Here is a 57,386-nt window from a genome sequence, read left to right on the forward strand (position 1 = left end):
ATCTGCTCCGGGGACTTCGAACCGGCGACCAGCTCGGCGACACTGTCGTTGACCTGCTGGCCGACGGCCGGCGGATACGCCTGGTCCAGATACAACTGGAACCCCGTCGCGCTGGCCAGGCTCGCCGCGACGACCTTGCTGTTCGGATCCTTGATCGCGTCCGCGGCATCCTTCACCGTCGGCAGCACCGCACCCGTCGCCGCGGACTTGCGCTGGTTCGCGACGTCCAGCAGCACCTTCAGGAAGTCCACCGTCGAGGCCGGGGCGTTCTTGCCGACCACGAAACCGTTGCCGCCACCGAACGCCTCCGCCACGGTCCCCTTGCCGCCCTCGACCGCCGGGAACGCGAAGTAACCCAGCTTGTCACCCAGGCCCTTCTTACTCGTCGAGCTCGACGCCTGCACCGACGGAGCCCACTGCCCCATCAGCTCCAGCGCCGCCCCGCCGTTGCCCATCGTCGCCGCCTGACCATCCGGCGAGCCGTACTCCGCCCCCAGGAAACCCTTCTGGAACGGCTGCAGATCCACCAGCTCCTTCAACCGCGCACCCGCGGCGATGAAGTCCGGAGTGTCGAAGTTGTTGTCCTTCGCCGCCTGCTGAAGCGCTCCCAGACCACCGATGCGCATAGCCAGGTACGCCCAGTAGAAATGCCCCGGCCACTTCTCCTTGCCCGCCAGCGCGATCGGCACGATGCCCTTGCTCTTGATCGTCGACACCGTCGTCAGCAGCTCAGCCCACGTCGTCGGCGTCGCCGTGACCCCCGCCTTGGCGAAAAGGTCCTTGTTGTACCAGAACCCGACCATGCCCACGTCGAACGGAACCCCGTAGACCTTCCCGTCGATCGTGAACGGCTGCAGCGACGCCGGCAGCAGGCTGCCGATCCACGGCTGCACCTGCTCGGTGATGTCCTTGACCAGCCCGGCGTCGACCTGCTGCTGAAGCACGCCGCCACCCCAGGACTGGAACAGGTCCGGCGGGGATCCGGCCTGGGTCGCGGTGGTGAGCTTGGCCTTGAAGGCCTCGTTCTCCAGCGGCTGGATCTGGACCTTGACGTTGGTGTGCGCGGTCTCGTACTCCTTGGCCATCGCCGCCCACACGGGCAGCATCGGCTCGGTGTTCTGAATGTGCCACCAGTTGATGGTCTGCGGACCGTCGGGATTGGTGGGCTCGTCGCCGCCGCAGGCGCCGAGCAGGTAAGCGCCGGCGCCAACACCGGCGATGCCCAGCAGCGATCTGCGGGAGAGGTGCGCTGTCATGAGCCGTCCCTTCGCGATACATATCAGGTGCTCGGGTGTGCCGAACGAGTCGGCGGGAGGTGCCCGGAGCCGGCCCGAAAGTTTCTGCCCGGGGGCCGGTATTTTCGCTTGATGGCGCGCACGTTACGACGTGTGCACGCGGTAGGTCAAGGGCTGTCGCATCTCTACTGGAACAGATACCGTGAGCGAGAATATCGCCACCCGTGGACCTGTTCTATCGGCCTGTTTCCGGAAGGTCGGCGGTTCGCCGGAGGGACCAGGCGCAGCAGAGGAGAACACATGTCGACCGAGATCGCAGACGTGGCCACCGCCGCCCGGTCGATCCGCAACCCGATCCTGCCCGGGTTCCACCCCGACCCCTCGATCCTGCGCGTCGCCGACGACTACTACCTGGCCACCTCGACCTTCGAGTGGTACCCGGGCGTACGCGTGCACCACTCTCGCGACCTCGTCCACTGGCGCGCCCTCGGCGGCATCGTCACCGAACGCCGCCTGCTCGACCTGCGCGGCTGCGGCGACTCCAACGGCGTCTGGGCACCCGACCTCACCTGGCACGACGGCCAGTTCCACCTCGTCTACAGCGACGTCGCCAGCTTCGCCAGCGGCTACTGGGACCCCCAGAACTACCTCATCACCGCCCCCGACATCACCGGCCCCTGGTCCGACCCGGTGCGCCTGCACGCCCACGGCTTCGACGCCTCGCTGTTCCACGACGAGGACGGCACGACGTGGCTGCTCAACATGAGCGCCGACTGGCGGCCGGGACGGAACCGGTTCGGCGGCATCGAGATCCAGCAGTACGACCGCGTTTTGCGAAGCCTGGTCGGCGAGCGGCGCATCATCTTCACCGGCACGGCCGCGGGGCTGACCGAGGGCCCGCACCTGTACCGCCACGACGGCTGGTACTGGCTGGTCACCGCCGAGGGCGGCACGAGCTGGGACCACCAGGTGACGGTGGCCCGCTCCCGTGACCTGTTCGGGCCGTACGAGGTCGACCCGGCCGGGGCGTTGCTGACCTCGGTCGGGCGTCCGGACCTGGCACTGCAGAAGGCCGGACACGGCAGCCTGGTGCAGACCCAGCACGGCGACTGGTACCTCGCCCACCTGGTCGGCCGCCCCTACACCCCGCTGGGCAACTGCGTGCTCGGCCGCGAGACCGCCATCCAGAAAGTCGACTGGACACCCGGCGGCTGGCCCGGCATCCCCGGCGGCGTCCCCGCCGACGAGATCGCCGCACCCGGCCTGCCCGAACACCCGTGGCCCGCCGAACCCGCCACCGACCACTTCGACGCGCCCGAACTCGGCGCGTGCTGGTCGACGCTGCGGCGTCCGGCCACACCGGACTGGGTCGACCTGCGCTCGCGCCCGTCCCACCTGCGTGTCTACGGCGGGCAGTCACCGGTCGGCAAGCAGACCCCCAGCCTGGTCGCCCGCCGCGTCGGCGCGACCCACTGCTCCCTGGAGACCGTCGTCGAGTTCGATCCGGCCGACCACCGGCAGCTCGCCGGGATCACCGGCTACTACAACACCCAGAACTGGTACTACGCCTACCTGACCCGGGCCGACGACGGACGGCGCACGCTGGAGGTGCTCAGCTCGAACAGCGGTAAGCGCACCGCCCATCAGGAGCTGACCGTCGACGTGACCGGGGTGGACCGGGTCGGGCTGCGCGTGGAGTTCGACGGGCCCGCGCTGCGCTTCGCGTACCACACGGGGGTCGGCTGGTCCGAGCTGCCGGCGACGTTCGACGCGACGATCCTGTCCGACGAGCACGCCGCCCGGGAGGTCGACGGCGAGCCCGCAGCCTGGGGCTTCACCGGGGCGTTCCTCGGCCTGTGGGTGCAGGACCTGGGCGCCGACGGCGCGTACGCCGACTTCGACCACGCCACCTACCTGGAGCGCTGAAGATCCGGTCAGCCGATGCGCAGGCCGAGGGCCTGGGCGATGACGACGGCCTGGGTGGCGTCGATGACGGCGTCGCGCAGCTCGACCTCGTTCGGATGCACCGCGGTCAGGTCGCTGCCGCGCAGGTCGCAGCGGTTGAACTTGGCCCGGGTCAGGTGCGCCCCGGACAGGTCCACGGCGCTGATCGTCGCGCCGTCGCAGAGCGCGGAGGTCAGGTCGGCCTCGCGCATGCGTACGCCGGAGAAGGTGACGCCGCGCAGGTCGGCGTCGGACAGGTTGACGAACGACCAGTCGCCGCCGGTGACCCGCAGCGGCCGCAGCGTGCACTGCTCGAACACGCTGCCGGTCAGCTTGCACCCGGCGAACTCGGCCTCGAACAGGTTGCAGCGCAGGAACCGGCAGCGCAGGAACGCGCTGTCGGCATGCCGGGAGGCGTTGAGCTTGACGTTGCCGAACACGCACTCCTCGAACACCGCGTTGCGGCTGGACAGCTCGGTCATGTCGACGTCGCGGAAGGTGCACCGCAGGAAGTGCCGGTCTGCCAGCTCGTCGCCGTACCAGTCCTCGCCGGAGAAGCTCGCGTCCTCTGTCACCTCAGCCACCCGGCCACCCTAACCGCCCGCCGCCTTCGCGTGCCGCCGCCCGGACCGGCGGTGGCACGCGAAGATCAAGCCGCGGTGGGAGCGGCCGCCGTGACGGCCGGGGCGGCGGGCTCGGGCGCGCGCAGGCGGCGGACCGATGGGACGGCGAGCAGGGCCAGCGCGGCGGGCACGCCCAGCAGCGTCATCGCGTACAGCGTCGGGCGCAGGTCGATCGTCTGCGCGACCGGCCCGGCGACCGCCAGGCCGAGCGGCATCAGGCCCGCGGTCAGCAGGTAATCGTAGGAACTGACCCGCGACAACGCCGCCTGCGGCACGTTCGCCTGCAGGGACGTCTCCCACAGCGTGAACGCCAGCGACACCGCCACGCCGGTCACGGCTTCCAGGGCGGCGATCACCGGGATGGTCGGACCGGCCCCGATGATCGCCGCCTGGCAGGACGCCACGGCCAGGGCGGCCGCGGCGACCGCCAGCGGGCGGCTGATCCGCACCCGCATCGCGATCACGTCGCCCACGATGGAGCCGACACCGAACGCCGCCACCACCACCGACCAGGCCGCCGCGCCGCCGAACTCCCGCTCCGCCAGCACCGGCCCGAGCACGAACACCGACGGCAGCACCACCACGTGGTACACCGACAGCGCGGCAAGCATCGACCACACCCAGGTCCGCGACCTGACCTCGGTGAAACCCTCACGCAGCTGTGCGAAGAAGCCGCCCTGCGGCGCGTCCGCGGGGTCCGCGGCCCGCGGCGTGAGCCGGGCCAGGAACGCGGCGCTGACCGCGAAGCTCAGCGCGTCGAGTGCGATCGCGCCACCCGGCCCGAGCAGGAAGATCAGGCCACCGGCCAGGGCCGGGCCGGCGACCAGGCCGGTCGACATGACCAGGCCGCGCAGTGCGTTGGCCTCCTGCAGCCGATCGGAGCCGACGATCAGCGGCATCAGCCCACCGGCGGCGGGCGCGAAGAAGGCGTCGGCGGTGCCGAACACCGCCATCAGCACGACCAGGTGCCAGACCTGCGCGACCCCGGCCAGCAGCAGTGCCGCGACCAGCGCCTGGGTCACGAAGCGGACCAGGTCGGAGACGAGCATGACCTGCTGGCGGGGCAGCCGGTCGGCCCATACGCCGCCGGCGAGCGCGAACACCAGGAACGGCACCAGCGTCGCCGCGCTCACCAGGCCCACCTCGGCCGCGCCCGCGCCGGGGATGGACAGCACCGCGAACGGGACCACGACGAAGCTGATCCGGTCGCCGACCATGGACAGCGCCTGGCCGTAGAAGTAGCGGGCGAACTGGCGTTCCTCGCGCAGCACGGCGGGAATCAGCGACCCCATGACGATCCTCTTCTCGACTGTCGAGGACGGGCGGATGCGGCCGCGTTCCTGCTGGTGACAGCCCAGGCTAGGAGCCCGTCAGGGACTCGGCAACGTATTTCCGCCGGTCGCGGGCCGTCGACCGGCGCAGAGCATGCCGTCTACGATGCGACGATGTCGTCCCCTCGACCTGGCCTGCGCCACCCTGTGCTGACCGTCACCCTGGTCATCGCGGCCGCCGTAGGCCTGGCCTGCGGCGTCAAGCCGCAGCAGTCGAGCGTCACCGGCAGCACCCCGGCCGCGTCCGCACCGGTCGCCTCGCCCGGGTCCGCGCCGACCGCGAAACTCGGCCAGAGCATCGAGACCAGCGGCGGCCTCGGTGACAACCGCGTCGCGTACACGGTCAGCAAGGTGGCCCGGCACACCGTCGCGCCGGACAGCGTGCTGGTGCGCCCGAAGAAGGGCCTGTTCGTCGCGATCACCGTCGAGGTGAAGGTGACGGCGGGCAAGACGTACGCCTGCTTCTGTGACTTCGCGCTGGTCGCCGTGGACGGCACGCTGTTCGAGCCGGTGCTGCCGTTCGGCTTCGACGCCGGCATGCAGTCGGTCACCCTCAACGCCGGGGAGAAGGCGGGCGGGGTGGTCGTGTTCGACGTGCCGAAAGACGCCGCCGACGGGGTTCGCGTGCAGTTGCGCCCCGACATCACCAACGACGTGCGCGGCTACTGGGCCGGCTGACCGCCGGCCGGGTCGCGCCGCCAGAACTGGCGCGGGGCGTAGCCGTCGCGGCGCAGCCAGTGCTCGGTGTACACGATGCGCTCAGCCTCGATGACCACCAGCGGCCCGGCGGGCGGCTCGTCGAGCGGGCGGGACCGCTCGACGTGGTCGTTCTGCCAGCGGAAGGCCTCCCAGTAGTGGTCGAACTCCGCGTCGCCGCGGTCCAGCGAGCGGGCTTGCCCGAAAACCTGCGCGCCCCGGCTGCTGGCCTGGCCGACCAGTGGCGCGAACACGCCGACGGAGACCCTCGGGTCGGCGGCGAGGTTGCGCATCTTCGGTGAGGTCGCCACGGCCGTGAACATCAGCGCGAAGTCCAGGTGGTAGTAGCGCACCGGGGTGGCCAGCGGGCCGTCCGGGCCGGTGGTCGCCAGCACGCACATGTTCTGCGAGGACAGCAGGTTGAGGATGCGCTCGGAGAGCCGTTCGCGCGGCAGCCGCCGGGCGGGCGACGGCCCGGCGAGCCAGGGGTTCGTCACAGCCATGATCGAGTCTCGCACGTCCCACCGCGCCGGCCGCGCGGCCCTGGCCTCCCCGGCCTCGCCGAGAGGATGGGAAGGGCACCTTCTACATCGCATAGCGATAAGAAGGTGCCCTTCCTTCGTGCTAGGCGAGGTTGACGAGGATGAGCAGGCCGATGGCGATGAAGACGGCGGGGACGAGCCAGTGGCCGTAGCGCTCGATGAAGGCCACGACGCGGGGGTGAGCGCCGAGCCACGCGGCGGCGGCGCACCAGACGGCGACGAGGACGGCGAAGACCGCGACGGTGACGAGGCTGTCGGTGACGCCGACGGTGCGGAACACGGGCGTGTAGACGGCGATGTTGTCCGCGCCGTTGGCGACGGTCACCCCGGCCACGGCCAGCGCCGTGGTCGCCACGGCGGGCGCAGGACCGCCGTCGCCCCGGGAGCGCAGCGTCTGGATCAGGGCGCGTACGCCCAGCAGGAGTGGAATGAGGCCGAGCAGGCCCACCCAGCGGTCGGGCACCACGGTCAGCCCTGCGGCGGCCAGCGCCGAGACACCGACCAGTGCGGCGATACCGGTGTACTGGCCGGTCCAGATCTCCCAGCGGCGCGGCCGGCCGGTGGTGCGGCTGCTCAGGAACAGCACGGTGAGCACGATCAGGTCGTCGACGTTGGTGCCCGCGAACAGCGCGACCGCCGCGCCGAGCGTCGCCCACAGGTGATCCACGGACCGAAGCCTAAGGCCACGGACGGCCGGTCACCCAGCGTGTCGAGTTCCACCTATTCAAATCTATCTACTTAACGTTCTATCCTCCTCAGGACCGGCAACCCCGGCGCACTCGATCCCGAGGAGTACGGCGTGAGAAGAAACCCCATCATCCGCGGCATTCTTGTCCTGTCCATGGCGCTCGCCGGAGCCGTGGCCATCCCGGCCGCCCCGGCGCTCGCCCTGGCCCCGCCCGACATCTCGCTCACCGACATCCGCACCCACCTGCAGCAGTTCCAGACGATCGCCAGCAGCAACGGCAACACCCGCCGGTCCACCACGGCGGGCTACACCGCGTCGGTGAACTACGTCTTCAACGCGCTGACCGCGGCCGGGTACAGCGTCGTCAAGCAGCCCTGCACCTCGGGCTGCACCAGCGGCGCCGGGCCGAACGTGATCGCGGACTGGCCGGGCGGTGACGCCAACCAGGTGCTCATGCTGGGCGCGCACCTCGACAGCGTGTCCGCCGGGCCGGGCATCAACGACAACGCCTCGGGCTCCTCGATGCTGCTGGAGCTGGCGCTGACGCTGGCCGAGCAGAACCCGACGATGGTCAAGCACGTGCGCTTCGGCTGGTGGACCGACGAGGAGCAGGGCCTCAACGGGTCCGAGTTCTACGTCAACTCGCTGTCGTCCACCGAGCGCGCGAAGATCACCGGGTACCTGAACTTCGACATGGTCGCCTCCACCAACGGCGGCTACTTCATCAACCGGATCACCAGCAGCCTCGGCCAGACCATCAAGGCCTACTACGACGCGAACTTCCCGGGCCTGAACCCGGAGGAGAACGTCGAGGGCGCGGGCCGCTCCGACGACGCCTCGTTCAACGCGGCGGGTATCCAGACCAGCGGCATCGCGGCCGGCGCGAGCGCCAACAAGACCTCGGCCCAGGTGACCAAGTGGGGCGGCACGACCGGCGACTACGACCCCTGCTACCACGCCTCCTGTGACACGTTCCCGTCCAACATCAGCGACACGGTGCTGAACCGGGCCGCCGACGCCTCGGCGTACGCGGTGTGGACCCTCGCCGTGGGCACCCCCGCGGGCAACGACTTCTCCATGGCCGCCAGCCCGGCGTCCGGCAGCACCACGGCCGGCGGTTCGGTGACCTCGACCATCGGCACGACCGTCACCAACGGCAGTGCCCAGTCGGTCGCCCTGTCCGCGTCCGGCCTGCCCAGCGGGGCGACCGCGTCGTTCAGCCCGTCCACCGTCACCTCGGGCAACTCCTCGACGCTGACCATCGCCACCAGCGCGAGCACCCCGGTCGGCACGTACACGGTGACCGTCACCGGCACCGGCAGCGCTGCGACCCGGACCACGACGTTCGCGCTGACCGTCGCCGGGCCGCCCGGCTGCTCGGCGACCAACCCGACCGACGTCACGATCATCGACCAGGGCACGGTGGAGTCGTCGATCGCGATCACCGGCTGCACCGGCAACGCCGGTGCGGGCAGCACCGTCGAGGTGCACATCGTGCACACGTACGTCGGTGACCTGATCGTCAGCCTCGTCGCCCCCGACGGCAGCCTCTACACGCTGCGCAACAAGACCGGGGGCAGCGCGGACAACATCGACCAGACGTTCACGGTCAACCTGTCCAGCGAGGTCGCCAACGGCACCTGGAAGCTGCGGGTGCAGGACGCGGGCCCCTCGGACGTCGGCTACATCAACAGCTGGACGCTGAACCTGGGCGGGGCGCTCCCGCCGGGCTGCAGCGGCACCAACGCCGCCGATGTGACGATCACGGACCTGGCCACCGTCAACAGCCCGATCACGATCTCGGGCTGCACCGGCAACGCGTCGGCGACGTCCACGGTCGAGGTGCACATCGTGCACACGTACAAGGGCGACCTCGTGGTGAGCGTGGTGGCTCCGGACGGCAGCGCGTACGTGCTGCACAACCGGGCCGGCGGCAGCACGGACAACATCGACCAGACGTTCACCGCCAACCTGTCGACCGAGGTGCGCAACGGCACCTGGAACCTGCGGGTGCAGGACGCCGCGTCCGGCGACGTCGGCTACATCAACAGCTGGACGCTGACCCTGTGACCACGGTCGGCTGAGGGAACTCCGCTGCCCCGGGCCCGCACCGCCCGGGGCAGCGGCGCCCCCCGACGGGGCACGGCGTCCCCCAGGCGCCGCCGTGCCCCGCCACCGCGGGCGCAGCAGATGACCGTCCGGCGCGCCGCCCCTCCTGCGGCGCGTCGGGCGGGTCACCGCTTCAGCCCGCGGCGTGTGCCCCCTGTGCCATCACCTGCTCCAGCAGGGTGACCAGGACATCCTTGACCGACTCGCGGCGGCGGGCGTCGCACAGCCGCACCGGCACGTGCGAATCGAGGTTGAGCGCCTGCTCCACCTCCTGCGCCTGGTACACCCGCGCGCCGTCGAAGCAGTTGACCGCCACCACGAACGGGGTGCCGCGCTGCTCGAAGTAGTCGATGGAGCCGAACGCGTCCTCCAGCCGCCGGGTGTCGGCCAGCACCACCGCGCCGATGGCCCCGAACGCCAGCTCGTCCCAGACGAACATGAAGCGCTCCTGCCCGGGCGTGCCGAACAGGTACAGCACCAGGTCGTCGTTGATGGTGATGCGGCCGAAGTCGAGCGCGACCGTGGTGGTCGTCTTGGTCTCCACCCCGACCGTGTCGTCCACGCCGATGCTCTCGTCGGTGAGCAGCTCCTCGGTCAGCAGCGGCGAGATCTCGCTGACCGCTCCGACCAGCGTGGTCTTGCCGACCCCGAACCCGCCCGCCACCAGGATCTTGAAGGCGGCCGGAATGCCGCCCTCGTCGTCATAGGGCTCGGATGCCATCGATGACCGCCTTGAGAATGTCCGGGCTGGGTAGCTGGTTGACGTTGACGGGCACGCGCCGCCGGACCAGCCGGCGTTCGAGCAGGTCGCTGAGCAGCACCCGCACCGTGCCCGCGGGCAGTCGCAGGTACGAGGCGATCTCCGCCACCGACACGGGCCGCTGGCACACCGCCATGATCTCGGCGTAGACCGAGCCCAGGCCGCCGTCGGAGGGCAACGTGGGCCGGGTCGCCATGACGACCGCGATCAGGTCCAGGTCGCCGTGGCGCGGGCGGGTCCGGCCGGAGGTCATCGCGTACGGGCGGATCAGTGGCCCGGCCTCGTCGTCGACCCACAGCAGCCCGTCGCCGGGCAGGCCGTCGGGCTGCAGCGGCTGTGCCACGTTCACGGGTGGCTGCCGCGGGCCGGTGCGGTCAGATACTGGCCCACCCGCACCACGAGCATCGCCATCTCGTATGCCACCAGGCCCGCGTCGGCGTCCTTGCCCGCGACCACGGCCAGGCAGGCGCCGTTGCCCGCGGCCGTGACGAACAGGAAGCCGCCGTCCATCTCGATGATCGCCTGGCGGGCCTTGCCCTTGCCGAAGCGCCGTCCCGCCCCGCGGGCCAGGCCGAACATGCTCGCGGCGACAGCGGCCAGGTGCTCGGCGTCCTCCCGGCTCAGTTCCGCGGACGCGGCCATGAGCAGGCCGTCGGCGGACAGCACGATGGCCTTCTGGGCCTGCGCCACCCGCTCGACGAAATCGTCGGTGAGCCAGGCCAGGTCGGCCGCTCTCGTCTTCTGCTCCACGGTCATTCCCCTCCGCCTTGCCCTTCCTCGTGCCGCGGCGCTGTGCGCGGGCTCGGCCGTCGCGGCAGTGCGGGCCGGTCCTCGGGCTCCGGCTCGGGCTCGCCCGAGCCGCGGGGTTCGGTGGCGATCTGTTCGGCGGCGAGCCGGCCGCGCCGGCTGCCCTGCTGGTATGCCGCGATCAGGCTGTACACCTGGGAGGCCGGGCGTTCGGCGGGTGCCGGGGCGAGGTCGACGGCCGCCGGCTCGGGCTCGCGCGACGCGGCGGTGGTCAGCCGTAACTCCACTCCCGGCGGTGACTCCGGGGGTTCCTCCTCCACCCGTACGGCCTCGGCCGGATGGTCGGTCAGGGGCACCGCGGGCACCGCCGGGCGGGCGCGCACCGGCAGACCCGAGGGGGTGTAGACGGTGCCTTCGACCGGGCCGCGCGGGGCGGGCACCGCGACGCCGCTCAGGCCGGCGTCCGAGGTGGACCCGTTGACCCGGGCGGCCGCGGCGGCAGGGGCGGCGGTGGCGGCGGCTGGGGTCGCGGCGAGGGCGGGCGTGGGAACGGTGGCCGGGCCGGACGCGGGCGGCGCGGTCTCGGTTGCTGGTCCGGGCCCTGCCGACACGAGCGGCTCGGCCTCGCGCCCGACCGTCTCGTCGACTCGGGCCTCGGCCTGCCCCCCGACCGGCACGGCTGTCTCGACCCCGCCCTCGGGCTCCCGTTGCGGCCGCTCGGGCGCCGGGCGAGGCGTGCGGACCGGCAGCGCACCGGAAGGCTGCGCCGAGGCGGTGAGGGCGGCGCGGCGGTCGCCGTTGTCGTTGTCGTCGCCGCGGACCTCGCGCTCGGCGGCCGGCTGCGACACGGTCGCGGTGACGACGCGGTGCTCGCCGCTGTCGCCGCCGGGGACCGGCGTCCAGGAGTCCGAGACCAGGCTCGACGGGAGCAGCACGATCGCGGTGGTGCCGCCGCCCGGCGAAGGCTGCAGCCGGACCTTGATGTGGTGACGTTCGGCGAGCCGGCCGACGACGTACAGGCCGAGCCGCGGAGTGCCGGTGAGCAGGAACTCGGCGGGTTCGTGCAGCTGGGCATTGGCCTGTTCCAGATCGGCGGCGGTCATCCCCAGGCCGTGGTCCTCGACTTCGATCACGTAACCGGCGCCGACCGCGGAGCCGCCGACGTTGACCAGGGTGTGCCGGGGCGAGAACGCCAGCGCGTTCTCCATCAGCTCGGCCAGCAGGTGCACCACGTCGCCGACGGCGTGCCCGGCCAGCCCGGCGGCGTCGCTGGACAGCACGTTGACCCGGGGGTACTCCTCCACCTCGGCGACCGCGGCGCGGACCACGTCGACGACCGGGATGGTGCGCCGCCAGCCGCGGCCGGGCACGGCCCCGGCCAGCACGATCAGGTTCTCGGCGTTGCGGCGCATGCGGGTGGCCAGGTGGTCGACCCGGAACAGCTCGTCGAGTTCGGCGGCGTCGGTGGCGCGGCGCTCCATCGCGTCGAGCATGGTGAGCTGGCGGTGCACCAGCGTCTGGCTGCGCCGGGCCAGGCTCAGGAACAGGTCGCGCACGCTGCGGCGCAGCTCGGCCTGCTCGACGGTGGCCCGGATCGCGGTCTCCTGCACGGCGTTGAACGCCTGGCCGACCTGGCCGATCTCGTCGTTGCCGAAGGCCAGCGGCGGCGCTTCGGCGACGACGTCGACCTCCTCCCCGGCCCGCAGCCGCTGCACGACCCGGGGCAGCCGGGCCGTGGCCAGGTCGTCGGCGGCGTCACGCAGCAGGCGCAACTGGGTCACGATGGCCCGCGCGGTGGTGATCGACAGCACGATCGAGGCGACGACGGCGATGAGGCCCAGGCCCGCGGCCAGGATCAGCCGCACGATGACCAGGATGGTCGGGCCCTTCGCGCGTTCGATGGTCGCCTCGGCGAGGTCGATGTCGAGCTGTGCCACCGCGGACAGCGCCGGGTCGAACGCGGCCCGCCAGTCGGCGGCGCTGACCGGCGGCGCCTCGCCCGGTCTGGCCCGTGCGACGACCAGGTCCTCGAGCTGGGTCAGCCGGGTCAGCGCGGGGCCTTCCAGCACCGGGGAGTAGATCGCCGCGTCGTCGGGCAGGCCCTCCAGGCCGGTGGCGCGGATGTTGCGCTGCGCGCCGACGAGCTGGGCGAACTCGGCCGCGTCGGTGGCGGAGAAGCGGCCCGCGGCGAGCACGCCCGACATCAGCGCGTCCTCCTGCGACAGCAGCTCCCGACCCCGGGACATGATCAGCAGGTGGCTGAGCTGGTCGTTGATGGCCTGGTCGTCGAAGCTGGCGATGGTCGCGAAGATGCGGTACCCGACACCGATGGTCTGTGTGTAGTAGGCGACCGCGGCGGCCCGTTCGGCGCTGCGCTGGTCGACGTCGGCTCGCACCGGGCCGAGGCCGTCGAGCATCCGGCCCAGTTCGGCGATGTTGCGCTCGGCGATCGGGGTGGCCGCCCAGCCCGCGGTGGTGCCGCGGACCGACTCGCGGAAGCGTGCGGCGGCGGCGTCGGTGGCGGCACGCGCGGTGGCCAGCTCGGTGCGGTGGTCGTCGCCGGCCGCGGAGAGCACGACGGCGGAGATGCGCCGCTCGGCCTGCAGGGCGGCGACGAGCGAGTCGGTGGGGCGGCCCACCTCCTGGTCGAGGGTGCTGATCCAGAACAGGTTGAGGCCTTCGCGCATGGTCACGAACGCGGCGAAGGCCCAGAGCGCGGCGAGCGAGGCGAGCAGGAAGGCGATCTTCGCCCGCAGGTTCGAGGTCCGGGAGCTCATCACTTTCCCACCGACGCTAGAGGGTGCCGACCGCGACGGTCCGCGCCTGTCGGTGCTATGACCGCCACGCAAGGTGACTGACATCCAGCACTCAACACGACGCGGCCGCCACGGCGTCGCACCCCCTGTGCGATACGCCGGAAAGCCTCGGTGAACTCTCCTAAACCGACGTCCTAACGCGACAGACGGCGCCAGGCGAGCTCGGCGAGCAGCACCGCGCCGTCGGGCACCACCGCGTCGTCGTGGCGGGCCTGCGGCGCGTGGTTGAGCGGCGCGGTCGTCGGGTCGTGGCCGGGCGGGCAGGCGCCGAGGAAGACGAACGCCCCCGGCACCTGCTCGAGCACGTACGACATGTCCTCGGCACCGGCCGTCGGGTTGGCCGTCCAGGCGAAGCGGTCGTCGCCGAACAGCTCCGCGGCGGTGCTCGCGGCGAACTCGGCCTCGCCGCCGTCGTTCACCGTCACCGGGTAGCCCGGGAGGTAGTCGGCGTCGGCGGTGAGCCCGTGCGCGGAGGCGATGCCGTGCACCAGGTCCAGCACGCCCTGCCGGACCCGCTCCCGGGTGGCGGGGGAGAACGAGCGCAGTGTCGCGGCGAACTCGGCCTGTGCCGGGATGACGTTCTCGACGGTGCCGGCGTGGAAGCTGCCCACGGTGATGACGGCCGGGTCGAAGATGTCGATGCTGCGGGTGACGAACGTCTGCAGCGCGGTCACCATCTCGCACGCGGCCGGGATCGGGTCCTTGGCGAACCGCGGCGCGGAGCCGTGGCCGCCGGCCCCGCGCACGGTCACCTTCAGCGTGTCGGCGGCGGCCAGCATCGGCCCGCGCCGGGTGGAGAAGCGGCCGAACGGCTCGAGCGCCGACAGCACGTGGATGCAGTACGCCGCGACCGGGTGCTCGCCCGCGGCCTCCAGCAGGCCTTCGGCGATCATCGGCTCGGCCCCGCCGGGCCCCTCCTCGCCGGGCTGGAACATGAAGATCACGCTGCCGGGCAGCCGGTCGCGTACCCCGCACAGCAGCCGGGCCGCGCCGGCCAGCATCGCCACGTGCAGGTCGTGCCCGCAGGCGTGCATAGCGCCGTCCACCTCGGAGGCGTACTCCAGCCCGGTCAGCTCGGTGACCGGCAGCGCGTCCATGTCGCCGCGCAGTAGCACGACCGGCCCGGGCAGGCCGCCGCGCAGCACGGCGACCACCGAGCTGAGCGCCTTTCCCGTGGTGACCTCCAGGGGCAGCCCGTCCAGTGCCTGCAGCACGGCGGCCTGGGTCTGCGGCAGGTGCAGGCCGATCTCGGGGCGGCGGTGCACCTGCCGGCGCAGCGCGATGAGGTCGTCGGCGTGGTCCTGGACGGCGGCCCGGAAGCCGGAGTCATCGGGGGCGGAGTCGGCGGCGGCGGTGGCGCCCGTGGTGGAGGCGGGCGAGGCGAGGGTCGACATGGCGGCACGTTATCCGACCGGGAACGGCTGCGACAGGCCTCGCGCCGGGGCACGCGCTAGCGGGCCACCGGGAGGTCGACCCGTTTCGGCAGCAGGGCGCCCAGGCGCAGCAGCAGGAGGTAGGCGGCGGCGCAGCAGGCGATCAGCGCCAGCCACGGCATCGCCGGCCCGCGAGCCAGCAACCAGGTGGCCAGTCCGGGGCTCAGCGCCTTGCCGATGTTCCAGGACAGCTGGTAGACGGCGGTGTACCGGCCGCGCACGTGGTCGGGGGCGGCGTCGGTGACCAGCCCGATGCCGGAAGGGCCTTCGAGCAGGTTGGCCGCCGTCGCGGCGAGCATGGCCAGGATCAGGCCCGGCGCGACGAGGTGTCCCGGCACGCCGGGCAGGGCCGCGTACACCGCGAACGAGGCGGCGAAGGCCACCGCCGCCCAGCGCAGCGCGGCGGTCCGCCGGCGGTGTTCCATCAGCCGCCCGAGCACCGTCTGCAGGCCCGCGATGAGCACGGTCTCCATGGTGAACAGGACGCCGACCAGCCACAGCGGGCCGTCCAGCACCTGTGACACATAGATCGCCAGTAGCAGGCCGGGGATGGCCATGCAGAGCACCAGCAGCAGATTGACGAGCACGTACAGCAGGTAGACCCGGTCGCGGAGCACGGTGCGGAACGAGCCCGGTTCGACGGACGCGGCCTGCTCGCGGGGGATGAGGCGGGGCCGCCAGGTGCCGATCAGCAGGGCGAGGGCGACGAAGCTGGCCGCGTTGACGGCGGCGAGCGCGGGCAGCACGCGCGGGCCGGGGGCGGTCGCGGCCAGCGCGGCGGTGAGCCCGCCCGCGGCGAAGGAGGCGTTGCGCAGTGCGATCTGCGCGGCCAGCCAGCGCGGCCGGTCCGGCACGTCGACCACCGCGGCGGTCATCGACCGGATCGCGACCCAGAACGCGGCGTCGCCGACGGCGGCCAGCAGCGCGCACACCGCGATCTGCCACACGTCTGCGGCGAGCAGGAAACCGCCCATCCCGGCGGCCTGGAGCAGGCCGCTGGCGACCAGGGTGGGCTGCGGGCCGAGGCGGTCGGTGAGCGGGCCCGCGAGCACGCCGAGCGGCAGGGCCACCAGGCGGGCCAGGGTGACGGCGGCGCCGACGACGGCCAGGCTAGCGCCGGTCCACTGGCTCAGGAAGAGCAGCAGGAACGGCGCGAACAGGCCGTTGCCCAGGGCGTCGACGGCCAGTGCCGCGAGCAGGCGGCCATTGCCGCGGGTCCGGGGCAGGCCGAGCTGGTCGAGCAGTGGGTACGCAGTCACCCGGCGATCCTGGCGGATCAAGCGCACTTGAAGTCAACCGCATACTGACCTGCGACTATGTCCGCCCTGGCGGCGTAACGGGCAATATGCGTGTAGACCAGTTACCTATCGATTGGGTAGGGTTACCTCAGTCGATCACGCACAGGAGGTTTGAGCCTTGGACGTCGAGAAGACCGCGTTGCCGGGCATCGGGCTGCGGCACGAGTTCCAGACCAAACGGGGACAGCACGCGGCCGTGGTGTCGCACGTCTCGGGCAGGCGGGACATCGTGATCTACCACCCTGATGATCCGGACACGGCCGTCGCGACGTTGTCGCTCAACACCGACGAGGCCAACGGCATCGCCGAACTGCTGGGCACCTCCCGCATCGTGGAGCGCCTGGCCGACCTGCGCCGCCAGGTCGTCGGCCTGCTGACGGTGCAGGTGCCGGTCATCGCGGGCTCGCCGTTCGACGGTCGCACCCTCGGTGACACCCAGGCCCGCACCCGTACCGGCGCGTCCATCGTCGCGGTCATCCGCGGCGGCGAGATCCTCGCCAGCCCCCGCCCCGACTTCGTGTTCCAGCCCGGCGACCTCGCCGTCGCGGTGGGCACGGCCGAGGGCACCGCCGCGGTCACCGACATCCTCAACAACGGCTGACGCGTATGCACGGAGCCATCACCCTGATCGAAATCGGCGCGGTCATCCTCGCCCTGGGCCTGCTCGGCGCGGTGTCGCTGCGGGTCGGCATCTCCCCCATCCCCCTGTACCTGCTCGCCGGGCTCGCCTTCGGCAAGGGCGGCCTGCTGCCCATCGACTCCGCGGGCGACTTCGCCGCGACCGGCGCCGAGATCGGCGTCATCCTGCTGCTGTTCACCATGGGCCTGGAGTACACCGCGCCCGAACTGGTCAGCACGCTGCGCCACAACGCCCCGGCCGGCCTGGTCGACCTGGTCCTGAACTCGGCGCCCGGCGTCATCGTCGCGTTCCTGCTGGGCTGGGGGCCGGTGGCCGCGGTCGCGCTCGGCGGCATCACCTACGTCACCTCGTCCGGCATCACGGCGAAGGTGCTGGCGGACCTGAACTGGCTGGGCAACCGCGAGGTGCCCATCGTGCTGTCGCTGCTGGTCTTCGAGGACCTGACCATGGCGATGTACCTGCCGATCCTGACCGCGATGCTGGCCGGGGCGAGCTTCGTGACCGGCCTGACCACGCTGGGCATCGCGGGCCTGACCATCACCGTCATCCTCGTCGTCGCGCTGAAGTTCGGCCGGTACGTGGAGAAGTTCGTCGCCTCGCCCAGCTCCGAGGTGCTGCTGCTCAAGGTGCTCGGCCTCACCGTGCTGGTCGCCGGCGTCGCCCAGCAGCTGCAGGTCTCCGCCGCGGTCGGCGCGTTCCTGGTCGGCATCGCGCTGTCCGGGCCGCTCGCGCACACCGCACGGGAGCTGCTCACGCCGCTGCGCGACGTGTTCGCGGCGGTGTTCTTCGTCTTCTTCGGCCTGCAGACCGACCCGACGGCACTGCCGCCGGTGGCCGGCATCGCCATCCTGCTGGCGCTGGCGGGCATCGCGACGAAGATGGCGACCGGCTGGTGGGCGGCCAAACGGGCGCACATCAGCGTCGCGGGCCGGCTGCGCGCCGGGGTGGCGCTGCTGCCCCGTGGCGAGTTCAACATCGTCATCGCCGGACTGGCCGTCGCGGCGGGCATCGAACCGCAGCTCGGTCCACTGGCCGCGGCGTACGTGCTGATGCTGGCCGTGCTCGGCCCGCTCACCGCCCGCGGCGTCGAGCCGCTGATCAACCGGATCAGCCGTCGCCGCCGTGCCGCCGAAGCGGCCGCCGGCGCCCCGTCCGACACCGCTCCGCTGCCCGCCCAGCGGGGCCCCGACCCCGACGCCTCCCCCGCCCAGGCCTGACCCGGGCGCGGCTCGCGCCTTACACAGACGTCGGCCTATCTGGATGAGTTCGATCGCCGAAAAGTCATCCAGATAGGCCAACATCTATTAAAGGTGGGTGGGGCGTCCGGGTCACTCCCAGAGGTAGGCGTGCCAGGGGCCGACCTCGGTGGTGTAGCGGGTGGCCAGGGCCTGGGTGACCTGTCCCAGGTGGACGTGGTCGTGGGTGGTCCAGGTGGCCAGGAGCTGGCCCAGGGTGACCGGGCCGAAGGCGGGGTGCGTGCCCTGCCGGTCGAGGTCGTCGGCGGTCAGCTCGAAGCCGCGCAGCGCGGCGAGGTTCTCGGCACGCAGGGTGCGGAACAGGTCGAGCAGCTCGGCGGTGGAGCGGTCGGCCGCGATCGCGACATGACCGTCCCGGTCGAACGGTGTGAACGGCGCCGACGTGCCGTGGTCGAGGATGATCCGGGCGCGGGGGATCCAGTCGGTGCGCTCGCCGTGGATGAAGTGGCCGAGCACGTCGTGCGCGCTCCACTCGCCGTCGGCCGGACGCTGCCTGGTCCATCCGTCGTCGAGGTCACCGAGCAGGGCGTCGAGCACATCGGGCGTACGGCTCAGCGCGGCGATCGCGTCAGGCAGCTGGAACGTCATGGTCAACAGCGTAAGGGGCGCTCACTTGACCCGCAGCCGCTGGTCGACCTGGATCAGGTCCGGGTTGGTGATCACCGGGTTGAGCTTGACCAGGGCGGGCACCGTCGTCTTGTAGCGCCCGGCGATCGCGGTGAGAGTGTCCCCTGGACGCACCGTGTGGAACGCGGTGGCGGGCAGGGACTTCTTCGGCGTGGCGGTCTTCCTCGGTGTGCTGGCCTTCTTCGCCGCTTTGCGTGGCGCGCGCTTGCGGGCGGGCTCGGGAGCCGCGCCGCCGGTCCTGCCCGCGAGCCGCTCCAGCGCCTTGGCCACCTGGGCCGCGGACATCGCCAGGTGCACATGGTCGGCGTGGGCGGCGTCGGTGGCCGCGCCGTACGAGGCGATCTTCTTGCCGTTCTTGACGTAGAAGCCGTCGTCGTCGGCGAACGGCGTGGTGTGGATCAGCTCGACGCACAGGTCGCCGAACTCGTCTTCGATCCACTTGGCCAGGTCGCGGCCCATCCGCGCGTTCGCGCCGACGCCGAAGTCGATCGCGGCGGTCGGCGAGCTCCGATGGTGCAGCCCGTAGTGGTGGCTGACCTTGCCGTGGTCGCCATCCATGCCGGAGGTCACGTAGACCTCGCCGCGCTTGGGGTAGTACCGCTCGATGATGTCCAGGATCGCGTCGCCGGTCGGTCCGGTGCGGACCGCCGACCATCGCCGCAGCGCCACCGCGACACCTCCCGTGGTGCCGGGGACCGGCCGGAACCAGCCCCGCACGTCTCATGGTAGGCGGCGCGGCGGCGCGAGCGGCGTCAGTCGACCGAGGCCAGCACCTTCTCGATCTTCGCCACGCGGGCCTGCAGGTCGGTCAGCTGGGCGGAGATCGCGGTCAGCTGCTCGGCGGCGGGCGCGGACGCGGCCTTGGCCTGCGTGTTCTGCCTGCGGTGCCAGAGCACCATGCCGATCACGGAGATGGCCAGCATGCCGACGACCCAGATCGTGCCCATGCTCATGGCCCATGACGTGTTGCCCATCAGTTGTTTCCCTCCTCGGTGGTGAGCGTCCGCGCGGCCAGCGCGATGCTCTGCGGGGTGAGCGTCACGGCAAACGGCACCGTGTCGTAGTACTTCATGGCCTTGCCGTCGGCGGACAGCTCGAACGCGGCGGTGACCAGGCCCGCCGCCTCCAGCTTGGCCAGGTGCAGCTGCAGCAGCGGGCGGCTGATGCCCAGTTCGCGGGCCAGCGCGCTCACGTAGTTGCGGCCGTGCGCCAGGGCCGCGATGACGCGCATCCGGTGCGGGTTGGCCAGGGTCGCCAGGATCCGCGCCAGCTCGTCGCCGGTGTGCGACGTCTCCATCGGGCCCCCTAGCTTCGACTTTCACCTGCAAGAAAAAACTAGCATGTGCCCGCAAGCGCTGTCGAGTGCGATAAGCGACAGCGGAATCCGGTTCAGCGGTCGGCGCGCAGGGCACGCGGCGACAGGCCGAACTCGCGGCGGCAGGCCTTGTTGAACGCCTGCAGGTCGGCGATGCCGACCGAGGCGGCGACGGCCGGGATGGACAGCGTCGAGCGGCGCAGCAGGTGCTCGGCCCGCACCAGCCGGCGACGGCGCAGGTACGCCACCACGGTGTCGCCGGTCTCGGCACGGAACAGGCGGGTCAGGTGGTTGTGCGACACCCCGGCGTGCCGGGCGGCGTCGGGCACCGACACCGGCTCGGCCAGCCGTGCCTCCAGGAACGCCATCGCCGCCGCGACCGCCGGGTGCGGCCCGCCGGATCGGGGGTCCGGCACGGCGCGCGGCAGCTGGGCCATCCGCCACAGCACCGCCCACACCTCCGCCGCGGCCTGCGCCGGCCGGTGCGGCGCGGCGGCCACCGCCTGGCGCAGCATCGCCGACAGCACCGCGGCCTGCGCCCCGGCGTCCTGCATCACCGGCACCGGCAGCGGCACGCCGGCGCGCGGCAGGCGCAGGTGGGCGTACAGGTGCTCGGAGCGGCCCCGATAGTCGAAGCGCACCTCGACCCCGGGCGGGACCAGGCTGACGTATCCGGGGCGGATCGCATGGGTGACCCCGCCCACGGTCAGTTCGCCCTGGTAGCCGTACAGGTGCAGCTGCCACAGCTCGGGGAGCAGGAACGACTCGCTGGCCACCGTGGTGCCGTGCACCCCGACGCCGATGTTGGCCACCTGCGGCGGGCTGTCCAGGTGCAGGCGCACGCTCCGGCCACCCGGCTCCAGCAGCGCCGTCATGGTGAAAACGTACCAGTAGTGGTGAGCAGGACCCACGCGCTGCCAGGCGATCGGGCCATAGCCTTACCCACCGTCGACCAGAAATGACAGTCAAGGAGCACGACCGTGGCGATGCAGCCCTGGTTCGCCGAGGCCAGACTCGGCATCTTCCTCCACTGGGGGATCTACGCCGTCGACGGCACCGCGGAGTCGTGGGCCTTCTACGCCGGCGAGGTCCCGCACGAGCAGTACATGCGCCAGCAGGACGGTTTCGCGGGCGAGAACTACGACCCGACGGCGTGGGCGGAGCTGTTCGCCCGGGTCGGCGCGCGCTACGCGGTGCTCACCGCCCGCCACCACGACGGCATCGCGCTGTGGGACTCCGCGCAGGGCGGCCTGAACGTCGTCGAGCACACCCCGGCCGGGCGCGACCTGATCGCCCCGTACGCGCAGGCGCTGCGCGAACAGGGCCTCAAGGTGGGCCTCTACTACTCGCACTCGGACTGGAACCACCCCGACTACCCGTCGGTGCGCAGCCAGGGCGAGGCCCAGCACGTCAACGACAGCGCCTGGGTCGCCCCGCAGGACGGCAGGCCCGACGACCCGCAGGCCTGGACCCGGTATCTGTCCTACCGCGACGGCCAGGTCGGCGAGCTGATCGACCGGTACCGCCCGGATCTGCTCTGGTTCGACGGCGAGTGGGAGCGCAGCGAGCAGCAGTGGCGCATGCGGGAGCTGTCCGAGCAGATCCTGGCCGCCAACCCGCAGACCGTGCTCAACGCACGGATGCTGTCCTACGGCGACTACGCCACCCCGGAGCAGGGCATCCCGATGCAGGCCCCGGACGGGCCGTGGGAGCTGTGCCTGACCGTCAACGACTCATGGGGCTACCGGCACGGCGACACCAACCAGAAGTCCGTGGGCCAGCTGGTGCGCTACTTCACCGAGACCATCGGCATGGGCGGCAACCTGCTGCTCGACGTGGGCCCCAAGGCCGACGGCACCATCCCGGCCGAGCAGGTCGAGCGGCTGGAGGGCCTGGGCGCGTGGATCGCGCGGCACGAGACGGCCGTCTTCGGCACGGTGGCCGGCCTGCCCGCGGGCCACCACTACGGCCCGAGCACGCTGTCCCCCGATCGCCGCACCATGCACCTGATGCTCTTCGGCTCCCCTGGCGAAAACATCGCGATCAAGGGCCTGCGCACCCCGATCAAGCGGGCGTACGTCCTGGGCACGGGCGCCGAACTCGGTCACCGGGTGACCGGCGGCTTGGGCGAGGTGCCCGGCGTGACCTGGATCGACGCGCCGGAGGCGGCCGACCTCGACCGGCACGCGACGGTGATCACCGTCGAACTCGACGGCGAACTCGACCTCTACCGCGGCACCGGACGCGACTGAGCGACGGCGTACTCGGCTGCCCGCGGCCGGGCCGGTGTCAACTGCGCCAGTCCTGCCGCGGGCGGTCGCGTCTGCGGCCCCGGGGCACCTCGAACACCGGGCTCACCATGGCGTCCGGGTCGACAGGGGGCGCGGGTTCACGCCGGGGGACTCCCGCGATGAGTGCCGGAACCGCCAGCACCAGCCAGAAGAACACGAGCGCGCCGGTGCTGCCCGCGACGACCTCGTCGGCGAGCATCGGGTTGGCCAGCCCGGCCGGATCGCGCAGCACCGTCACCTGCTCGCCGAGTTCCAGCGGCTCCCCCTCCTCCAGGGTGAGTTCACCGCGGATCGGCGCACCGCCGAGCTCGGTCAGCGTGTAGCGGTGGCTGGTCGGCGCCTTGCCCTCGTAGCCGTCGCGGTCGGCGACCACGGTCGCCGCGACCGGCTCACCCGCGAGTTCGAGGATCACGGCGGAGACGGAGAGCATGAAAATGATGTTGATGAAGACGGCCAGGCCGAGCGCGGTGAACCCCCAGCCGGCACGCAGGTCGCGCGCTTTGATCACGTAGATGGCGCCGAGCGCCACGAACAGTCCTCCGAAGAACCCGACGAGTTGCAGGTCCTGGTTCAGCAGCGAAGTCCCCGCGACGGCGCTCACCAGCAGGCCCGCGGTCAGCACACCCAGCAGCGGCAACGCCCGCCGCACCGTCACCAGCAGCATGGGCACACGTTAGCCGGGCACCGCCAGCCTGATACTGCTGTGACGGCTGTCTCGCGGGGCGACGGGCGCAACGCACCCGGTGCTACGGTGATCCGCCCTCGGATGTCCGACTCGCACGGAAACGAACGATGATGCTGGCTCTCCTGCACACCTCGCAGGCCCACGTGCTCACCTTCGACCGGCTCCGCAACGAGGAGGCGCCGACGCTGACGCTGTACCACATCGTCGCCGAACACCTGCTCGAAGACGCGCGCCGCCACGGCGTGGCCGCCGTCGCCGACCAGGTCGCCCAGCAGATCGACCTCGCCGTCGAGGCCGGCGCGCGGGCCGTGCTGTGCACCTGCTCCACCATCGGCGCGCTCGCCGAGCAGGCCGCCGCCCGCGCGGGCATCCCCGTGCTGCGCGTCGACCGGCCGATGGCCGCCGCGGCCGTGGCCGCCGGTCCCCGGATCACGGTGCTGGCGGCACTGGCCACCACGCTCGCGCCCACCACCGCGCTGATCGAGCAGGAGGCCGCCCGTGCGGGCCGCCCGGTCACCGTGTCCGCGCAGATGATCTGCGGCGCCTGGGACCGCTTCGAGGCCGGCGACCTCGACGGCTACCTCGACCGGGTCGCCACGGCACTGGCCGGGGTCACCGACACCGACGTGATCGTGCTGGCCCAGGCGTCGATGGCGCCCGTCACCGAGCGCCGCGCGACCGCCATCCCCGTGCTGGCCTCACCGCGCCTGGGCCTGCGCGCCGCCGCGGCGCTCTAGCCTCGACCGCCGCCGCGCGTCTCGTCCCGGCCGCGCGGCGCGTCTCGTCCCGGTGGCGAGGCCTGCCGACAATGGAAGGCGCCCGCCGCCCCGGCCGGGCGACGCCACGGGAGGCAAGTCATGACGCAGCGGCCCGAGCAGCCTGAGACGTGCGCCCAGTGCGGCCACCCGTTCGACCCGCACGCGCTCGTCACCACCGCCGACGACCCGGCCGACGGCGGCATCATGCTGTGCCCGGTGCCCGGCTGCGAGTGCTTCTCCACCTGGGGTATGGAAGGCATGCCCACGGTGCGGGTCCCGGACCGGTTCGAGATCGCCTCTATCCGCGAGAAGATCCAGGCTCAGGAACAGGACTGAGGACCGGTCAGCCGTTCCGGAACACCCGCGCGAACGTCGCGTGCACCGGTGTGCCGGACAGGTTGTCGTAGATCGCGAACACGACGCGGTCGAAGCGGTCCACGGTACGCAGCGCATCAGCGAAGGCTTGCGCGACCACGGCCGGGTCGTTGCGGAACACGCCGCAGCCCCACGCCCCGAGCACGAGCGTGCGGTGCCCGTGCGCGGCGGCCACCTCCAGCACCCGGGTCGCCCGGCGCAGCAACACCGCGGGCACGTCGGGCACGTGTTCGGGCTGGTTGCGGGCGATCGCGCCCAGGTTCGGCGCGGCCGCGGTCAGGAACGACGTCCGGTAGGCCTCGTCGAGCAGGTTGCCCTTGTCGTCGCGGAACACCGGCACGCCCGGCGAGTAGATCACCCGGTCGCTGTAGCGCAGGTCGCGCTGCGCGCGGTGGTAGGCGTAGAAGTCCGGCACGGCCAGCAGGCTGGGGTAGAGCGCCGACGCGCGGGCGATGCTCTCCTCCTGCGCCTTCGCCCCGCCGAGGAAGCCGCCGCCCGGGTTCTTCGCCGAGGCGAACACCAGGCAGGCCGCCGCCGGACCTGCCCGCCGGGCCGCGACCAGCGTCGACTCGCGGGTCACCTCGATCACCGGCCGCGTGGTGCGCTCGCCCGCGACGGCCAGTTCCTCGTCCGGCTCGTGGTGCCGGGTCCCGGCGACGGCTTCGCGTACGGCCGGTCCGATCCGGACCTCCGAACCTGCCGCGTTGTGGTAGTGCCCGCGCTCGGCGATCTCCACCGTCTGCCGTGCGATCTCCCGCAACCGACCGCTCACCGCGACTGCACCTGCATACCTCTCACGCCCGGCAACGTTAGGGCGGCGGCACGGGCCGGGCAACCGGTTTCGGCCGTACCCCGTGCCCCGTGCGGCCGTGCGGCCGTGCGGCCGTGCCGCCGTGCCGCCGTGCCGCCGTGCCGCCGTGCCGCCGTGCCGCGGGTAGTTTCGCCGGCGGTCCACAACTCCTGGGTTGTGGATACAACCCAGGAGTTGTGGACCTGCCGGACGGTTCTGTCCCGCCCGGCCCACCCAGGCGGTGGCGCCCACCGGAGCGGGCCGGGGCACAGGACTCAGCCGCGCAGGTCGGCGAGCAGCGACTCGACTTCGGCGAAGGCGTCGGCGGGCAGCGGGGTGCGGGCGAGCGGGGCGAAGTTCTCCTCGGCCTGGGCGACGGTCCGGCAGCCGGGGATGGGCAGGTTGTGCGGGCTGCGGGCGAGCAGCCAGCCCAGCGCGCCCTGGGTGAGGGTGCGGCCGTCGGCGGTGAGCGCCTCGCGGACCCGGTCGACCCGCGCAGCCCACTGCGGGGTCGGTACGCCGTCGGTGAACCAGTGCAGCCACTCCGGGTTCTTGCCACGTACGTCGTCGCGGCCGAGTGGGCCGGCCGCGCCGTGGTACTTGCCGGTGAGCAGGCCCATCGCGAGCGGGCCGCGGTTGAGTCCGGCCAGGTTCCAGTCGGCCAGCACGTCGACCATGGCGGCGTTGTCGTTCAGCACGGAGGTGTCGTACTGCACCGCCGCGCAGTGCGCGCCCGCCTTGGCCATGGCCGCGGCGCGCTCCGGGTCGTCGGTGCTCCAGCCGTACGCCCGGATGCGGCCCTGGGCGACCAGGGCTTCGAGCGTGTCCACCAGGTCGAGGGCCTGGCTGATCGGCAGGCTGCCCAGGTGCAGCTGGTACAGGTCGAGGTGGTCGGTGCCGAGGCGGTCGAGGATGCCGTCGAGGCAGGCCAGGGCATACGCCGGGCTGGCGTCCTCGCCGGTGGCCAGGCGGGTCTGCTCCTCGACCGTGTAGCCGAACTTGCTGGCGATGACCGCGTTGTCCCGCCGTCCGTGCAGGGCCCGGCCGAGCACCCGCTCGCTGTGGCCCGCGCCGTAGTTGCTGGAGGTGTCGAACAGGGTGATGCCGTGGTCGAGGGCTGCGTGCACGGTGCGGATCGACTCCTCGTCGTCGACCTCGCCCCAGCCGAGCGGCTGGCTGCCGCCGTCGCCCCAGAGCGGGCCGCCGATCGCCCAGCAGCCCATGCCCAGCGCGCTGACCTCGATCCCGCTGCGGCCCAGTGTCCGTGTCGTCGTCATGCGGGCCAGCCTGACACCTGGAGTGCGCTCCAGGTCAAGCTAAGGTGGGCCGATGAGCGCGTACACCCCCTCCGAGACGTCCCGGCGCAGCGGCTTCAGCCTGGACACGCTGCGCTACTACGAGCGCATCGGCCTGCTCAGCGAGGTCGACCGCACGCCCGGCGGGCAGCGCGTCTTCTCCGATCACGACCTGGGCTGGCTCGGGCTGCTGCGCTGCCTGCGCGACACCGGCATGCCGATCAACCAGATGTGCCGCTTCGCGGAGCTGGCCCGCGACGGCGACGGCACCGTCGCCGACCGGGTCGAGCTGCTGCGCGCGCACGCCGAGGCGGTCGAGGAGCAGATGGCGCTGCTGGAGCGGCAGTACGGGCATCTGCGGGAGAAGATCCGCTACTACGAGAGCGAGCTGGCCGCACAGAGCTAGCGGGCCTGCCGTCAGCAGGATGCGGCGACTAGGCTGCCGTATCCCGGCCCTGCCTGGCGCTCTGCTCCTGCCGCCGCATCTGTTCGCGTCGCTGCGCCTGCAGGTCACCGCGCCGCCACGCCTCTTACGACTCGGCGCGCTGCCGCCGCATCCCCGCGAACAGGGCTGCCGCCAGGATGAACACCCCGGTCGAGCCGGCGACCAGGGTCCAGAGGAAGCCCAGGTAGGCATTCCCGCGCGGCACGTACACGCGGTCGGAGTCGCCCGTGTACAGCGCACGGAACGTGTCGCCCTCGTGCACCCTCCCGCGCGGGAGGTCCAGTATGCCGACCTCGTGGACAGTCCTGCGGCCGTCATCGGAGGTCCAGGTGCCGATGTTGCATGAGTTTCTGTGGCAGGTGGTGGCCGTGAACACCCCGGGCGTGCCGATGCCCTGGTGGGCCCGCCAGGCGGGACCTATCCCCATCGCGCCGTCCATCAGCAGGAGCAGGCAGAACGCCGGCACGCCCACCCATATCATGAGATTCTGCCCGACTCCGGCAGCGTGCCGCTTCGCGTCGGCGTCCACCCGTGCCTCCCCTTGCCCGCGGGCTACGGCGCGCCCCATCGTACCGACACCTGGTGCACGGTGCGCTCGGCACGGACCTGCATCAGCCCGCCCGCCAGCACGGCCCGGTCGACGACCCCGACCGCGCCGTCGCGGGTACGGGTCACCCGGTCGCTGACCAGTACGGGGCTGTCCGCGCTCTGGTGCAGCAGGGCCGCGCCGGCCTCGCCGAGGGTGGCGGCGGCGATGCGCTCGGACGCCGAGGCGATCTCCATGCCGGCGTCGGCGAGCGACGCGTACAGGGCCGTGGCGGTGAAGTCGACGCCGCGCACCAGCTGTGCGTACGGCTGGTCCACCCACGACACCTGGTGGATCGCGGGGACGCCGTCGAGCAGCCGCAGCCGCTCCAGCCGCAGCGCCTTGGCCGTCCCGTCGCGTTCGCCCCACAGCTGGGCGACCCAGGCGGGCATGGCGCGCAGCGAACTCGACACGACCTCGGTGGTGACCTGGTGGCCCTGGTCACGCAGGTCGTCGACGAAGCTGCGCAGCGTGTCCAGCCGGTATGCGGGCCGGGCCGGCGCGACGAACGTGCCCCGGCCGGCCTCGACCACGATCAGCCCGTCGTCGATCAGGGCCTGCAGCGCCTGCCGCGCGGTCGCCAGCGCCACGTCGTACCGGGCGCTCAGCTCGCGCTGCGCGGGCAGCGCGGTGCCCGGCGGGTACTCCCCGGCGCGGATGCGCTCGGCGAGGTCGGCGGCGATGACCCGGTAGCGGGGCCCGGCCATGCGGTGGCTCCTGTCGGTCGGCGGCGGGATCGCTCCAGTATCGGCGATCCAGCCCCCACCGCGTCAGCCGTGGGCCCGCGTCCAGCGCGGCGGCGCGGCGCACGCTGCCCGGTCAGTCTGGTCCGCATCCAGCGCGGCGGCGCGGCGTGCGCTGCCCCGTCAGTCCTGGTCCGCATCCAGCGCGGCGGCGCGACGTGCGCTGCCCCGTCAGTCCTGGTCCGCGTCCAGTGCGGCGCGCAGCGCGCGGACCTGCGCGCCGGACTCGGCCGGGGTGGCGCCGTCGAGCAGCCGCCGCATCAGCGCGGAGGCGACCACGACACCGTCGGCAGCGCGTGCCCCGGCCGCCGCGTGCTCCGGCGTGGAGATGCCGAAGCCGAGCAGCACCGGCAGGTCCGTGTGCGCCTTGAGCCGGGCCGCGAACTCGCCGGCCGCGGCGGGCAGCTCGGCCCGTTCCCCGGTGGTGACCATGGCGGTCATGGCGTAGACGAAGCCGCGGCTGCGTACCGCGATCTCCCGCAGCCGCGACGGCGCGCCGCTGGGCGCGGCGACCAGGATCAGGTCCACGTCCGCGGTGGCGGCCGCCTGTTCCAGCTCGGCCAGCTCCTCCAGCGGCAGGTCGGGCACGATCAGCCCGCGCACCCCGGCGTCGGCGAGCGCGGCACAGAACTGCGCGTGGCCCTCGCGCGCCACCAGGTGGTAGTAGGTCATCACGATGAGCGGCACGTCGACCCGTACCTCGCGCAGGTCGGCGAGGATGCCGCGGACCGTCGCGCCCCGGTGCAGGGCCCGTTCGGAGGCCTCCTGCACGGTCGGCCCGTCGATCATCGGGTCGGAGAACGGCAGTCCGATCTCGACGGCGTCGGCCCCGGCCTGCGCGTACGCCGCGAGGTATGCGGTCCAGTCGGCGCTGACGCCGCCGGTCACGTAGGGCACGAGCAGTTTGCGCCCGGTGTCACGGCGCTCGCGCAGGCGCGCGCCGACGGCCACGCCGGTGGCGATGGTGGCGTTCACGGGATCTCCATCAGGGTCGTGGTGTCCTTGTCGCCGCGGCCGGACAGGGTGATCAGCACGGTCGCACCGAGCGGCAGCTCGCCGTCGCGGGCTGCGCGCAGCACCCAGGCGACGGCGTGCGCCGACTCGAGCGCGGGCAGGATGCCCTCGCTGCGGGCCAGCCGCCGCACCGCGTCGATCACCTCGTCGTCGGCGACGGTGACGTAACGGGCCCGGCCGAGGTCGTGCAGGTGGGCGTGCTCGGGGCCGATGCCGGGATAGTCCAGGCCCGCGGCGACGGACTCGGCTTCGAGGATCTGGCCGTGGTCGTCCTGGATCGCGTACGACCGGTGCCCGTGCAGGACCGCGACCTTGCCACCCGCGATCGCCGCGCCGCCCGCGGCCTCGACGCCGACCAGCTTCGCGGTGGTGCCCGCGAACCCGGCGAAGGTGCCCGCGGCGTTGGAGCCGCCGCCGACGCAGGCCACGACGTAGTCCGGGATGGCGGCGGGCAGCTCGGCGGCGCACTGGGCGCGGGCCTCGTCGCCGATCACCCGCTGGAACTCGCGCACCATCCACGGGTACGGGTGCGGGCCCATCACCGAGCCGAGGCAGTAGTAGGCCTCGTCGACACAGGTCACCCAGTGCCGCATCGCCTCGCTGGTGGCGTCCTTGAGGGTGCGGCTGCCGCTGGTGACCTCGACCACCTCAGCGCCGAGCAGGCGCATGCGGTGCACGTTGAGCGCCTGGCGGGCCATGTCCTTCTGGCCCATGAACACCGTCGCCGACAGGCCCAGCAGCGCCGCGGCGGTCGCGGTGGCCACGCCGTGCTGGCCGGCGCCGGTCTCGGCGAGCAGCCGGGTGCGGCCCATGCGCCGGGCCAGCAGCGCCTGGCCGAGCACGTTGTTGATTTTGTGGGAGCCGGTGTGGGCCAGGTCTTCGCGCTTGAGCAGCACGGTGACGCCCAGCTCGGCGGAGAGGTTCCAGGCGGGGGTGACCGGGGTGGGCCGGCCGGCGTAGACGGTCAGCAGGCGGTCGAGGTCGCGGCGGAAGCCGGCGTCGGCCCACGCCTCCCGGAACGCCTCCTCGACCTCGGCGCAGGCCGGGATGAGCGCTTCGGGCACGTAGCGGCCCCCGTAGTCGCCGAACCGGCCGGTGGCGCCCGGGTCGTGCATCAGCCCTGCGGCGGGCAGCAGCGCGGGCAGGCCCGCGGCGGTGATGGCACCCACAGTTCCTCCAACTGTTCTAGAACTGTTGCCCATAGTGGCACAGCGAAGGGCCGCCCCGCCAGTCGGCGGGACGGCCCTGTCGTCGATCGGCTACCGCTTGGCGCGCTCGACGACCTCCTCCGTGGTCAGCGGGCTCTTGGGGTGGTGGCTCAGGCACAGCGAGCCGCGCATCTTGCGGAACGCGAAGCCCTCCCCCGAGGCGTAGAACTCCCCGGTGCCCAGCCGCGAGATGTCCGGCACGTCAGCCCCCTTGGCCCGCGCCATCTCCCGCGCCGCCTCGATCTGCGCCGGGGCGTTGAGCAGCCCGAAGAACTGCGTCGCGGCGTTGCCGGAGATCCGGTTGTGCAGCCCCTTGGGCGCCTGCGTGGCGAAGACCAGGCCCAGGCCGTACTTGCGGGCCTGCGAGGCCAGCGCCAGCGTGCTCTGCGTACACGCGGTCAGCGGGCCCGACGGGGCCAGCGTCTGCGCCTCGTCCATCACCAGCAGCCCGCCCAGCGGACGGTCCCCGGCCGGGTTCTTCTTGATCCAGGCGAACAGCGCCAGCTGCAACTGGTTGACGAAGCTCTGCCGCTGCTGCTCCGACGGCAGCCCCACCAGGCTGATCACCGACACCCGGGCCCGCTTGCCGGGCGCGGGCGTCAGCAGCAGGCCCGGATCCGCCGGCGCACCACCGCCGCCGAACAGGGCGTCGGTCACCATGGCCGCGGTCAGGTTCTGCGACAGCTCGAACGCGATCTTCTCCGCGTCCTCCAGCTGGCTAACCCCTTCGGGCAGCGAGCTGAGCACCCCGACGAACGCCCGGATGCCCTCGCCGCCGCTGCGGGCGAAGTGCCGCAGCGCCTCGTTGAGCACCGCCTGCCCGCGTATCGCCTTGGCGGTGCCGCCCTCCACCTTCGCCCGCGGCGCGAGGCTGGCCACCGCCGCGTCGATGGCGGCCCCGAACTCGTCGGCGTCGTCGCGGATGGTCGCGAACTCCGGCAGCGGCTGGAAGGTCAGCGGCCGCCCCGCCTCCCGCCGCGGCGTCCACACCACCACGTCGGTGTGCGCGAGGTACTCCGCCGACCGGGCCGCATCACCGTCGGACCAGCCCGCGGGCGGCTCCGGCCAGGCGTCGCCGAGCCGGGCCAGGTCGTTGTTGGGGTCCAGCACGATCGTGGACACGCCCTGCAGCGCGCACTCCTCGATCAGCCGCCGGATCAGCACGGTCTTGCCCGACCCGCTGCCCGCGAAGATCGCCGTGTGCTTGCGCAGCGACTCCAGCTCCAGCCGCACGGGCTCCCCGTCATCGAACCCGGTGCCCAGCGTGATGGTGTGCGCGGATGCGGCGACCGTCGGCGGGCGATCCGCCCTGCTCGCCGAGCCGGATCCGGCCGCGACCGCCGAGGCGTCGCCGTCCACGACATCCCGTGCCACCGCCGCCGCCCCGGCCGACTCGGCCGCACCCGGCGGTGCCGGAACGTCCTCCCCGTCAGGCACGGGCGTCAGGTGTACCGCGCGTTCGCGGCGGCGCCCGCCCGCCTCGGCGGCCATGGCGACCTCCGCGACGATCTCGCCGAGCACGGTGCGCAGCAGCATCGTGCGGCCGGCCGGGCGGCGGGCGGCCAGCCAGGCAGCCAGGCCGGAGTCCCGCTCGGCCAGCAGCTGCCGCAGCGCGGCGAAGGTGCGCAGGTCGTCCTCGCCGATGCTCAGCCGGGTGCCGCCGTCGGCGGCGAACGCCTTCAGCGACTCCTGCGTCTTGGCGCCCTTGTTCCAGTCGGCGTTGCGCAGCAGGAACAGCTTGCGCTTGCCGATACCCCGGCTCAGGCCCGCGCTGGTACGCGCCGCCTGCAGCCGGGACAGGGCTGCGATCGCGTTGGTGTGCGCGATCGCCCGGAACGACCAGTGCTGCTCGTCCTCGGTGGCCTCGTCCAGGCTGCGGCGCAGCCGGGCGTGCAGCGGCACCTTGCCGCCCTGTGGCGGGTCCACCCGGAAGGCCCGGCCCGCCTCGCCCAGCTCCTCGATCCACGCGGACAGCCCGGCGGTGAGCAGCGCCGGCATCTCGCCGTCCTCGGTCGCGCCCGCCAGCGCCGGCGACACGTCCACACCCTCGCGCAGCTCGGCGAAGCGCCGGTCCAGCTTGTCGTCCAGGACCTCGTCGGCGACCGGCACGATGACCTGGTGCTCGGGCTCGGTGAACCCGGCCAGCTCCCGCACCGTGCCCTCGCGCAGGCAGGCCTGCACGTGCTCATTGATCCGGTTGATGAGCAGCCGCGGGGTGAACACCGTCGCCTCGGCGAAGGCCGCCTCCCGCACCGGCCACGTCGGGTACGGCGGCACGAAGCCCTGCTCGTCGAAGCGCACCGCGAACCGCTTGGCGACGATGTCGCGGGCGATGTCCGCGCTGGCGATGCCCTTGAGCGTGACCGGCTCGCGGAACCGGTCGGCGACCGACTTGGTGGCCCGGGTGCGGATCAGCGTCCACGTCGACGGCAGGCAGGCCAGCACCGTGAGCGTGCGGCGGGTCGTCTGCCGCAGCGCCATCAGGCCGTCCGCGATCTGGTTGATCAGCTGCGTCTGCTCGGCGCTCTCCTCGCCCGTCTCCTTGCGCGCGGTGCTGCTCCACAGCTGGGCGACGAGCGTGTCGATCTGGTCGATCGCCACCACCGTCGGGCCGGTCAGCGCCAGCAGCTGCGACAGCTCCTGCATGACCAGCTGCGGCGGCTTCTGCACCGGGTGGATGCCCCACTCGTGCCGCTCCCCCGGCTCCATCTCCTGCATCGACTGCAGGTACGTGTACCCGACGTCCTGCGCGGCTGGGTTGTCGGCCGCCCCGAGCAGCGCGAGCGCCCGCGCCGTGTGGTGGCAGGCCATGCCGACCGGCCCGTCGAAGCGGCGCAGCGCACCGGCGAACTCGTCCAGGTGCGCCCGGGTCAGCGGGGCCCGCCCGGTCACCGCCGCCGCGGCCTCCGGCGGCACTGCCGCCTTGTCGCACAGCCGGTCCAGGAACACCGACAGCTGGCTGCCCTGGCCCAGGTGGTCGCGCTGCAGCCCGTTGACCACGGCGAGGGTGGCGCTGGACCAGAACGCCGCCCCGTCCAGCAGCCCGACCAGGAAGAAGTAGCCGCCGCCGCGCTGGGTCTGCTCGCGTACCCAGCCCAGCAGGTGCGTCTTGCCCGAGCCGGGCTGCCCCTGCATGGCGATGCCGATGGGGCTGCCGTCGGGGCTGCGCCGGGCGTCGTCGAGCCCGTGCAGGATGTGCCGCACCACGTCGTCGTGCAGGGCCTCGACGTGGAAGGGCGAGCCGCGCCAGACGTCGTCGGGCACCGGGGCCACGTCGAACCGCAGGTTCGACAGCGCCCGGCGCTGGTCGGGGTTCACTCGGCCTCGATGGTCAACAGGTGCTTGTCCTCACCGCCGATGTGGATCGCGGCGGCGCGGTCCTCGTCGGTGAGGGTCTTCTGGTTGTCCTCGGGCACCAGCACGATGGTGCGCGCGACCGCCATCTTCATCAGCGCCGCGTCGACCTCGGCGGCCGACACCCCGGCCAGCTCCCGGCGCAGGTCGGTCAGGCTGACCCAGGCCTGCGGCTGGTCGGCGAGCTTGTCGTACGCGGTGCGCACCCGCTTCTCCAGCCCGCGCTTGACCACCGGCTTGATCTTGACCACCGGCTGCGCGGCGGGCGGCGGGACGCTGGCGGTGAACAGGTCGGGCAGGCTCAGCTCGGCCCGGCGCAGGTAGCGGTCCACCGCACCGAGCAGCGCGTGCAGCGCCGGGTACGCGGGCCCGGCGCCCTTGACGAAGTCCTCCGTCAGTTCCCGCTTGCACTGCGCCCAGCCCTCGTCGGTCAGCTCGTGCACCAGCGCGCCCTTGGCCCCCTTGCGCTTGGTGGCGAACCCGTTCTCGACCAGGGTGCGGCTGTCCGCACCCTGGATCGAGAAGCCGTCATAGCGCTCGCGCAGCTCGCTGTTGGAGACTTCACGGGCCTCCGACATGAGCAGCAGCAGGCACGCCTTCTCCGAGGGCTTGAGCTTGGTCATTGTTTCTCCTTGTGCGCGTCGGTGCGTCGGGAACGGAGGTACTGCTCCAGGTGTGCCAGCACCTGGCCCAGTTCGGTGAGGACCTGGCGGTTGGTGAACCGCAGCACGGCAAAGCCGTCGAGCTGCAGCAGCACGTCGCGGCGGCGGTCGTGGGCGAACTTGCGGGGGCCGCGGTGCTCGTCGCCGTCGATCTCGACGGCGCACCGCTCGTCGGGCCAGACCAGGTCGATGACGTAGTGCGGGCGGGCCGCGTACCGCCGGTTCCAGATGCGGCCGGCCGCCCAGGCCGCCTCGGCCAGCGCCGCCTCCAGCGCGGTCTCCGCGGCGCTGTCCGCCCGCGGTCGGCCCTCGACCGGCGGATACGACAGCGCGGGCGGGCTCGGCCCGGCGGCGGGAATGTCGCCCGCCGTCGCGACCAGCTCTGCGACGTGCTCGGGCAGCCGCACCGGGCACACCGTGACCCGCCCTGCCGCGGGCAGGTCGCCCCCGGCCAGCCACACCGTGAAGCCGCCGTGCGCGGCCAGCCACTCCGCGGCGGCGGCCAGTGCCCGCTGCCGCACCGGGTCCAGCCCGTCGGGCACGTCGACCAGCAGCGCCGCGCCGTTGCGCCGGTAGCTCTCGGCGACGACCCGGGCCAGCCCGGCGGCGCGCACCTCGGGCGCGAAACGGGACGCGATCGGCTGGCGGCGGGACGGCCGCCCGCGCAGCGCGAGCTCGGCCAGGTCGGCCAGGAAGGGTCCGAAGTGGCGGGTGGTTGCGGCCAGCTCCACCGCCAGCGCCCGGACCGCGGGCACCCCGCCCCCGCCCGGCCCTTCGAGGTGCTCGGCGGCGGGCAGCCAGGCCGGGAACAGCCGCAGGGCGGCCGTCTCCAGCTCGTCCAGCGCGGCGGCGGCCACCTCGGCGGCGGTCGGCGCGAGCGGCGGGCGGTAGGTCACCACGGCGGGTGCGCCGTCGGGCAGCGGGGTCAGCGCGAGCTCGATCGCCTCCGTGGACGCGCCCCGCAGGCGGGTGACCCGGCCTGCCGGCGTATGCGTCCAATGTGGCGTCATGTCCAAGGATCTCCCCAGCTGCGACTCCTGGTGATTCTGTCGCTGCACTGGGTAGACGGCAACCGGACATTCGGCCCGAGACAACGCTGTCGGGCCGGGAAGACTGCCGGTTCGTCCTATCCCGAACCCGCGGACAGCTGTCCGATGAGGGCGCGTGACCACGGCAGCGCCAGGGCGGGCTCACCGGACATCGCGCGCACCAGCGCCCGCCGCATGCGGGCCGAACGGCCCAGTTCGACCAGCGCGAACGCCTCGGCCAGGGCGAGGCGGGTCTGCTCGTCGCGCCGCGGGCCGGGCACCTCGGCCAGCCAGTCCCGCGGCGGAAACGTCCGGGTCAGCTTGACCTGGTTGTTGCCGAGGTAAGACCAGACCATCGCATCGAGCGACACGTTCAGCACCGAACGCGCGGGCAGCTCGCGGGTCCAGTCGGCGTGCTGCTGCCAGCGCCAGGTCTTCGGGCTGGTGTCGCGCCGCGAGGTGACCCCGACGAAGCGCAGTTTCCGCCGGATCACGCCCCACGGCTCCCGCTCACGCTCGATCCACGACCGCAGCAGCGTGTACAGCTCGCCGAACGTCTCGCCGCTGTATACGACGTCGACGAAGGCCACCGGCCGGGCGCGCCGGGCGAGCGCGTGCGGGCTCAGCCCGAGCTGGTCGAGGATCAGGCGCGCCTGAGCGAGCTGCGGTCCGCCTATACGCTCCGGCCGGAACCTGCCCCCGGCCCACCGGCCGCCGACACTGAACGACAGCGGCAACCGGTACGTGCGGTCCCGCCAGGAGGTGCCCGCGAGCGCCCCGCCGAGCAGGTCGTACATCGAGTCCAGGGACCTGCCGACGAAGATCAGGTCGGCGTCGCCGCTGCGGGCGATGACCCGTCCCGCGCACGCGGCCAGCTCGTCGGCGTACCACAGCGGCGGCGGTTCGACGCCGTCGAGCAGCCCGCCGACCTGGTCCGGGGTGACCACGTCCCAGCGGAAGGGCAGGTTCGTCGCGTGCACGGCGGCCATCCTAGGCCGGGGCGCCCCGCGACGTCAGCGCGTTTCCGCGGCCGCGGGTCAGGTGCCGTAGACCTCTTCGAGTTCGAGTTCGAAGTCGACGCCGTGCTTCTTGAACCAGGTCATCGGGTCGTGCGCGACGCCGTCGACGTGGATCTCCAGGTGCAGATGGGTGCCGTACGAGTAGCCGGTGTTGCCGGTCAGCCCGATCACGTCGCCGGCCTGTACCCGGTCGCCGGGCTTGACCAGCACCCGGCTGGAGTGCCCGTACAGCGTCTGCAGGCCGTGCCCGTGGTCGACGATGATCGAGTTGCCGTAGCCGCCGTTCCACCCGGCCTGTACCACGATGCCGCCGCGCACCGCCATGTACGGCGTGCCCTCGGGCAGCCCGGCCAGGTCCAGCCCGCGGTGCGGCCGCCCCCAGCGGATGCCGTAGCGCGAGCTCAGCGTGTAGTCGTGCAGCGGCAGCACCCACGCGTCGGGGGCTTCCTGGTTGAAGGAGGTGCTGAGCTGGCGGTCGCCGCGGTTGGGGCGGGCGGCGATGTCGCCGCGGGCCGCGTCGGCGAGGGCCGTGACATGGTCGCCGGGAGTGTCCGCCTTGGCGTCGGGCACCACGGCCGCGGCCCCGAAGGCGACGATGCCCGCGCCCGCGGCGGCGGTGGCCAGCACGGTGGCGTACCTGCTCCGCGACGGCACATCCGCACGGCGCCGCCCGCTGTAGCGGTCGGCCTCCCTGACCAGCTCTGGCCGATAGCGCACGACCACACCCTTCGGTCACGTCGGGCGCCGGTCCGTCCGGAGCCCCATACAGGCGAGTCGCCCTCGCCAGGGATGGCACTGCTGGACAACCTAACCAAATCGGGCACTAGACACAAGTCAGTCGACGTGCCAAAAAGAGTCCTAAAACCTCAAATCCTCTCGCGTTCATGTTTCCGGTACGCGTGGCCGAGCGCTCCCCACCCGGGGCACAAGGGCCGGACCGGCTCGCCGGCGCGACGGGCCGTACGCCCGATGTCGACGGTCGGACGGCCCGCCCGACGATCGGCCGAGCGTGGCCGGGTTCGTGCGAACAGGCAGCACCGGGGCTCCGGGCGGCCGTCCGGCGAGAACTCGTCAGTGGGCTGTATCACCGCTCCGGGCGACCCGCCCTCATCGGAACCGGCAGCCGGGCCGCCCGCCATACCCTCGATGCACTACGGCACTTCGGTATCCATCGGGCATTTCGGCGCGGCCCGGCTCGTGTCGACGACATCCGTTCCCCGCGCGGCGCGCAGGATAACCCGCCCGCGCCAGCGTGCCGGTTCGGCGTTCAGCGAAAGCACAGACAAACGACGCACGATGGCCACGCTTCACCCGAAACCGCAGAGCCCGGCATCCGTTGTCTCGCTTAGCAACGGAGGTTTGGCCGACAGGGGCATCGGGAAGCCACGATGCACCGAGACAGTGGAGGCATGATGACAACGCTGGAAGGCACGCTCGACAAGGCACAGCTCGGCGTGCTGCTGAAGGCTCGCTACGAGGAGGCGGCCGAGCAGTTGCGGGTGCAGAGCGAGTCCGTCCGGCAGCTGCGCCGCTCCGGCGACCAGGGCCCCGGCGACCTCGCCGACGCGGGCGCGATGGTCTCCGACACCGAGCAGCAGGACCTGCTGACGGCGGCGCTCGACGACCACATGCGCAAGCTGTCCGACGCGCTGGCCCGGTTCGAGAGCGGCTCGCTGGGCACCTGCGACGGCTGCGGGCAGCAGATCCCGCCCGCGCGCATGGAGATCATGCCCTGGTCGACCCACTGCGTGAAGTGCCAGGCGGCCGCCGAGCGCTGGCGCTGACCGCCCCGACATGAAGGGCCCGTCCCCGCCGGGACGGGCCCTTCGCCATCGGTCAGACCGCCGCGGGCGCGGCGTGGATGAGACGGATCACGCGCTGGCTCACCGCGTCGTAGTCGTGGTCGTTGACCAGCTCGCCGCGTACGGCGGCCTCCCCCATCACCGCGATCCGGTCGGCCAGCGTGACGATCTCCGGCAGGTCCGAGGAGATCAGCAGGATGGCCATGCCCTGTCCGGCCAGCCGGGCGATCAGCTCGTGGAACGCGGCCTTGGTGCGCACGTCGATGCCGACCGTCGGCTCGTCCACGATGAGGATGTCGCAGCTGGCGGCGAGCCACTTGGCAAGGCTGACCTTCTGCTGGTTGCCGCCGGACAGCTGCCCGGCGAGCTGCCCCGGCGAGGCGGCCCGGATGCCGAGCAGCTCGGTGTACTCGGCGACCACGTCGCGCTCGGCCCGGTCCGGGATCAGCCCGAAGCGGGCCAGCCGCCGCCAGACGGTGACCCCGACGTTGCGGGTGATCGGCTGCTCCAGGAACAGGCCTTCGCCCTTGCGGTCCTCGGGCACGTAGCCGATGCGGTGGCGGCGCAGCGCCTGCCCGACGTCGCGGATGCGCACCGGCACGCCGTGCACCCGGACCTCGCCGCCGGTGATCTCGTCCAGCCCGAGCAGGGCCTTGGCCAGCTCGGTGCGGCCCGCACCGACCAGGCCGTAGAGGCCGAGGATCTCGCCGCGGGCGACGGTGAGCGAGACCTCGCGGTGGCCGTGGCGGGTGCTGAGCCCGGCCAGTTCCAGCGCGGGGGTGGCGGCGCGGTCCACCGTGCGGGCGGTGAGTTCGACCGAGGCGTACGCCCGGCCGACCATCAGGTCGACGATCTCGTCCCGGGTGTACCCGGACAGCGGCTGCGCCTGCGCGACGCTGCGCCCGTCGCGCAGCACGGTGACCGTGTCCGCGACCGCGAACACCTCTTCGAGCTTGTGGCTGACCAGCACCACGGCATGTCCGGTGGCGGTCAGCTTGCGCACGATGGCGTAGAGCCGGTCGGCCTCGTCGCCGGTGAGCGACGCGGTCGGCTCGTCGAGCAGCAGCACCCGGGTGTCGACAGACAGCGCCTTGGCGATCTCGACCAGCTGCGCCTGCGCCACCGACAGCTCCGCGACCCGGGTGTCCGGGTCGAGGTCCAGGTCGAGCATGCCCAGGCAGCGGCGGGCCTCGGCCCGCATCCGGGTCCGGTCGACCATGCCGAGGCGGTTCGGCAGGTGCTGCAGGGCGATGTTCTCCGCGATGGAGAACTCGGGCACCAGGTTGCGTTCCTGGTGCACCACCCCGATGCCGGCGTGCAGCGCCTCCAGGGGGCTGCCGAAGCCGACGTCACGGCCGTCGAGCACGACCCGGCCCGCGTCGGGGCGGTACACCCCGGTCAGGATCTTCACCAGGGTGCTCTTGCCCGCGCCGTTCTCGCCGAGCAGGGCGTGCACGCTGCCCGCGGCGAGTTGCAGCGTCACGCCGTCCAGCGCGCGTACGCCGGGAAACGACTTGCTCAGGCCCTCGGCCAGCAGCATCACGACGACCTCCGGGAGAGCTTGGTCCGGATCGCGCCGGACAGCACCACGCCGAGCACGACGGCGCCGACGATCAGGTCGACCCAGCGCCGGTTGATGGCGAACTGGGCCTGGGCCACGTCGACCAGCCGCACGATGAACGCGGCCAGGCTGGTGCCCAGCACGCTGACGACCCCGCCGGCCAGCGCGACGCCGCCGATGATCGGCGCGGCGAAGCTGGGCAGCAGCAGGTCGTCGCCGATGGTGGCGTTCACCGAGCCGGACTGGGCCAGGGTGAGCACCGCGGCGACCCCGGCCAGCAGCCCGGACAGCGCGTGCGCGAGCACGATGGACCGGTCGTTGGACACCCCCGACAGCCGGGCGGCGAACGGGCTGCCGCCGCTGGCCAGCAGGTGCCGGCCGGGCACGGTGCGGGCGAAGAAGAACCACACTGTGGCGGCGACCGCGCAGGCGATGAGGAACACGACGGGCAGGCCGAGCAGCGAGGCCTGGCCGAGTTCTGCGAGCCCGGCGGAGTAGTCCTGGTAGGTGCCGGGGCCGTTGACGCCGTACCGGAGCCCGTCGATGATCGTCATGGTCGCCAGGGTGACGATGAACGCGTTGATCCTGGTGAACACCACCAGCAGCCCGTTGCCCAGGCCGACGGCCGCGCCGAGCAGCATCGCGGCGAGCACGGCCAGCGGCGCGGGCAGCCCGGCCTCCAGCATGGCCCAGGCGGCGACCATGGCGCAGAAGCCGGTGAGCACGCCGACGGACAGGTTCATCTGGCCGATGGCCAGCACCACCATCTGCGCCAAACCGATGATCATGGGTACGGCCAGGAAGCGGAAGAACGCGGCCAGGGTGCCCGCGGACAGCATGTTGCCGTCGGTGGTCAGGGTCAGCGCGACGAAGCCGATGACCGCGAGCATGACCAGCGTGAACTCGGAGGTGCGCACGGTGCGCCGCAGGCGGCTCGGCTTCGCGGCGGGCGGGGTCGCGGCCCGGGTCGTGGGGGTCTGCACGGTGCTGGTCATGCCGGCACCCCCCGCCGCTCGGCGAGCACGTGGCGCAGGCGGTCCAGCGACAGCGCGGCCAGCAGGACGAGGCCGATGTAGAGCTTCAGCTCGTCGACCTGGAACTGCAGCAGGTTCAGGCCCTTGTAGATGACCTGGGTGATGGCGGTGCCGAGCACCGTGCCGAGCACGCTGACCGCGCCGCCGACCAGCAGCGTGCCGCCGAGCACCGGGGCGAGGAAGGACGGCAGCAGGAAGCCGTCGCCGACCCCGGCCGAGAACGAGCCGTTGTTGGCCGACAGCAGGAACCCGGCGAGCCCGGCCAGCAACCCCGACAGGGCGTGCGCCTGGACGACCCGCCAGCCGACCGGGATGCCGGACAGCTCGGCGGCCTTGGCGTTCGACCCGGTCATCAGCACCTCGCGGCCCACCCGCGACCATCGGAACAGCAGGCCCACCACCAGCACCGCGACCAGTGCGATCGGGGCGAGCAGCGGGATCTCGGGCCCGCACACGTCCCCGGCGCAGTAGTCGGCGAAGGTGTCGGTGCGCAGCGCGGACATGCCCGCGGGCAGGCCGTTGAAGGCGACCCCGTCGGTGAAGGTGGCGTACAGCAGCGAGACCAGCCCGATCAGCGCGAAGTCCAGGGCGAGGGTGACCACGAACGAGTTGACGCCGGTGCGCGAGATGATGATCCCGGCCAGCGCGCCGAGCAGCGCGCCCATGGCCAGGCCCCCGGCGAGCGCCACGATCAGCGGCGCGTCGAGGCGGTCGTGCAGCAGGCCGGAGGCGAAGGCGCTCATCGCGGCCATCCGGCCGACGGCCATGTTCATGTGGCCCAGGGAGAGCACGGCGAGCTGGGACAGCCCGACGACGGCGTACACGCTGATGTCGGCCTGCATGGGCACGAGCGTCAGCTGGGTGTTGAGGAAGGCGGGCCGCAGCGTGGTGAACAGCGCGATCAGCGCGATCAGCAGCACGACGAGCCCGATCCGGGGGTTGGCCCACAGCGGCAGCCGCGCGGGCGGCCGCGGCTGCTCGGGGGTGGTGGTGTCCTCTTGCTTCACTGCACTCTCCGGGGGTGTGACGCGTCGCGATCGGCGCGGACGCGCCCCGGCCGCGTGGGGGTGGGGCCGGGGCGCGAACGCCTGCGGCCGGAGCGGATGCGGCCCGCCCCGGCCGTCGGCGTGTTACTTGGCGCAGGTGAGGTACTTGCTGTCGAAGTCGGACTTGAGCGAGGTGGTCTTGGCCGCCCGGTCGTTGTCGTAGGTGGCGACGTTGGCCGTGGTGACCACGAACGAGCCGGAGTCGATGATGACACCGGGGGTGGCCATCGTGCAGCCCTCGGACAGCTTCACCAGCGCGTACGAGCCGACGTACGCCTGACCGACCGGGTTCTGCAGGACGGTCGCGGCGACCTCGCCGGCCTTGATGCCCGCGATGATGGTCGGGTCGTCGTCGATGGCGATGACCTTGATCGGCAGCTTGGCCTGCTTCACGCCGCCGGCCGCGGCCACGGCCGGGTTGTAGGCGGTGGTGACGATCGCGTTGACCTGGCTGCCCTTGGCGGCGAGCAGGTCGGCGACGGCCTTCTGCGCGGTCTGCAGGTCCTTGTCGATGTCGGTGATGGTGTCCAGCAGCTTGACCTTGCCGCCGGTCTCGTCGACGGCCTTCTGCACGCCCGCGATGCGGCGCTGGGTGTTGGAGTCGACCTTGTTGCCGGTCAGGTGGACCAGGTTGCCCGCGCCGCCCATGGCCTCGACGGCCGCCTTGGCCGCCTTGTACGCCGCCTCCTGCACGTCGGTGGACAGGCAGAAGTCGGCCAAATTCTTGTCACCGGCCGGGCAGGACGCCAGCGAGCCGACGTGGAAGCCCTGCTTCTTGAGGTTCTCGAAGGTGGAGTTGATGCTCTCCGGCGCGACGCCGAAGATGCCGAAGGCGTTGTAGCCCTGGGCGGCCAGCGAGGTGAGCACGTCGTTCTGCTTGGTCTGGTCCCAGCCGGCGGTCTCGTTGAACGTCACGTCGCCGAACGCGAAGTCGGTCTTGGCCTTGCCGCCCGCGTCCTTCCACGGCTGGAAGTACGGGTGCGCGCCGCCGGGGACCAGCGCCACCTTCACCTGGGCGGCGGTGAGCGCGGTGCTGCCGCCGTCCGGGTTGTCTTCCTTCTTGGTGCAGGCCGACGCCGCGATCACCACAGCGAGCACGCCGACGATGGAGCCCAGTCGAACAAACGGCCTCATGCCGAGTTCCTTCCCTAGTCAGGCACTTCGAGCTATCGAAATCCTATAGGATATTTCCTAGATGTTTACTCGGTCACGTACCGGCAGTCAAGCCCTCATCCGTAACGACCTGATCGAACATGGAAATATGAAAACGCTTTCTACGCAAGGCTTCGCCGCCGCCGCGTAACATCCGCGGCGACGGCGAAGTCCACTGTGGTGGACGGCGCGGGACGAGGCCTCCACGCCATCCACCGGGTCAACTGGCGATGATGTCGAACTTCTCCCATCCGCCGACGGCCGTGCGGTTGGCGACCAGCGCCGCCGCGCCCGCGTTCTCGGCCGCGACGTAGCGGTTGTTCGCCGTGGCCAGCAGGCTGACGCTGCCGTCGCTGTTGGCCACGACCCGGAACGTCTCCCACGCCCCGGCCGCCGTCGCGTTCGCGATCAGCGGGGCGGTGTTGTCGGCGTGTGTGAACCGGCTGTTGATCCGGGCGCGCAGCGCGATGAGGCCGCCGCCCAGGTCGACGCGGTCGAACTGCTCCCACGGGCCGACGGCGGTGCGGTTGGCGACCAGCGGGGCCGCGCCCGCGTTCTCCGCCGTCACGTACCGGCTGTTCACCCGCGCGCGCAGGCTCACCACCGACGAGGGCGCGGGCGGGTTGTAGCGGTCGACCCAGTACTTGGTGCGGGTGAGGTAGGCCGTCTCGGCCGCGGCGCCGGTGAGGCCGTACGCGCCCGAGTAGGTCTGGTAACCGTTTCCGGCGGGCGGGTTGGCGCTCGCCGGTTCGATGACCGAGCCCTCGTGCCACTCGTTGAACGAGGTGATGGACACCCAGCTCGGCGGGCCGCCGTTGGCCGCGGACAGGACGTTGCCCCACTCGCGGTCGTAGGTCGCCCCGTTGTCGCGCCCGAGGGTGGGCGTGGTGTTGCCGGGCACCGCCCGGTCGTCGAGGTAGCCGGGCCCCACCGACGGGGCCCAGACCAGGCCGTTGGCCTTGCAGAACGCGTTGGCGTTGGCCCACCCCGGCGCGGTCGCCCCCGCGATCGCGTCGTAGGTGTACATCCCGCCGAAGCCGGCCACCTTCGAGGTGTCGGTGGTCTGCGCCAGGATGATGTTGCTGCTCCGCAGCGGCGCGATCGGGGCCCAGTCGGTGATGCGCAGGCTCTCGAACACGTAGAACGCGGGCCGGTTGCCGTGGGCCGCGTCGCGGTAGTACGCCGCGTGCGAGCCGTAGCGGCTGTTGAGGTAGTTGACGTCGGCGACGGTGGACGCCGCGGTGCGCCCGGCGTAGGGCTCCAGGTGCCAGGCGACCTTGATGCCGTGCTGGTTGGCGGCGTTGAGCACTCCCGGCACGAGGCGGTCCTCGTAGGAGTTCTGGCCCCACCAGCTGTAGACGATCACGCCGACACCGGCCTGGGCGATCCAGGCCATGTGCTGGTTGACGGCCCCGGCGTAGTCGCCGGAGTCGTACGCGCCGAGCTTCGGGTACAGGTTCGCCCCGATCGCGTTGGGCGGCGTGAACCCGCCCTGCTGCCAGTGCCGGTACGAGCCGTTCACGGTCGGGCTGCCGTACCAGGAGTAGTAGAAGATGTGCACGTTGGACGCGAGCGGCGCGGCGGCCGCCGCGGCCGCCACGGGGACGGGTGCCGCCACCGGCGGGGGCGCCGACGCCGCGGGAGAACCCGCGAGCGCCAGCGCCAGCCCGACGGCCGGCAGCAGGACGGACCAGGTCCGCCTGATGCGTTTCATGATCTTTCCCTTCCGGGGCGATCGGGTTACTGCGTGACCAGGTCGAACTTCTCCCACGGTCCGATGGCGGCCCGGTTGGCGATCAGCGGCTCGGCGCCGTTGTTCTCGGCGACGACGTACATGCCGTTGACCGTCGCCCGCAGGCTGATGCTGCCGTCGGAGTTGTTGACCAGCGTGAACGTCTCCCACGACCCGGCCGAGGCCCGGTTGGCGAGCAGCGCGTTCGCGCCGCCGTTCTCCGCGCAGACGAACATGTTGTTCGCGCGGGAGCGCAGGGCGTAGTTGCCGCCGCTCAGGCTGACCAGGTCGTACAGCTGGGTGGCGCCGACCGTGGTGGAGTTGGCGATCAGCGCGGTGGTGGCGTTGGCCGCCGTCACGTACTGCGTGTTGGCCCGTGCCCGCCAGGCGACCACCGGGTTGCCCGGGGCCGACCCGGTGGTGAAGGTGAACGAGTCGACGTCGAACAGGTTGCCCGTGCCGCCCTTGAACACCAGGTAGAGCGTGGTCGTGCCGGACGGCGCGCCGGACAGGTTGGTGGTGACGTTGGTGAACGTCTCCCAGCTTCCGGTCACCGGCACGGTGACGGTGCCGAGCAGGGTGCCCGTCGCCGAGCCGGTGCGCACCTCGATGGTGCCGCCGGCCCCCGCCGAGGAGACCCGCGCCGTGAACTGGGTCGCGTTGCCCACGATGTACGGGTTGTACGCGATCCAGTCGTTGTTCTCGATGTAGCCGGCGGTGCGCCCGCCCTCGGCCGCCGCGTGGTCGGCCGGCTGCACGCCCGAGGTCGTGCCGTAGTGCTCGCCCTGGCGCTTCTTGGGCTGCAGGGTGCGGGTGCTGCGCGAGGTCAGCCCGCCGTTGTCGGTGTAGCTGGCGTCGATGACGCCGAAGATGTTCGCCGCGGCGTCGTGCTCGCCGTCGACCGGGATGGTGATGGTGCCCGAGCAGCCGGTCTTCGAGGTGATCTGGTGGGCGTGGCTGTCGTGGCCGAGCGAGTACGTCACTGTCACCCGGGCACAGTTGATCGTGCCGTCCTCCGGGTCGCTGACGGTGACCGTGAACGGCACCGTGTCACCGAAGTTGAACAGCTGGCCGTTGCCGGGCGTGCTCACGTTGATCGTCGGGGCGCTGTTGCCGACCGTGACGACCAGGCTCGCCGTGCCGGACAGGCCGCCGGGGTCGGTGACCTTCAGGGTCGGGGTGTACGTGCCGTTGGTGGTGTACGTCTTGGTCGGGTTGGCCGCCGTCGACGTGGTGCCGTCGCCGAACGTCCACAGGTAGCTCAGCGCCCCGCCCTCCGGGTCGGAGCTGCCCGCCGAGGAGAAGTTGATGGTCAGCGGGCTCGGGCCGGAGGTCTTGTTCGCCGAGGCGACCGCGACCGGGCTGCGGTTGCCGCCGCCGATGTACTCGATCCGGAACAGGCCCTGGTTGTTGGCGCCGGTGCCGTAGTCGAGCACGTACAGCGCCCCGTCGGGGCCGAAGGCCATGTCCATGACCTGGGTGCCGGTCCACGGGAACGCCGAGATCTCGCCGGGCGTGCCGTTGGTGTTGACCGCGATCGCCTTGATCCAGCGCCGGCCGTACTCACCGGCGAAGTAGCGCCCGTCCAGGGACTGCGGGAACTTCACCGCCGAGGTCGACGACGCGTTGAACCGGTACACCGGGCCGCCCATCGGCGACTCGGAGCCGCCGCCGAACTCCGGCGGGGTCCCGGCGTCGCCGCCGTAGCGGATCCAGCTCGGACGGGCCGCGGGCAGGGTGGCCTGGCCGGTGTTGCGGAACGAGTTGTTGGCCGGGCCGCCGGCGCAGTTGTACTTCGCGCCGGTCGCGTTGGTGGAGAAGTTCCACTCGTTGTAGGTCTCGCTGGTGGTGTTCGTGCCGGTGCAGTACGGCCAGCCGTAGTTGCCCGCCGAGGTGATCCGGTTGAACTCGACCTGCCCGCTGGGGCCGCGGTTGGCGTCGGTGGTGCCCGAGTCCGGGCCGTAGTCGCCGAGGTAGACGACGCCGGTGGGCTTGTCGACGCTCATCCGGAACGGGTTGCGGAAGCCCATCGCGTAGATCTCGGGACGGGTGCCGGCGGTCCCGGGCGCGAACAGGTTGCCCGACGGGATGGTGTAGCTGCCGTCGGCCTGCGGCTTGATACGCAGCAGCTTGCCGCGCAGGTCGTTGGTGTTGCCCGAGGACCGCTGCGCGTCGAACTGCGGGTTGCGGTTGGTGCGCTCGTCGATCGGGCTGTAACCGGCCGACTCGAACGGGTTCGTGTCGTCGCCGGTGGTCAGGTACAGGTTGCCCGCGGCGTCGAAGTCGATGTCGCCGCCGACGTGGCAGCACTGGCCGCGGTCGTTGTCGACCTGCAGCGTGATCCGCTCGCTGCCCACGTTGACGGTGTCGTCGGAGTTGAGCGTGAACCGGGACAGCCGCAGGTGGCCCTTCCACGGCGCGAAGTCCGCGGCGGTGCCGGTGACCGGGGCGTCTCCGCCGGGGGTGCTCAGCGGCGGCGAGTAGTACACCCAGATGTAGCGGTTGCTGGCGAAGTTCGGGTCGACCGCGATGCCCTGCAGGCCCTCCTCGTCGTGGGTGTACACGGACAGCTTGGCCGCCTGCTTGGTGTTGCCGTTGACGTCGGTGACCCGGATCGTGCCGTCCCGGGCGGTGTGGATCACCGAGCGGTTGGGCAGCACCGCCAGCGACATCGGCTCGCCCAGCTCGGCCGAGCCAGTGGCGAGGGAGACCTGCTGGTAGTCGGCCGCCGGGATGGGCGCGGCATGGGCGGCGGGGGCGCCCGCCACGGACACCGCGGCGCTCGCGGCGAGGGTGGCGACGGCGGTGAACCACAGCCGCCGTCTGGGGGTCCTTCTCATGGGGTTCCTTCCGGGGTGGGGTGCCCCGGCGCGCGGGGGCGTGCGCGCCGGGGGTGTCGCGGGGAGCGGAAGTCTTGATCAACTGCCGTAGACGTCCAGCTCCCAGATCGAGTAGCCGTACTGGGTGAGGGCGCGCTGGGTGCCGTTGACGCGCACGTAGCGGCCGGTGCCGGTGACGTTCACGTCGTCGACGCCGCCGTCACTGGTGGTGGTCGAGTGCACGGTGGTCCAGGTGGCGTTGTCCGGCGACGTCTGGATCTGGTACGCGCGCCCGTAGGCGGCCTCCCAGCTGATCCGGACCCGGCTGATGGTCTTGCTCGCGCCGAGGTCCACCGAGATCCACTGCGGGTCGGCGTAGGCGCTGCCCCAGCGGGTGCCGGTGTTGCCGTCGACGGCGTTCGCGCCGTTGTGCGCGCTGCCGGGCTCCACGCTGGACACCGTCACCGGCCGGTTGCGCGACAGCAGGACCGGGCCGGTCCCGGCGGGGGTGCCGTAGACGTTGAAGTCCCACAGCGAGTAGCCCCACTGGGTGGCCCGCTGCGTGCCGTTCATGCGCACGTAGCGGCCGGTGCCGGTCAGGGTCACGTCGTCCACGCCGCCGTCGCCGGTGGTCGTGGAGTAGACCGTGGTCCAGGTGGCGTTGTCAGGCGAGGTCTGCAGCTGGTACGCCCGGCCGTAAGCCGTCTCCCAGTTCAGCCGGACCCGGGTCAGGTTGTACGACTGGCCGAGGTCCACGGTGATCGACTGCGGGTCGGTGTAGAGGCTGCTCCACCGGCTGGCGGCGTTGCCGTCCACGGCGTTGGCGGCGACGTTGCCCCCGGCCTCGGTGCTGGAGGCGGTGACCGGCTTGCCCTGGGCGATGTCGGTGGCCGGCGGCTGGCTGCCGTCGGTCCTGATCCGGATGTTGCGGTAGTTGATGTCCGCGCCCGTGCCGTCGTTCTGCACGCCGACGTAGCCGTTGGCGATGGCCCGGGTGCTGGTGTAGTCGTTGATCTTCACGCCGTTGAGCCAGATCTCGACCCGCTGGCCGTGCAGCCCGATCTCGTACGTGTTCCACTGCCCCGGCGGGTTGAGCGCCGCCGCGCGGGCGGTCGTGTTGGGCGCCTGGAAGCTGTACACGCTGCCCGTGGTGCGGCTCGGGTCGGCGTCGGTGGCGTCGATCTGGATCTCATGACCGGCGTTGACCGGCCCCCACGGGTCGTTGAGCGGGTCCGGGAAGCCGATGAACACGCCGCCGTTGTCGTCGCCCGGCATCATCCAGTCGAGCTTCAGCGAGTAGTTGGCGTAGGTGCGCACCGGGAACCACAGCAGGCCCATGCCGCCGAACGAGGTCAGCGTCTCGTTGGCCAGGGTGAACCCGCCGGGTCCGGCCATCCGCCACTGGTTGAGGCTGTTCTGGGTGCCGTCGAAGATCGCCGTGTAGCCGGTCTCCGGGCGGCAGTCGGCGGGCTTGGACCCGGCCGCGATCTGGATGCCGCCGAGCAGCATGGTGCGGAAGTTCGCGTCGGCGTAGGTCTCCTCGGTGTGGCCGAGGCCGGTGTACCAGGAGCGCCCGCCGCCGTAGCTCTGGCACCAGGTGATCGGGTGGTCGCCCATGGTGCCGCCGGTGTACGACGACTCGACCAGGCTGGCCAGCACCTTCACGTTGGCGCGGGGGTTGGCGCGGTAGTTGTACCACTCGTCGGTGCGGGTCCAGGTCGGCGGCAGGTGCGAGGTGGAGATGTTGGACCGGTCCTCGACCCGGATGGTCGCCTGCTGGGTCGCCGGGTGCGAGGAGAAGTACGCCCCGACCAGCCCGCCGTACCAGGCCCAGTCGTATTCGGTGTCGGCCGCGGCGTGCACGCCGACGTAGCCCCCGCCCGCGGCGATGTAGCTCTGGAACGCGGCCTCCTGCGTCGCGTTGAGCACGTCGCCGGTCGTCGACAGCCAGATGACCGCCTGGTACTGGGCCAGGTTGGCGGTGGTGAACTGGTTGGCGTCCTCGGTCGCGGTGACCGTGAAGCCGTTGGCCGTGCCCAGCGCCTGGATCGCGGCGATGCCGTTGGGGATGGCGGAGTGGCGGAAGCCGGCCGTCTTGGAGAAGACCAGCACCTTGGTCAGCGGCGCGGCCTGCGCCGTGGCAGGCAGCGCCAGCGTCGCCGACCCGACCGCCAGGGCCAGGCCGGTGAGCAGGGACAGAAACCTTCTGCGCATCATTGCTCCTTGAGGAAGGTGCGCCGGAGGCGACGGACGGCCGCCTCCGGCGCAGGTGGGTCAGGACCCGTAGACGTCGAACTCCCACAGCGAGTAGCCCCACTGGGTGGCCCGCGCCGTGCCGTTGATCCGCACGTAGCGGCCGGAGCCGGACACGGTCAGGTCGTCCACGCCGCCGTTGCCGGTGGTGGTGGACGAGACCGTGGTCCAGTTGCTGTTGTCGTTGGAGACCTGCACCTGGTAGGCGGTGGCGTACGCGGTCTCCCAGTTCAGGACCACCCGGCTGACGTTGCGGGTCGCGCCGAGGTCGACGGTGATCCACTGCGGGTCGGCGTACAGGCTGCTCCACCGGGTGGTGGTGCTGCCGTCGACCACGTTGGCGGCGACGTTCGTCCCCGCCTCGGTGCTGGACGCGGTGACCGGCCGGTTGCGCGACAGCAGGGTCGCGCCGCTCGCCGGGGTCCCGTAGACGTTCAGGTCGAACAGCGAGTAGCCGTACTGGGTCAGGCCGCGCTGGGTGCCGTAGACGCGCACGTAGCGGCCGGTGCCGGTGACGCTGAGGTCGTCGACGCCGCCGTCGCCGGTGGCCGTCGAGAAGATCGACGTCCACGCGCTGTTGTCCGGCGACACCTCGACCCGGTAGGCCCGGCCGAACGCGGCCTCCCAGTTGATCCGGACCCGGTTGACGTTGTACGAAGCGCCCAGGTCCACGGTGATCCACTGCGGGTCGGCGTACAGGCTGCTCCAGCGGGTGGCGGCGTTGCCGTCGACCGCGTTCGCGGCCACGTTGGCCCCGGCCTCGGTGCTGGACGCGGTCACCGGGCGGCCCTGCGCCAGGTCCTGGCCGCCGCCCGGCGGGGTGCTGCCGACACCGCTGCCGACGAACGTGTAGCTGTCCACGTCGTACAGCGCGCCGGTGCCCGTGCCGGTGAACACCAGGTACAGGTCGTGCGTGCCGTCGTCGGGCCTGGTCACCGGCGCGGTGACCTCGGTGTAGTTGTCCCAGCCGCCGGTGCCCGGCACGGTGATCCGGGCGACCTCGGGGCCGGTCGTGGAGTCGTACCGGAAGGACAGCACGCCGCCCGCCCCGGCCGAGGAGACCCGGGCCTTGACGCTGGTGATGCCCTTCAGGCTGACGCCGTGGTGGCGTACGCTCTCGCCGTTCTGGATGTCGCCCAGGCGCTTGCCGCCCTCGGCCGCGGCCTGGTCGACCACCTTGGGACCGTTCAGGGTCACGTAGTGCTCGGCCTGCCACTGCTTGGGCCACAGGGTGAGCTGCTGCTCGCCGGTCAGCGGCACGGTGCCCGCCGCCCCGCTGTCGGTGTAGCCGCCCCGGACCACGAAGAACTGCACCGCGTCCAGGCCGGCGTGGATCGGGCCGGTGTTGAACGTGAAGCCGCAGCCGGTGCCCTGGCCCTCCTCGTGCGCATGCTCCTGGTGGCCGAGCGCCACCCGGACCACCACGTTGCCGCAGGCGATGGTGCCGTCCTGGGCGTCGGTGGACGCCGCGGTCGCGGTGACGTTGTCGCCCCAGCCGTAGATGCCGCCGTTGGGAATCGAGCCCACGGTGGTGACCGGCCGGTTGTTGCCGACCACGATGGGGATCTGGACGCTGCCGGAGCGGCCGGTGCCGTCGTTTACCGTGAGCCGGGCGCGCTTGTCGCCGACCGTGGTGTACGTGTACGACGGGTTCGCCGCGGTGGAGTCGGTGGTGCCGTTGCTGTCGAAGTCCCAGGCGTAGGTCAGCGGGTCGCCGTCGGGGTCGTTGCTGCCCGCGCTGGAGAAGGTCACCGCGAGCGGGGCGAGCCCGTTGTCCCGGTTGGCCGTGGCGACCGCGGTCGGCGAGCGCCCGCCCGCCACGTAGTTGATTTTGTACAGGCCCGCCGCGGCGTCGCCGGAGAAGTAGCCGTTGCCGTACTCGAGCAGGTAGAGCGACCCGTCGGGGCCGAACTCCATGTCGATCGGGTGCACCAACTGCATGCCGGTCACCACCGGCTCGATGATCGTCGGGTTGCCGGTGACCGGGTTGCCGTTGTCGAACTGGACCTCCTTGATCCAGTTGCGGCAGTACTCCGTGATGATCAGCTTGTTGTCGTAGTAGGCGGGCCACTTCACCGTGGAGTTCAGGTTCGGGTTGTAGTGGTAGACCTCGGCGTGGTTGGGCGAGCCGCAGCCGCCCGGGTTGTCCAGCGCGGGCCACTCGCGACTGCCGCCGTGCTGCTCCCACACCAGCGCGCCCTTGGTCGGCGGGAGCTGCTGCAGGCCGGTGTTGCGCGGGGAGTTGTTCACCGGGCCGGTGCTGCCGCCGCACGGGAACCAGCCGCGCGGGGCGTTGGCCGCGAAGTCCCAGTCGTTGTAGGCGGTGTTCGGGCCGCCGCAGTACGGCCAGCCGTAGTTGCCGGGGCCGGTGGCGCGGTTGTACTCGTCGTAGGCGGCGGGACCCCGGTTCGGGATCGTGGCACCGGCGTCGGGGCCGACCTCACCCCAGTACAGGGTGTTGTTCGCCTGCTTGTCGACCCAGATCCGGTACGGGTTCCGGTTGCCCATGGTGTAGATCTCGGGCCGGGTGTTGGCCGTGCCCTGGGCGAACAGGTTGCCCGCGGGGATCGTGTAGGTCCCGTTGTTCTCCGGGTGGATCCGGTTGATCTTTCCGCGCAGGTCGTTGGTGTTGCCCGAGGTGCGCTGGGCGTCATACTGCGCGTCGCGCGAGGTGCGCTCGTCGATCGGGGCCATGCCCGCCGAGTCGCCGCCGGAGTTGGTGTTGTCGCCCACCGCGAAGTACAGGTTGTTGTTGCTGTCCCAGGTCATCGAGCCCGCGGAGTGGCAGCACAGCCGCCGCTCGGTGGGCCACTCGATGAGCTTGGTCTCGCTGGCCGCGTCCAGCACGTTCGTGGACGTGTTGAAGGTGAACCGGGAGATCCGGTTGACCAGCGGCGTGGCCACCGGCGAGTAGAACAGGTAGACCCAGCGGTTCGTGGCGAACTGCGGGTGCAGCGTGATGCCGATCAGGCCGTCCTCGAAGCGGGCGTCGAGCTGCAGCGTCAGCGCCACCGTCGTGGAGTTCGTGGCCGGGTTGTAGAGCCGGACCTGCCCGCCGCCGGAGCTGGTGCCCCGGTTGATGTAGAGGACCTTGCCGTCAGGCAGCACGGACAGCTCGATCGGCTCGCCCATGGACAGCCCGCCGTCCAGCTTCACCTTCTCGAAGCTGGAGGTCGGGGGCGGCGCGGCGGCCGCCGGCGCGGGGTTCGCGACGACGTTGACGACCGCGGCCGCCACGCTCGCGAGCATCATCAGGGCCAGGCCCGCGGCCAGGCGCGGGCGGGTACTTCGAGGCATGGGGTCGCTCCGGATCAGTGGGGGTCGGCTGGTGCGGGACGGGGAGCCGAAGGGGCGTTTGACCGTCCCGGCGACCGGCCACTGATCAGGCGCGGAGCACGGTGGATCTCGGCGACGGGTGCCATGACGCGTTCCCTCGGGGTCGGGCGTCCGGGCGGTCCGCGGCGCGCCGCCCGTGGAGGCGGAGCGCCCGGTGCCAACCCGGGCGACCGGTCTGCCGCGGTGTGCCGCGGAGGACCGGACGGTCGGCTCGGAGCCGGGTCGCCGAATGCTCGGCTCCGAAGTGGCGAGTGCGGAGGGCAGGACCAGGTCCGGCCCTCCGCCGGGGTCAGAGTGTGATCATCTCGAACTTCTCCCAGGGGCCGATGGACGCGCGGTTGGCGATGAGCGCCGCGGCACCGCCGTTCTCGGCCACCACGTACTGGTTGTTGACGGTGGCCCGCAGGCTCACCGTGTTGTCGGAGTTGCGGACCAGGGCGAAGGTCTCCCAGGAGCCCGCCGAGGCCCGGTTGGCCAGCAGCGGGTTCGCGCCCGCGTTCTCCGCGCAGACGAACTGGCTGTTGGACCGGGCGCGCAGCGCGATGTTGCCGTTGCCGAGGTCGCTCACCTGGAACTGCTGCGCCGTGCCCACCGTGGTGGAGTTGGCGATCAGCGCCGTGGTGGCGTTGGCGGCGGTCACGTACTGCCCGTTGGCCTGGGCCTTCAGCGCGACGTAGCCGGTCGCCGGTGGTGTGCCGCCGGTGGTGACGCGCAACGCGTCCACCATGCCCACGGACGTGGCCTTGTTGACGATCCGGATGGTGTGCTGCCCGTTGGTCAGGCCGGTCCTGGACCAGACGACCGCCTGCGCCTGCCGCGCCCCGGACACGTTCAGATTGACGTTGGCCTGGAACACGTTGTCCAGGTACACGTCGACGTTGCCCATGTCGCTGAACCGCTCGGACAGGTACTCGATCCCGGTGCCGGTGAACGTGTACGAGGCCGCCGCGTTGACGGTGTTGGTGTGGTGGGTGTCGTCGTTGTAGTCGCCGTAGCCCCGGGCCGTGGTGTGGTACCAGCCGGCGTCGTAGGTCAGGTCGGTGTCGTTGACCAGCCCGCCGCCACCGCCGCCGCCCGGCGTGCCCAGGCCCAGCGTCGACGCCGTGTTGAGCAGCGACTTCTGGGCGTTGTTGGCGGTGCCGGTCAGCGTGGTGGCGCTGTAGCTCGACAGCGGCTTCACGGTGCGCTCGACCACGTACACCGTGTTGGCGGCGGTGGCGAAGCTGACCTCGGCCGCCGACGACGTGGTGATGATCGCGTTGTCGGACGTGCGGCGCACCTGGATCTGCTGGGTGCCCCACGGGTTGACCACGGTGGCGTTCTTGCCGAACTGGCTGCGCAGCCCGACGTACTTGACCTCACCGGCTTCGCGTTCCGAGCTGACCAGGAAGCCGTCCTTGGCCAGCAGGGTGAACTTGCCGACGAAGGAGGAGGCGGTGGGCGGCGCCGGGAACACCCTGATCTTGTCGTTGTAGCTCTGCAGCAGCGACTCGTTCATGGCGACCAGGTGGATGCCGAGGTACTCGAACACCCCGTTGGTGTTGTTGGTCATGCCGTTGGGGTAGTTCTGGTAGCGCTGCAGCATGGTCCGCATGCCGTTGAACGCCTGGTCGCCCAGGCCGAGGCGGGCCGCCTGCGCGTGGTCGTTGGCCCACACGTTGCTGTACGGGTTGGGCCGCACGTTCCACGTGTTCAGCGCGGTGCCGTAGTCGGCGTAGCCGATGCCGGTGCGGTCGTAGGGCCAGATCAGCTCGGCCGACACGTTCTCACCGTTGCGGGTGGGCGAGGTCGGCGGGTCGTGCGGCAGCCAGGCGTTGTTGCTCACCTGGTACGCCCACAGGTTGTCGACCAGGTTCTGCCAGCCCGCGCGCAGCCCGCTGTCCAGGCCGAGCTGCGTGCTGACCTGGATGGTCAGCGGCGCGAGCAGCCGCACCGCGGCCAGGTCGGTGATCGCGTTGCGCACGTCCCAGTAGGTCTCGTGGGCGTTGCTGTTGACCATCTGGTACTTGCCGTTGATCAGCTGGAACCGGTTCTGGTAGAACCGCAGCGCGTCCTTCATGTACGGGTACACCGTGTTCTGCAGGTACGCGGTGTCGTTGGTGTACCGGTACTGCAGGTACATGTTGTACGCGGCCTCGGTGCCGGTGGAGTAGATGTCGTTGACGTAGTCGCTGCCGACGGTGCCGCGGGCGTTGCCGTCCCAGCCCATCGTCTCGGGCACCCACAGCGAGTCGGTGCCGTACCGGGTCTGCGTGTACGCCTTCAGCGCGGTGTAGTTGCGGCTGTAGAGCCGGTTGAACACCGCCATCATGTCGGCGTGGTTGCTGGCCAGGAACGAGTTGTAGACGTCGCGCTGGTTCCAGTACCAGTAGCCGTTGCTCCACTTGGTCTGATCACCGGTGGCCCGGAACACGCCGTTGATGAAGTGCACCGGGTAGTTGCCGTACCCGCCCGCCGCGATCATGTACGTGGACAGGTAGTACACGTTCTCCAGGTAGTCGGCGTCGCCGGCGGCGTTCGAGTACTGCACGAACGACCTGCCCCAGAAGCTGTGCCACCAGTTCTTGTAGTTGGTGAACGTGGTGTTGTAGCCCGTCGACTTGGCCGAGGCCAGCTGGTTCTTGGCCTGGGCGACCGAGTCGAGGTTCGGCGAGTTGATCCGGCTGGCCGCGGTGAACCAGATGGTGTAGCTCGACGTCGGGGTGATGCTCAGCCGCACCCGGGTGCCGTTGACCACCGAGGCGCTGTAGGACGCGCCCTCGACGGTGGCGGCGAAGGTGTAGCCGAAGTTGTTCGGGTCGGCCTGGCCGCGGCTGAACCACGCCGCGGAGGAGTCGCTACCCGTGGAGACCGTGCGCCAGGTCGTCAGGTTGGGCACGTCGGCGCTGTTGGAGACCCCGTTCGGGTCCCACAGGCTCAGCTCCAGGGTCGCGGCCGACACCCCGCCACGGGTGTCGTCGACGTGGATGCCCATCACCTCGGAGTTGGGTGAACCCATGATCGTGACGGTGCGGTTGCTGTCGTACTTCGTGGTCAGCGTGCCGTCGTAGAGCGACAGCCGCTGCTGGAAGGTGCTCGACCCGGCGTCGATGGCCGGGCTGGTCTGGAAGTTGAGCTGGCCGGCCGCGAACGCCGACTGCTGCGACAGGTCGACGCCGGAGACCTGGGCGGTGATTCCGTTCTGGGACCAGACCATGGCTCCGGTGCGGCCGTTGCCGACGGTCAGGCCGTGCAGCGGGTTGGTGTTCTGGCGGTTGTAGACGAGGTCGTGCTTGGAGAGGTAGCCGGCGTAGTTGACGTTGAGGGCGCCGGTGGAGGAGTTGAACGCGGCATCGGTCGGCGATGCCAGGGCGGGCGCGGCGGGGACGGCCGCGCCCAGGCCCGCGGCGAGAACCGCCGCGAGGGCCAGGCGTGACGACTTGCTGAGGTTCATGGGGGAAAACCTCCGCGAATGTGGGGGCAGAGTTTCCGGCCTGTTACCGGACCGTGTATGAAATATCCTATAGGATAGATGAAGATCAGGTTAAGACATGTCGCTGCTTATATGGAAATTGGTGACCTCAGTGGAAATGTGAGCGATCCTGTTGCCTCACACCGATCTGCTCGCCACGAAGTCGGCCAGCGCCCCCAGCGCCTGCCGCGACTGCTCCGCCACATCCAGGAACTCCAGCGCCCGCAGCGCCTCGGCCCGAGCCGCCGCGATCCGCTCCTCCACCGCGGCCAGCGCCCCCGACTCCGCCAGCACGGCCCGCACCCGCGCCGCGCCCGCCTCGTCCAGCCCTGGATCCCCGACGTGTGCCGACAGCACCGCACGCGATCGCACATCCCCGCGCGCGAACGCCTCCGCCAGCAGCGTCGTCGGCTTGGCCTGGCGCAGGTCGTCCAGCACCGACTTGCCGGTGCGGGCCGGCTCGCCGAACACCCCGAGCACGTCGTCCCGCAGCTGGAACGCCTCCCCCAGCGGCTCCCCGAACGCCGCCAGCCCGTCCAGCACGGCATCGCTCGCCCCGGCCAGCACCGCCCCGATCTGCAGCGGCCGCACCACCGAGTACCGGGCCGTCTTCAACTGCACCACCCGCGCCGCGCGCTGCCGAGCACCCACTCCGAAGTCGCCCATCGCCTGCGCGACGACCTCCAGGTACTCCCCCGCCACCGCCTCGGCCCGCATCACCGCGAACAACCGCTGCGCCTGCGCCAGCCGCACCGGCGTCGCCGGGCAGGCGGCCAGCAGCTCCTCCGCCCACATCGCGCACAGGTCCCCGCACAGCAGGGCCGTGTTGCGACCGAACGAGCCCGCGTCCCCACGCCAGCCGTGCCGGGCGTGCGCCGCGGCGAACT

Annotated in this window: 49 protein-coding genes (1 of these 49 running past the window's edge); 10 read left to right on the forward strand and 39 right to left on the reverse strand. The window is 71.8% G+C overall.

Annotated features, from left to right (window positions below; genetic code table 11):
* On the reverse strand, positions 1–1,256 hold a 1,256-nt coding region (locus F6W97_RS35525; RefSeq protein WP_155374968.1), incomplete at its 3' end, for an extracellular solute-binding protein.
* 279 nt (positions 1,257–1,535) lie between these two features.
* On the opposite strand from F6W97_RS35525, the gene F6W97_RS35530 reads away from it, so the two are divergent.
* On the forward strand, positions 1,536–3,161 hold the full coding sequence (locus F6W97_RS35530; protein ID WP_155374969.1) for a glycoside hydrolase family 43 protein: 1,626 nt from the start codon (positions 1,536–1,538) through the stop codon (positions 3,159–3,161).
* An 8-nt stretch (positions 3,162–3,169) separates the two neighbouring features.
* On the opposite strand, the gene F6W97_RS35535 is transcribed toward F6W97_RS35530, so the two are convergent.
* Together F6W97_RS35535 and F6W97_RS35540 are read right to left on the reverse strand one after the other, a co-directional pair.
* Entirely contained in the window at positions 3,170–3,763 is a 594-nt protein-coding gene (locus tag F6W97_RS35535; protein ID WP_155374970.1) for a pentapeptide repeat-containing protein, read from the reverse strand.
* A 65-nt stretch (positions 3,764–3,828) separates the two neighbouring features.
* On the reverse strand, positions 3,829–5,094 hold the full coding sequence (locus F6W97_RS35540; RefSeq protein WP_196279468.1) for an MFS transporter: 1,266 nt from the start codon (positions 5,092–5,094) through the stop codon (positions 3,829–3,831).
* A 153-nt stretch (positions 5,095–5,247) separates the two neighbouring features.
* Between F6W97_RS35540 and F6W97_RS35545 the strand changes: the two genes are divergently transcribed.
* A complete protein-coding gene (locus F6W97_RS35545; RefSeq protein ID WP_155374971.1) occupies positions 5,248–5,811 on the forward strand; it encodes a DUF4352 domain-containing protein in 564 nt (187 codons plus the stop codon).
* Here F6W97_RS35545 and F6W97_RS35550 read toward each other — a convergent pair.
* Both F6W97_RS35550 and F6W97_RS35555 read right to left on the reverse strand, forming a co-directional pair.
* A complete protein-coding gene (locus F6W97_RS35550; protein WP_155374972.1) occupies positions 5,796–6,332 on the reverse strand; it encodes a pyridoxamine 5'-phosphate oxidase family protein in 537 nt (178 codons plus the stop codon). The genes F6W97_RS35545 and F6W97_RS35550 overlap by 16 nt on opposite strands.
* Positions 6,333–6,453: 121 nt before the next feature.
* On the reverse strand, positions 6,454–7,038 hold the full coding sequence (locus tag F6W97_RS35555) for a cadmium resistance transporter (protein WP_230687246.1): 585 nt from the start codon (positions 7,036–7,038) through the stop codon (positions 6,454–6,456).
* Positions 7,039–7,170: 132 nt separating this feature from the next.
* On the opposite strand from F6W97_RS35555, the gene F6W97_RS35560 reads away from it, so the two are divergent.
* A complete protein-coding gene (locus F6W97_RS35560) occupies positions 7,171–9,129 on the forward strand; it encodes a M28 family peptidase (protein ID WP_456236813.1) in 1,959 nt (652 codons plus the stop codon).
* Between the two features lie 172 nt (positions 9,130–9,301).
* Here F6W97_RS35560 and F6W97_RS35565 read toward each other — a convergent pair whose 3' ends face one another.
* The 6 genes from F6W97_RS35565 to F6W97_RS35590 all read right to left on the reverse strand — a co-directional run bounded on the left by F6W97_RS35565 (position 9,302) and on the right by F6W97_RS35590 (position 16,183).
* Entirely contained in the window at positions 9,302–9,889 is a 588-nt protein-coding gene (locus F6W97_RS35565) for a GTP-binding protein (RefSeq protein WP_155374973.1), read from the reverse strand.
* The gene (locus tag F6W97_RS35570) at positions 9,870–10,277 is read right to left on the reverse strand and encodes a DUF742 domain-containing protein (RefSeq protein WP_230687247.1); all 408 of its coding nucleotides are present in this window, start codon (positions 10,275–10,277) and stop codon (positions 9,870–9,872) included. The genes F6W97_RS35565 and F6W97_RS35570 overlap by 20 nt, the downstream gene beginning before the upstream one ends.
* Positions 10,274–10,678 carry a roadblock/LC7 domain-containing protein gene (locus F6W97_RS35575; protein WP_155375109.1) on the reverse strand — a complete coding sequence of 135 codons (405 nt, stop codon included), beginning with the start codon at positions 10,676–10,678 and terminating at the stop codon, positions 10,274–10,276. Before F6W97_RS35575 ends, F6W97_RS35570 begins: the two co-directional genes overlap by 4 nt.
* A gap of 2 nt (positions 10,679–10,680) precedes the next feature.
* On the reverse strand, positions 10,681–13,452 hold the full coding sequence (locus tag F6W97_RS35580) for a sensor histidine kinase (protein WP_196279469.1): 2,772 nt from the start codon (positions 13,450–13,452) through the stop codon (positions 10,681–10,683).
* Between the two features lie 173 nt (positions 13,453–13,625).
* Entirely contained in the window at positions 13,626–14,885 is a 1,260-nt protein-coding gene (locus tag F6W97_RS35585) for a M20 metallopeptidase family protein (protein WP_155374975.1), read from the reverse strand.
* A 56-nt stretch (positions 14,886–14,941) separates the two neighbouring features.
* Positions 14,942–16,183 carry an MFS transporter gene (locus F6W97_RS35590; protein ID WP_196279470.1) on the reverse strand — a complete coding sequence of 414 codons (1,242 nt, stop codon included), beginning with the start codon at positions 16,181–16,183 and terminating at the stop codon, positions 14,942–14,944.
* A gap of 157 nt (positions 16,184–16,340) precedes the next feature.
* Between F6W97_RS35590 and F6W97_RS35595 the strand changes: the two genes are divergently transcribed.
* Complete coding sequence (locus F6W97_RS35595) at positions 16,341–16,823, forward strand: cation:proton antiporter regulatory subunit (protein ID WP_155374977.1); 483 nt, start codon at positions 16,341–16,343, stop codon at positions 16,821–16,823.
* Between the two features lie 5 nt (positions 16,824–16,828).
* The gene (locus tag F6W97_RS35600; RefSeq protein WP_155374978.1) at positions 16,829–18,079 is read left to right on the forward strand and encodes a cation:proton antiporter; all 1,251 of its coding nucleotides are present in this window, start codon (positions 16,829–16,831) and stop codon (positions 18,077–18,079) included.
* A gap of 111 nt (positions 18,080–18,190) precedes the next feature.
* Here the strand turns inward: F6W97_RS35600 and F6W97_RS35605 are convergent, their stop codons facing one another.
* From F6W97_RS35605 to F6W97_RS35625, 5 genes are all read right to left on the reverse strand, one after another.
* Positions 18,191–18,706 carry a DinB family protein gene (locus tag F6W97_RS35605; RefSeq protein ID WP_155374979.1) on the reverse strand — a complete coding sequence of 172 codons (516 nt, stop codon included), beginning with the start codon at positions 18,704–18,706 and terminating at the stop codon, positions 18,191–18,193.
* A gap of 21 nt (positions 18,707–18,727) precedes the next feature.
* Positions 18,728–19,462: a LysM peptidoglycan-binding domain-containing protein gene (locus F6W97_RS41080; RefSeq protein WP_230687248.1), complete on the reverse strand. Its 735-nt coding sequence runs from the start codon at positions 19,460–19,462 to the stop codon at positions 18,728–18,730.
* 35 nt (positions 19,463–19,497) lie between these two features.
* Entirely contained in the window at positions 19,498–19,719 is a 222-nt protein-coding gene (locus tag F6W97_RS35615) for a hypothetical protein (protein ID WP_155374980.1), read from the reverse strand.
* Positions 19,719–20,042 (reverse strand): ArsR/SmtB family transcription factor, encoded by a 324-nt coding sequence (locus F6W97_RS35620; RefSeq protein ID WP_155374981.1) that lies wholly within the window; start codon positions 20,040–20,042, stop codon positions 19,719–19,721. Before F6W97_RS35620 ends, F6W97_RS35615 begins: the two co-directional genes overlap by 1 nt.
* Positions 20,043–20,134: 92 nt before the next feature.
* The gene (locus F6W97_RS35625; protein ID WP_155374982.1) at positions 20,135–20,935 is read right to left on the reverse strand and encodes a helix-turn-helix domain-containing protein; all 801 of its coding nucleotides are present in this window, start codon (positions 20,933–20,935) and stop codon (positions 20,135–20,137) included.
* Positions 20,936–21,046: 111 nt separating this feature from the next.
* Between F6W97_RS35625 and F6W97_RS35630 the strand changes: the two genes are divergently transcribed.
* Positions 21,047–22,312 carry an alpha-L-fucosidase gene (locus tag F6W97_RS35630; protein WP_230687265.1) on the forward strand — a complete coding sequence of 422 codons (1,266 nt, stop codon included), beginning with the start codon at positions 21,047–21,049 and terminating at the stop codon, positions 22,310–22,312.
* Between the two features lie 37 nt (positions 22,313–22,349).
* Here the strand turns inward: F6W97_RS35630 and F6W97_RS35635 are convergent, their stop codons facing one another.
* Positions 22,350–23,015: a hypothetical protein gene (locus tag F6W97_RS35635; protein ID WP_155374984.1), complete on the reverse strand. Its 666-nt coding sequence runs from the start codon at positions 23,013–23,015 to the stop codon at positions 22,350–22,352.
* 128 nt (positions 23,016–23,143) lie between these two features.
* On the opposite strand from F6W97_RS35635, the gene F6W97_RS35640 reads away from it, so the two are divergent.
* Positions 23,144–23,773, forward strand: a complete 630-nt coding sequence (locus F6W97_RS35640; protein ID WP_155374985.1) for an aspartate/glutamate racemase family protein — start codon at positions 23,144–23,146, stop codon at positions 23,771–23,773.
* Positions 23,774–23,893: 120 nt separating this feature from the next.
* Positions 23,894–24,130 carry a hypothetical protein gene (locus F6W97_RS35645; protein WP_155374986.1) on the forward strand — a complete coding sequence of 79 codons (237 nt, stop codon included), beginning with the start codon at positions 23,894–23,896 and terminating at the stop codon, positions 24,128–24,130.
* Positions 24,131–24,137: 7 nt separating this feature from the next.
* Here the strand turns inward: F6W97_RS35645 and F6W97_RS35650 are convergent, their stop codons facing one another.
* Positions 24,138–24,941: a TIGR02452 family protein gene (locus F6W97_RS35650; protein ID WP_155374987.1), complete on the reverse strand. Its 804-nt coding sequence runs from the start codon at positions 24,939–24,941 to the stop codon at positions 24,138–24,140.
* A 293-nt stretch (positions 24,942–25,234) separates the two neighbouring features.
* Positions 25,235–26,236, reverse strand: coding sequence for an aldo/keto reductase (locus F6W97_RS35655; RefSeq protein ID WP_155374988.1), 1,002 nt, complete (start codon positions 26,234–26,236; stop codon positions 25,235–25,237).
* Positions 26,237–26,288: 52 nt separating this feature from the next.
* Between F6W97_RS35655 and F6W97_RS35660 the strand changes: the two genes are divergently transcribed.
* The gene (locus tag F6W97_RS35660) at positions 26,289–26,660 is read left to right on the forward strand and encodes a MerR family transcriptional regulator (protein WP_155374989.1); all 372 of its coding nucleotides are present in this window, start codon (positions 26,289–26,291) and stop codon (positions 26,658–26,660) included.
* A gap of 124 nt (positions 26,661–26,784) precedes the next feature.
* Here F6W97_RS35660 and F6W97_RS35665 read toward each other — a convergent pair whose 3' ends face one another.
* The 10 genes from F6W97_RS35665 to F6W97_RS35710 all read right to left on the reverse strand — a co-directional run bounded on the left by F6W97_RS35665 (position 26,785) and on the right by F6W97_RS35710 (position 37,617).
* Positions 26,785–27,228, reverse strand: a complete 444-nt coding sequence (locus F6W97_RS35665; protein WP_155374990.1) for a hypothetical protein — start codon at positions 27,226–27,228, stop codon at positions 26,785–26,787.
* Positions 27,229–27,251: 23 nt separating this feature from the next.
* The gene (locus tag F6W97_RS35670) at positions 27,252–27,992 is read right to left on the reverse strand and encodes a GntR family transcriptional regulator (RefSeq protein ID WP_155374991.1); all 741 of its coding nucleotides are present in this window, start codon (positions 27,990–27,992) and stop codon (positions 27,252–27,254) included.
* A 207-nt stretch (positions 27,993–28,199) separates the two neighbouring features.
* Positions 28,200–29,003: a tryptophan synthase subunit alpha gene (gene trpA / locus F6W97_RS35675; RefSeq protein ID WP_330165003.1), complete on the reverse strand. Its 804-nt coding sequence runs from the start codon at positions 29,001–29,003 to the stop codon at positions 28,200–28,202.
* On the reverse strand, positions 29,000–30,157 hold the full coding sequence (gene trpB / locus F6W97_RS35680; RefSeq protein ID WP_155375111.1) for a tryptophan synthase subunit beta: 1,158 nt from the start codon (positions 30,155–30,157) through the stop codon (positions 29,000–29,002). Before trpB ends, trpA begins: the two co-directional genes overlap by 4 nt.
* A gap of 144 nt (positions 30,158–30,301) precedes the next feature.
* The gene (locus F6W97_RS35685; RefSeq protein ID WP_155374992.1) at positions 30,302–33,568 is read right to left on the reverse strand and encodes an ATP-binding protein; all 3,267 of its coding nucleotides are present in this window, start codon (positions 33,566–33,568) and stop codon (positions 30,302–30,304) included.
* The gene (locus F6W97_RS35690) at positions 33,565–34,227 is read right to left on the reverse strand and encodes a hypothetical protein (RefSeq protein WP_155374993.1); all 663 of its coding nucleotides are present in this window, start codon (positions 34,225–34,227) and stop codon (positions 33,565–33,567) included. The genes F6W97_RS35685 and F6W97_RS35690 overlap by 4 nt, the downstream gene beginning before the upstream one ends.
* The gene (locus F6W97_RS35695; RefSeq protein WP_155374994.1) at positions 34,224–35,276 is read right to left on the reverse strand and encodes an endonuclease domain-containing protein; all 1,053 of its coding nucleotides are present in this window, start codon (positions 35,274–35,276) and stop codon (positions 34,224–34,226) included. The genes F6W97_RS35690 and F6W97_RS35695 overlap by 4 nt, the downstream gene beginning before the upstream one ends.
* A gap of 116 nt (positions 35,277–35,392) precedes the next feature.
* A complete protein-coding gene (locus F6W97_RS41085) occupies positions 35,393–36,274 on the reverse strand; it encodes a hypothetical protein (RefSeq protein ID WP_230687249.1) in 882 nt (293 codons plus the stop codon).
* A 57-nt stretch (positions 36,275–36,331) separates the two neighbouring features.
* A complete protein-coding gene (locus F6W97_RS35705) occupies positions 36,332–37,030 on the reverse strand; it encodes a M23 family metallopeptidase (protein WP_230687250.1) in 699 nt (232 codons plus the stop codon).
* 434 nt (positions 37,031–37,464) lie between these two features.
* Positions 37,465–37,617: a hypothetical protein gene (locus tag F6W97_RS35710; RefSeq protein WP_155374995.1), complete on the reverse strand. Its 153-nt coding sequence runs from the start codon at positions 37,615–37,617 to the stop codon at positions 37,465–37,467.
* 108 nt (positions 37,618–37,725) lie between these two features.
* Here F6W97_RS35710 and F6W97_RS35715 point away from each other — a divergent pair, with 108 nt between their 5' ends.
* On the forward strand, positions 37,726–38,097 hold the full coding sequence (locus F6W97_RS35715) for a TraR/DksA family transcriptional regulator (RefSeq protein ID WP_155374996.1): 372 nt from the start codon (positions 37,726–37,728) through the stop codon (positions 38,095–38,097).
* A 52-nt stretch (positions 38,098–38,149) separates the two neighbouring features.
* Here F6W97_RS35715 and F6W97_RS35720 read toward each other — a convergent pair whose 3' ends face one another.
* The 10 genes from F6W97_RS35720 to F6W97_RS35765 all read right to left on the reverse strand — a co-directional run.
* Complete coding sequence (locus F6W97_RS35720; protein WP_155374997.1) at positions 38,150–39,655, reverse strand: sugar ABC transporter ATP-binding protein; 1,506 nt, start codon at positions 39,653–39,655, stop codon at positions 38,150–38,152.
* Complete coding sequence (locus tag F6W97_RS35725; RefSeq protein ID WP_155374998.1) at positions 39,655–40,671, reverse strand: ABC transporter permease; 1,017 nt, start codon at positions 40,669–40,671, stop codon at positions 39,655–39,657. The genes F6W97_RS35720 and F6W97_RS35725 overlap by 1 nt, the downstream gene beginning before the upstream one ends.
* Positions 40,668–41,717, reverse strand: coding sequence for an ABC transporter permease (locus F6W97_RS35730; protein ID WP_155374999.1), 1,050 nt, complete (start codon positions 41,715–41,717; stop codon positions 40,668–40,670). Before F6W97_RS35730 ends, F6W97_RS35725 begins: the two co-directional genes overlap by 4 nt.
* Positions 41,718–41,840: 123 nt before the next feature.
* A complete protein-coding gene (locus tag F6W97_RS35735) occupies positions 41,841–42,890 on the reverse strand; it encodes a sugar ABC transporter substrate-binding protein (RefSeq protein ID WP_155375000.1) in 1,050 nt (349 codons plus the stop codon).
* A gap of 238 nt (positions 42,891–43,128) precedes the next feature.
* A complete protein-coding gene (locus F6W97_RS35740; RefSeq protein ID WP_230687251.1) occupies positions 43,129–44,622 on the reverse strand; it encodes a glycoside hydrolase family 99 protein in 1,494 nt (497 codons plus the stop codon).
* A gap of 26 nt (positions 44,623–44,648) precedes the next feature.
* Positions 44,649–47,480, reverse strand: a complete 2,832-nt coding sequence (locus F6W97_RS35745; protein ID WP_155375001.1) for a PQQ-dependent sugar dehydrogenase — start codon at positions 47,478–47,480, stop codon at positions 44,649–44,651.
* A gap of 78 nt (positions 47,481–47,558) precedes the next feature.
* Positions 47,559–49,673: a ThuA domain-containing protein gene (locus tag F6W97_RS35750; RefSeq protein ID WP_155375002.1), complete on the reverse strand. Its 2,115-nt coding sequence runs from the start codon at positions 49,671–49,673 to the stop codon at positions 47,559–47,561.
* A gap of 60 nt (positions 49,674–49,733) precedes the next feature.
* The gene (locus tag F6W97_RS35755) at positions 49,734–53,009 is read right to left on the reverse strand and encodes a discoidin domain-containing protein (RefSeq protein WP_155375003.1); all 3,276 of its coding nucleotides are present in this window, start codon (positions 53,007–53,009) and stop codon (positions 49,734–49,736) included.
* 328 nt (positions 53,010–53,337) lie between these two features.
* Positions 53,338–56,481 (reverse strand): fascin domain-containing protein, encoded by a 3,144-nt coding sequence (locus F6W97_RS35760; RefSeq protein WP_230687252.1) that lies wholly within the window; start codon positions 56,479–56,481, stop codon positions 53,338–53,340.
* Positions 56,482–56,637: 156 nt separating this feature from the next.
* A protein-coding gene (locus F6W97_RS35765; RefSeq protein WP_155375004.1) for a polyprenyl synthetase family protein crosses the window boundary here: on the reverse strand, positions 56,638–57,386 show its 3' portion. 334 nt of this gene lie beyond the right edge of the window; the window shows 749 of its 1,083 coding nt (coding positions 335–1,083); the start codon falls outside the window, past its right edge — the gene reads right to left on this strand; its stop codon occupies positions 56,638–56,640.

It is taken from the genome of Catellatospora vulcania, assembly GCF_009720385.1.
Classification (GTDB): Bacteria; Actinomycetota; Actinomycetes; order Mycobacteriales; family Micromonosporaceae; genus Catellatospora; species Catellatospora vulcania.

Excerpts from the sequence above, each read along its gene's own strand:
- F6W97_RS35755 (WP_155375003.1), bottom strand. The coding sequence starts at position 53,009 with ATGCCTCGAAGTACCCGCCCGCGCCTGGCCGCGGGCCTGGCCCTGATG.
- F6W97_RS35670 (WP_155374991.1), bottom strand. The coding sequence starts at position 27,992 with ATGGCCGGGCCCCGCTACCGGGTCATCGCCGCCGACCTCGCCGAGCGC.
- F6W97_RS35635 (WP_155374984.1), bottom strand. The coding sequence starts at position 23,015 with ATGCTGCTGGTGACGGTGCGGCGGGCGTTGCCGCTGCTGGGTGTGCTG.
- F6W97_RS35660 (WP_155374989.1), top strand. The coding sequence starts at position 26,289 with ATGAGCGCGTACACCCCCTCCGAGACGTCCCGGCGCAGCGGCTTCAGC.
- F6W97_RS35725 (WP_155374998.1), bottom strand. The coding sequence starts at position 40,671 with ATGACCAGCACCGTGCAGACCCCCACGACCCGGGCCGCGACCCCGCCC.
- F6W97_RS35620 (WP_155374981.1), bottom strand. The coding sequence starts at position 20,042 with ATGGAGACGTCGCACACCGGCGACGAGCTGGCGCGGATCCTGGCGACC.
- F6W97_RS35690 (WP_155374993.1), bottom strand. The coding sequence starts at position 34,227 with ATGACCAAGCTCAAGCCCTCGGAGAAGGCGTGCCTGCTGCTGCTCATG.
- F6W97_RS35720 (WP_155374997.1), bottom strand. The coding sequence starts at position 39,655 with ATGCTGCTGGCCGAGGGCCTGAGCAAGTCGTTTCCCGGCGTACGCGCG.
- F6W97_RS35630 (WP_230687265.1), top strand. The coding sequence starts at position 21,047 with ATGCAGCCCTGGTTCGCCGAGGCCAGACTCGGCATCTTCCTCCACTGG.
- F6W97_RS35740 (WP_230687251.1), bottom strand. The coding sequence starts at position 44,622 with ATGAAACGCATCAGGCGGACCTGGTCCGTCCTGCTGCCGGCCGTCGGG.
- F6W97_RS35540 (WP_196279468.1), bottom strand. The coding sequence starts at position 5,094 with ATGGGGTCGCTGATTCCCGCCGTGCTGCGCGAGGAACGCCAGTTCGCC.
- F6W97_RS35600 (WP_155374978.1), top strand. The coding sequence starts at position 16,829 with ATGCACGGAGCCATCACCCTGATCGAAATCGGCGCGGTCATCCTCGCC.
- F6W97_RS35745 (WP_155375001.1), bottom strand. The coding sequence starts at position 47,480 with ATGAGAAGGACCCCCAGACGGCGGCTGTGGTTCACCGCCGTCGCCACC.
- F6W97_RS35530 (WP_155374969.1), top strand. The coding sequence starts at position 1,536 with ATGTCGACCGAGATCGCAGACGTGGCCACCGCCGCCCGGTCGATCCGC.
- F6W97_RS35695 (WP_155374994.1), bottom strand. The coding sequence starts at position 35,276 with ATGACGCCACATTGGACGCATACGCCGGCAGGCCGGGTCACCCGCCTG.
- F6W97_RS35655 (WP_155374988.1), bottom strand. The coding sequence starts at position 26,236 with ATGACGACGACACGGACACTGGGCCGCAGCGGGATCGAGGTCAGCGCG.
- F6W97_RS35715 (WP_155374996.1), top strand. The coding sequence starts at position 37,726 with ATGACAACGCTGGAAGGCACGCTCGACAAGGCACAGCTCGGCGTGCTG.
- F6W97_RS35625 (WP_155374982.1), bottom strand. The coding sequence starts at position 20,935 with ATGACGGCGCTGCTGGAGCCGGGTGGCCGGAGCGTGCGCCTGCACCTG.
- F6W97_RS35580 (WP_196279469.1), bottom strand. The coding sequence starts at position 13,452 with ATGAGCTCCCGGACCTCGAACCTGCGGGCGAAGATCGCCTTCCTGCTC.
- F6W97_RS35735 (WP_155375000.1), bottom strand. The coding sequence starts at position 42,890 with ATGAGGCCGTTTGTTCGACTGGGCTCCATCGTCGGCGTGCTCGCTGTG.
- F6W97_RS35550 (WP_155374972.1), bottom strand. The coding sequence starts at position 6,332 with ATGGCTGTGACGAACCCCTGGCTCGCCGGGCCGTCGCCCGCCCGGCGG.
- F6W97_RS35750 (WP_155375002.1), bottom strand. The coding sequence starts at position 49,673 with ATGCGCAGAAGGTTTCTGTCCCTGCTCACCGGCCTGGCCCTGGCGGTC.
- F6W97_RS35615 (WP_155374980.1), bottom strand. The coding sequence starts at position 19,719 with ATGGGCAACACGTCATGGGCCATGAGCATGGGCACGATCTGGGTCGTC.
- F6W97_RS35585 (WP_155374975.1), bottom strand. The coding sequence starts at position 14,885 with ATGTCGACCCTCGCCTCGCCCGCCTCCACCACGGGCGCCACCGCCGCC.
- F6W97_RS35545 (WP_155374971.1), top strand. The coding sequence starts at position 5,248 with ATGTCGTCCCCTCGACCTGGCCTGCGCCACCCTGTGCTGACCGTCACC.
- F6W97_RS35640 (WP_155374985.1), top strand. The coding sequence starts at position 23,144 with ATGATGCTGGCTCTCCTGCACACCTCGCAGGCCCACGTGCTCACCTTC.
- F6W97_RS35605 (WP_155374979.1), bottom strand. The coding sequence starts at position 18,706 with ATGACGTTCCAGCTGCCTGACGCGATCGCCGCGCTGAGCCGTACGCCC.
- F6W97_RS35645 (WP_155374986.1), top strand. The coding sequence starts at position 23,894 with ATGACGCAGCGGCCCGAGCAGCCTGAGACGTGCGCCCAGTGCGGCCAC.
- F6W97_RS35760 (WP_230687252.1), bottom strand. The coding sequence starts at position 56,481 with ATGAACCTCAGCAAGTCGTCACGCCTGGCCCTCGCGGCGGTTCTCGCC.
- trpB (WP_155375111.1), bottom strand. The coding sequence starts at position 30,157 with ATGCACGACCCGGGCGCCACCGGCCGGTTCGGCGACTACGGGGGCCGC.
- F6W97_RS35565 (WP_155374973.1), bottom strand. The coding sequence starts at position 9,889 with ATGGCATCCGAGCCCTATGACGACGAGGGCGGCATTCCGGCCGCCTTC.